Source organism: Streptomyces sp. F63, assembly GCF_018070345.1.
Lineage (GTDB): Bacteria > Actinomycetota > Actinomycetes > Streptomycetales > Streptomycetaceae > Streptomyces.
Window position 1 is genome coordinate 286,224 of the sequence record NZ_JAGPXX010000003.1, and the last position, 57,671, is coordinate 343,894.

At 74.0% G+C, this 57,671-nt stretch carries 46 protein-coding genes, 1 tRNA gene and 2 pseudogenes (2 of these 49 cut by a window edge); 28 read left to right on the top strand and 21 right to left on the bottom strand.

Features of this window, described 5'->3' with window-relative positions; genetic code table 11:
• The 6 genes from KBZ10_RS05315 to KBZ10_RS05340 all read left to right on the top strand — a co-directional run.
• Window positions 1-145: the end of an ATP-binding protein gene (locus tag KBZ10_RS05315; RefSeq protein WP_210986302.1), read on the top strand. It extends 329 nt beyond the left edge of the window; the window shows 145 of its 474 coding nt (coding positions 330-474); its start codon lies off the left edge, out of view; it ends in the stop codon at window positions 143-145.
• 37 nt (window positions 146-182) lie between these two features.
• Window positions 183-608 (top strand): helix-turn-helix transcriptional regulator, encoded by a 426-nt coding sequence (locus KBZ10_RS05320; RefSeq protein WP_210986303.1) that lies wholly within the window; start codon window positions 183-185, stop codon window positions 606-608.
• A 5-nt stretch (window positions 609-613) separates the two neighbouring features.
• Window positions 614-1,030, top strand: a complete 417-nt coding sequence (locus KBZ10_RS05325; protein WP_210986304.1) for a VOC family protein — start codon at window positions 614-616, stop codon at window positions 1,028-1,030.
• 49 nt (window positions 1,031-1,079) lie between these two features.
• Window positions 1,080-3,485: an excinuclease ABC subunit UvrA gene (locus KBZ10_RS05330; RefSeq protein ID WP_210986305.1), complete on the top strand. Its 2,406-nt coding sequence runs from the start codon at window positions 1,080-1,082 to the stop codon at window positions 3,483-3,485.
• Between the two features lie 231 nt (window positions 3,486-3,716).
• The gene (gene lon / locus KBZ10_RS05335; RefSeq protein WP_210986306.1) at window positions 3,717-6,194 is read left to right on the top strand and encodes an endopeptidase La; all 2,478 of its coding nucleotides are present in this window, start codon (window positions 3,717-3,719) and stop codon (window positions 6,192-6,194) included.
• A 541-nt stretch (window positions 6,195-6,735) separates the two neighbouring features.
• Complete coding sequence (locus KBZ10_RS05340) at window positions 6,736-7,257, top strand: MarR family winged helix-turn-helix transcriptional regulator (RefSeq protein ID WP_374223309.1); 522 nt, start codon at window positions 6,736-6,738, stop codon at window positions 7,255-7,257.
• A 30-nt stretch (window positions 7,258-7,287) separates the two neighbouring features.
• Here the strand turns inward: KBZ10_RS05340 and KBZ10_RS05345 are convergent, their stop codons facing one another.
• Entirely contained in the window at window positions 7,288-8,151 is an 864-nt protein-coding gene (locus KBZ10_RS05345; RefSeq protein WP_210986308.1) for a hypothetical protein, read from the bottom strand.
• A 522-nt stretch (window positions 8,152-8,673) separates the two neighbouring features.
• On the opposite strand from KBZ10_RS05345, the gene KBZ10_RS29980 reads away from it, so the two are divergent.
• From KBZ10_RS29980 to KBZ10_RS05370, 5 genes are all read left to right on the top strand, one after another.
• Window positions 8,674-11,949 (top strand): nitrate- and nitrite sensing domain-containing protein, encoded by a 3,276-nt coding sequence (locus KBZ10_RS29980; protein WP_307847205.1) that lies wholly within the window; start codon window positions 8,674-8,676, stop codon window positions 11,947-11,949.
• On the top strand, window positions 11,946-12,473 hold the full coding sequence (locus KBZ10_RS05355; protein WP_210986310.1) for a roadblock/LC7 domain-containing protein: 528 nt from the start codon (window positions 11,946-11,948) through the stop codon (window positions 12,471-12,473). The genes KBZ10_RS29980 and KBZ10_RS05355 overlap by 4 nt, the downstream gene beginning before the upstream one ends.
• Window positions 12,470-12,886 (top strand): DUF742 domain-containing protein, encoded by a 417-nt coding sequence (locus KBZ10_RS05360; RefSeq protein ID WP_210986311.1) that lies wholly within the window; start codon window positions 12,470-12,472, stop codon window positions 12,884-12,886. Before KBZ10_RS05355 ends, KBZ10_RS05360 begins: the two co-directional genes overlap by 4 nt.
• Before the next feature lie 4 nt (window positions 12,887-12,890).
• On the top strand, window positions 12,891-13,517 hold the full coding sequence (locus tag KBZ10_RS05365; RefSeq protein ID WP_210986312.1) for an ATP/GTP-binding protein: 627 nt from the start codon (window positions 12,891-12,893) through the stop codon (window positions 13,515-13,517).
• 181 nt (window positions 13,518-13,698) lie between these two features.
• On the top strand, window positions 13,699-14,937 hold the full coding sequence (locus KBZ10_RS05370; protein WP_210986313.1) for a styrene monooxygenase/indole monooxygenase family protein: 1,239 nt from the start codon (window positions 13,699-13,701) through the stop codon (window positions 14,935-14,937).
• A 79-nt stretch (window positions 14,938-15,016) separates the two neighbouring features.
• On the opposite strand, the gene KBZ10_RS05375 is transcribed toward KBZ10_RS05370, so the two are convergent.
• The 3 genes from KBZ10_RS05375 to KBZ10_RS05385 form a co-directional block, all read right to left on the bottom strand.
• Window positions 15,017-15,292, bottom strand: coding sequence for a hypothetical protein (locus tag KBZ10_RS05375; RefSeq protein ID WP_210986314.1), 276 nt, complete (start codon window positions 15,290-15,292; stop codon window positions 15,017-15,019).
• Entirely contained in the window at window positions 15,289-16,140 is an 852-nt protein-coding gene (locus KBZ10_RS05380) for a TetR/AcrR family transcriptional regulator (protein WP_210986315.1), read from the bottom strand. The genes KBZ10_RS05375 and KBZ10_RS05380 overlap by 4 nt, the downstream gene beginning before the upstream one ends.
• Window positions 16,141-16,285: 145 nt before the next feature.
• Complete coding sequence (locus KBZ10_RS05385; RefSeq protein ID WP_210986316.1) at window positions 16,286-17,215, bottom strand: diiron oxygenase; 930 nt, start codon at window positions 17,213-17,215, stop codon at window positions 16,286-16,288.
• A 180-nt stretch (window positions 17,216-17,395) separates the two neighbouring features.
• On the opposite strand from KBZ10_RS05385, the gene KBZ10_RS05390 reads away from it, so the two are divergent.
• Window positions 17,396-18,508 carry a ferritin-like domain-containing protein gene (locus KBZ10_RS05390; protein WP_210986444.1) on the top strand — a complete coding sequence of 371 codons (1,113 nt, stop codon included), beginning with the start codon at window positions 17,396-17,398 and terminating at the stop codon, window positions 18,506-18,508.
• Window positions 18,509-18,591: 83 nt separating this feature from the next.
• A complete protein-coding gene (locus KBZ10_RS05395; RefSeq protein ID WP_210986317.1) occupies window positions 18,592-19,518 on the top strand; it encodes an ADP-ribosylglycohydrolase family protein in 927 nt (308 codons plus the stop codon).
• Window positions 19,519-19,602: 84 nt separating this feature from the next.
• On the opposite strand, the gene KBZ10_RS05400 is transcribed toward KBZ10_RS05395, so the two are convergent.
• From KBZ10_RS05400 to KBZ10_RS05415, 4 genes are all read right to left on the bottom strand, one after another.
• On the bottom strand, window positions 19,603-20,532 hold the full coding sequence (locus KBZ10_RS05400) for a class I SAM-dependent methyltransferase (RefSeq protein WP_210986318.1): 930 nt from the start codon (window positions 20,530-20,532) through the stop codon (window positions 19,603-19,605).
• Window positions 20,533-20,721: 189 nt separating this feature from the next.
• Entirely contained in the window at window positions 20,722-22,179 is a 1,458-nt protein-coding gene (locus KBZ10_RS05405) for a penicillin-binding protein 2 (RefSeq protein ID WP_210986319.1), read from the bottom strand.
• Window positions 22,176-23,627 (bottom strand): FtsW/RodA/SpoVE family cell cycle protein, encoded by a 1,452-nt coding sequence (locus KBZ10_RS05410; protein WP_210986320.1) that lies wholly within the window; start codon window positions 23,625-23,627, stop codon window positions 22,176-22,178. The genes KBZ10_RS05405 and KBZ10_RS05410 overlap by 4 nt, the downstream gene beginning before the upstream one ends.
• Before the next feature lie 222 nt (window positions 23,628-23,849).
• Window positions 23,850-24,221 (bottom strand): SH3 domain-containing protein, encoded by a 372-nt coding sequence (locus tag KBZ10_RS05415; RefSeq protein WP_210986321.1) that lies wholly within the window; start codon window positions 24,219-24,221, stop codon window positions 23,850-23,852.
• A 766-nt stretch (window positions 24,222-24,987) separates the two neighbouring features.
• Between KBZ10_RS05415 and KBZ10_RS05420 the strand changes: the two genes are divergently transcribed.
• Window positions 24,988-26,325 (top strand): endo-1,4-beta-xylanase, encoded by a 1,338-nt coding sequence (locus KBZ10_RS05420; RefSeq protein WP_247701825.1) that lies wholly within the window; start codon window positions 24,988-24,990, stop codon window positions 26,323-26,325.
• Window positions 26,326-26,659: 334 nt separating this feature from the next.
• Window positions 26,660-27,685, top strand: a complete 1,026-nt coding sequence (locus KBZ10_RS05425; protein ID WP_210986323.1) for a DUF5954 family protein — start codon at window positions 26,660-26,662, stop codon at window positions 27,683-27,685.
• Window positions 27,686-28,132: 447 nt separating this feature from the next.
• On the opposite strand, the gene KBZ10_RS05430 is transcribed toward KBZ10_RS05425, so the two are convergent.
• Both KBZ10_RS05430 and KBZ10_RS05435 read right to left on the bottom strand, forming a co-directional pair.
• Window positions 28,133-28,336 carry a DUF397 domain-containing protein gene (locus KBZ10_RS05430; RefSeq protein ID WP_210986324.1) on the bottom strand — a complete coding sequence of 68 codons (204 nt, stop codon included), beginning with the start codon at window positions 28,334-28,336 and terminating at the stop codon, window positions 28,133-28,135.
• A pseudogene (locus KBZ10_RS05435) lies at window positions 28,333-28,860 on the bottom strand (DUF5753 domain-containing protein); the annotation flags it as partial. The pseudogene KBZ10_RS05435 and the gene KBZ10_RS05430, both read right to left, overlap by 4 nt.
• Before the next feature lie 479 nt (window positions 28,861-29,339).
• Between KBZ10_RS05435 and KBZ10_RS05440 the strand changes: the two are divergent.
• Complete coding sequence (locus KBZ10_RS05440; protein ID WP_210986325.1) at window positions 29,340-30,056, top strand: spermidine synthase; 717 nt, start codon at window positions 29,340-29,342, stop codon at window positions 30,054-30,056.
• Window positions 30,057-30,216: 160 nt separating this feature from the next.
• Here KBZ10_RS05440 and KBZ10_RS05445 read toward each other — a convergent pair whose 3' ends face one another.
• The 3 genes from KBZ10_RS05445 to gntA all read right to left on the bottom strand — a co-directional run bounded on the left by KBZ10_RS05445 (window position 30,217) and on the right by gntA (window position 32,829).
• Entirely contained in the window at window positions 30,217-31,179 is a 963-nt protein-coding gene (locus tag KBZ10_RS05445; protein WP_210986326.1) for a DUF2332 domain-containing protein, read from the bottom strand.
• A 208-nt stretch (window positions 31,180-31,387) separates the two neighbouring features.
• A complete protein-coding gene (locus KBZ10_RS05450; protein WP_210986327.1) occupies window positions 31,388-31,855 on the bottom strand; it encodes a hypothetical protein in 468 nt (155 codons plus the stop codon).
• Between the two features lie 200 nt (window positions 31,856-32,055).
• Window positions 32,056-32,829, bottom strand: a complete 774-nt coding sequence (gene gntA / locus KBZ10_RS05455) for a guanitoxin biosynthesis heme-dependent pre-guanitoxin N-hydroxylase GntA (RefSeq protein ID WP_210986328.1) — start codon at window positions 32,827-32,829, stop codon at window positions 32,056-32,058.
• A gap of 480 nt (window positions 32,830-33,309) precedes the next feature.
• Here gntA and KBZ10_RS05460 point away from each other — a divergent pair, with 480 nt between their 5' ends.
• Entirely contained in the window at window positions 33,310-34,293 is a 984-nt protein-coding gene (locus KBZ10_RS05460) for a DMT family transporter (RefSeq protein WP_210986329.1), read from the top strand.
• Between the two features lie 117 nt (window positions 34,294-34,410).
• Window positions 34,411-35,265 carry an oxaloacetate decarboxylase gene (locus KBZ10_RS05465; protein WP_210986330.1) on the top strand — a complete coding sequence of 285 codons (855 nt, stop codon included), beginning with the start codon at window positions 34,411-34,413 and terminating at the stop codon, window positions 35,263-35,265.
• Window positions 35,266-35,545: 280 nt separating this feature from the next.
• Here the strand turns inward: KBZ10_RS05465 and KBZ10_RS05470 are convergent, their stop codons facing one another.
• The gene (locus tag KBZ10_RS05470) at window positions 35,546-36,625 is read right to left on the bottom strand and encodes an AI-2E family transporter (RefSeq protein ID WP_210986331.1); all 1,080 of its coding nucleotides are present in this window, start codon (window positions 36,623-36,625) and stop codon (window positions 35,546-35,548) included.
• Between the two features lie 762 nt (window positions 36,626-37,387).
• Between KBZ10_RS05470 and selA the strand changes: the two genes are divergently transcribed.
• Window positions 37,388-38,704 carry an L-seryl-tRNA(Sec) selenium transferase gene (gene selA / locus KBZ10_RS05475; protein ID WP_210986445.1) on the top strand — a complete coding sequence of 439 codons (1,317 nt, stop codon included), beginning with the start codon at window positions 37,388-37,390 and terminating at the stop codon, window positions 38,702-38,704.
• Window positions 38,695-40,530 (top strand): annotated as a pseudogene (locus tag KBZ10_RS05480) (SelB C-terminal domain-containing protein); the annotation flags it as partial. The gene selA and the pseudogene KBZ10_RS05480, both read left to right, overlap by 10 nt.
• 155 nt (window positions 40,531-40,685) lie before the next feature.
• Here KBZ10_RS05480 and KBZ10_RS05485 read toward each other — a convergent pair.
• A tRNA-Sec gene (locus tag KBZ10_RS05485) sits at window positions 40,686-40,778 on the bottom strand.
• Between the two features lie 406 nt (window positions 40,779-41,184).
• Between KBZ10_RS05485 and selD the strand changes: the two genes are divergently transcribed.
• Complete coding sequence (gene selD, locus KBZ10_RS05490) at window positions 41,185-42,210, top strand: selenide, water dikinase SelD (protein ID WP_210986332.1); 1,026 nt, start codon at window positions 41,185-41,187, stop codon at window positions 42,208-42,210.
• An 83-nt stretch (window positions 42,211-42,293) separates the two neighbouring features.
• Here selD and fdh read toward each other — a convergent pair whose 3' ends face one another.
• Complete coding sequence (fdh, locus tag KBZ10_RS05495; protein WP_210986333.1) at window positions 42,294-45,554, bottom strand: formate dehydrogenase; 3,261 nt, start codon at window positions 45,552-45,554, stop codon at window positions 42,294-42,296.
• Between the two features lie 225 nt (window positions 45,555-45,779).
• Between fdh and KBZ10_RS05500 the strand changes: the two genes are divergently transcribed.
• Complete coding sequence (locus KBZ10_RS05500) at window positions 45,780-46,475, top strand: hemerythrin domain-containing protein (protein WP_210986334.1); 696 nt, start codon at window positions 45,780-45,782, stop codon at window positions 46,473-46,475.
• Between the two features lie 151 nt (window positions 46,476-46,626).
• On the opposite strand, the gene KBZ10_RS05505 is transcribed toward KBZ10_RS05500, so the two are convergent.
• The 3 genes from KBZ10_RS05505 to KBZ10_RS05515 all read right to left on the bottom strand — a co-directional run bounded on the left by KBZ10_RS05505 (window position 46,627) and on the right by KBZ10_RS05515 (window position 48,583).
• Window positions 46,627-47,127 (bottom strand): hypothetical protein, encoded by a 501-nt coding sequence (locus KBZ10_RS05505; RefSeq protein ID WP_210986335.1) that lies wholly within the window; start codon window positions 47,125-47,127, stop codon window positions 46,627-46,629.
• A 291-nt stretch (window positions 47,128-47,418) separates the two neighbouring features.
• Window positions 47,419-47,991 (bottom strand): HPP family protein, encoded by a 573-nt coding sequence (locus KBZ10_RS05510; protein WP_307847211.1) that lies wholly within the window; start codon window positions 47,989-47,991, stop codon window positions 47,419-47,421.
• A 220-nt stretch (window positions 47,992-48,211) separates the two neighbouring features.
• Entirely contained in the window at window positions 48,212-48,583 is a 372-nt protein-coding gene (locus KBZ10_RS05515) for a sensory rhodopsin transducer (RefSeq protein ID WP_210986337.1), read from the bottom strand.
• A 584-nt stretch (window positions 48,584-49,167) separates the two neighbouring features.
• Between KBZ10_RS05515 and KBZ10_RS05520 the strand changes: the two genes are divergently transcribed.
• Genes KBZ10_RS05520 through KBZ10_RS05535 form a run of 4 tightly spaced genes read left to right on the top strand, consistent with a single transcriptional unit; the run spans window position 49,168 to window position 55,105 of the window.
• Entirely contained in the window at window positions 49,168-50,328 is a 1,161-nt protein-coding gene (locus tag KBZ10_RS05520) for an enolase C-terminal domain-like protein (RefSeq protein ID WP_210986338.1), read from the top strand.
• A gap of 49 nt (window positions 50,329-50,377) precedes the next feature.
• On the top strand, window positions 50,378-53,593 hold the full coding sequence (locus KBZ10_RS05525; RefSeq protein WP_210986339.1) for an FAD-binding and (Fe-S)-binding domain-containing protein: 3,216 nt from the start codon (window positions 50,378-50,380) through the stop codon (window positions 53,591-53,593).
• Between the two features lie 55 nt (window positions 53,594-53,648).
• Window positions 53,649-54,365: a DUF4396 domain-containing protein gene (locus KBZ10_RS05530; protein WP_210986340.1), complete on the top strand. Its 717-nt coding sequence runs from the start codon at window positions 53,649-53,651 to the stop codon at window positions 54,363-54,365.
• On the top strand, window positions 54,365-55,105 hold the full coding sequence (locus KBZ10_RS05535; protein ID WP_210986341.1) for a hypothetical protein: 741 nt from the start codon (window positions 54,365-54,367) through the stop codon (window positions 55,103-55,105). Before KBZ10_RS05530 ends, KBZ10_RS05535 begins: the two co-directional genes overlap by 1 nt.
• A 341-nt stretch (window positions 55,106-55,446) precedes the next feature.
• On the opposite strand, the gene KBZ10_RS05540 is transcribed toward KBZ10_RS05535, so the two are convergent.
• Window positions 55,447-55,875, bottom strand: a complete 429-nt coding sequence (locus tag KBZ10_RS05540; protein WP_210986342.1) for a DUF4232 domain-containing protein — start codon at window positions 55,873-55,875, stop codon at window positions 55,447-55,449.
• Window positions 55,876-56,099: 224 nt separating this feature from the next.
• Entirely contained in the window at window positions 56,100-56,531 is a 432-nt protein-coding gene (locus KBZ10_RS05545) for a PRC-barrel domain-containing protein (protein ID WP_210986343.1), read from the bottom strand.
• Window positions 56,532-56,755: 224 nt separating this feature from the next.
• On the opposite strand from KBZ10_RS05545, the gene KBZ10_RS05550 reads away from it, so the two are divergent.
• Together KBZ10_RS05550 and KBZ10_RS05555 are read left to right on the top strand one after the other, a co-directional pair.
• On the top strand, window positions 56,756-57,193 hold the full coding sequence (locus KBZ10_RS05550) for a hypothetical protein (protein WP_210986344.1): 438 nt from the start codon (window positions 56,756-56,758) through the stop codon (window positions 57,191-57,193).
• A gap of 283 nt (window positions 57,194-57,476) precedes the next feature.
• Window positions 57,477-57,671 carry the start of a VOC family protein gene (locus KBZ10_RS05555; RefSeq protein WP_210986345.1) on the top strand. It continues 222 nt past the right edge of the window, so 195 of the gene's 417 nt are visible here — the first part of the coding sequence; its start codon is at window positions 57,477-57,479; its stop codon lies beyond the right edge, outside the window.

Here is a 57,671-nt window from a genome sequence, read left to right on the forward strand (position 1 = left end):
CGAGAGCGGCCGCGGTCTGCTGCTGCTGTCGCTCTGCGCGGACGACTGGGGCATCCTCGACCTGGGGAAGGGGCACCCGGCGGTCGGCGGCAAGGTCGTCTGGTTCACGCTGTGCCGCCCGGTGCTCCGGAACGGCACGCTGTAGGGATCCGCCCGCCCCCCTTCCGTGGGATGGTGGTCCCGTGACGCTGGAGGACCTGGTCCGGCTGCGCCGGGCCCGTGACCGGATGGACCGCGACTACGCCGAGCCGCTCGACGTGCCGGCGCTGGCCCGCGGCGCGCTCATGTCGCCGGGCCATTTCTCCCGCAGCTTCCGCGCCGCCTTCGGGGAGACGCCGTACAGCTACCTCATGACTCGCCGGATCGAGCGGGCCAAGGCGCTGCTGCGCCGGGGCGACCTGACGGTGACGGAGGTCTGCTTCGCGGTGGGCTGCACCTCGCTGGGCTCGTTCAGCTCGCGCTTCACCGAACTGGTCGGCGAGAGCCCGAGCGCGTACCGGGCCCGCCGCCATGACGAGGGCGCGGCCATCCCCGCCTGTATCGCCAAGATGTACACGCGACCGGTCAGGAATGGAGAAGCCGGAGCCGCCGCACCGCCCGTAGCGTGAGTCGCATGGACATCAAGCTTTCACAGTGCTTCATCGCCGTCGACGACCACGACAGGGCCCTCGCCTTCTACCGGGATGTGCTCGGCCTGGAGGTGCGCGACGACGTCAGCTTCGAGGGCATGCGCTGGGTGACGGTGGGGGCGCCGTCACAGCCCGGGGTGAGCATCGTTCTGGAGCCGCCCCTCGCGCACCCGAACGCCTCGCCCGCCGACAAGGAGACCATGGCGGAGCTGCTGGCGAAGGGCCTGCTGCGCGCCGTCATCTTCAGTACCGACGACTGTGACGCCACCTTCGAGCGCATCCGCGCCGCGGGCGGCGAGGTGCTGCAGGAGCCGATCGACCAGCCGTACGGAGTCCGCGACTGCGCCTTCCGCGACCCCGCCGGCAACATGCTGCGCTTCAACCAGCCCCGCAGGCCGTGAGCGGCGGTCCCGTGATGCCGCGCACCACCGCCGACGAGAGGGAGAGCCGATGAGCACAGCCGGGACGGCGGACCGGCGGCCGCCCGCGCCGCACACGGCCGACCGCCATGAGGTGATCCGGGTGCACGGCGCTCGGGAGAACAACCTGAAGGACGTCGCCGTCGAGATCCCGAAGCGCCGGCTGACGGTGTTCACGGGCGTCTCCGGCTCGGGCAAGAGCTCGCTGGTGTTCGGCACGATCGCCGCCGAGTCGCAGCGGCTGATCAACGAGACCTACAGCGCCTTCGTGCAGGGCTTCATGCCCGCACTGGCGCGGCCGGAGGTCGACGTCCTGGAAGGGCTGACCACGGCGATCGTCGTCGACCAGCAGCGCATGGGGGCCGACCCGCGCTCCACGGTCGGCACCGCCACCGACGCCGGCGCGATGCTGCGGGTCCTCTTCAGCCGGCTCGGGCAGCCGCACATCGGTCCGCCCGGCGCGTTCGCCTTCAACGTCCCCTCGGTGCGGGCGAGCGGTGCGATCACCGTCGAGCGCGGCGGCAGGAAGGCGGAGAAGGTGGCCTTCACCCGCACCGGCGGCATGTGCCCGCGCTGCGAGGGGCGGGGGACGGTCCCCGACATCGACCTCACCCAGCTCTACGACGACTCCAAGTCGATCGCCGGGGGTGCTTTCACCATCCCCGGCTGGAAGCAGGACAGCTGGTGGACGGTGCGGCTCTACGCCGAGTCTGGCTTCGTCGACCCGGACAAGCCGATCCGTGACTTCACCGGGAAGGAGATGCGCGACTTCCTCCACCACGAGCCGGTCAAGGTGAAGGTCCAGGGCGTCAACCTCACCTACGAGGGGCTGATCCCGAAGATCCGGAAATCGTTCCTCGCCAAGGACCGGGAGGCGATGCAGCCGCACATCAGGGCGTTCGTGGACCGGGCGGTCACCTTCGCCGCCTGCCCCGAGTGCGGCGGCACCCGGCTCGGTGAGGCCGCCCGGTCGTCGCGGATCGCCGGGCTCAACATCGCGGAGGTGAGCGCGCTGCAGATCAGCGATCTGGCCGCGTGGGTCCGCGGGATCGACGAGCCGGGGATGGCGCCGCTGCTCACCGCGCTGGTGCGGGTGCTCGACTCGTTCACGGAGATCGGCCTCGGTTACCTCTCGCTCGACCGGCCGTCGGCCACGCTGTCGGGCGGCGAGGCGCAGCGCGTCAAGATGGTCCGCCATCTCGGCTCCGCGCTCACCGACGTCACCTATGTGTTCGACGAGCCCACCATCGGGCTGCACCCGCACGACATCCGGCGGATGAACGACCTGCTGCTGCGGCTGCGGGACAAGGGCAACACGGTGCTCGTCGTGGAGCACAAGCCGGAGACGATCACGATCGCCGACCATGTGGTCGATCTCGGCCCCGGCGCCGGTACGGCGGGCGGCACCGTCTGCTTCGAGGGCACCGTCGAGGGGCTGCGGGCCGCCGGCACGCCGACGGGACGGCATCTGGGCGACCGGGCGTCCCTGAAGCCGTCGGTGCGGAAGCCGGCGGGCGTGCTGGAGGTGCGCGGCGCGGACGCCAACAACCTGCGGACCGTGGACGTGGACATCCCGCTCGGTGTGCTCTGCGTCGTCACCGGTGTCGCCGGGTCGGGCAAGAGCTCGCTGATCCACGGGTCGCTGGTGGCCGGTCCCGCGGCCGCGGACCACGGCGTGGTCTCGGTGGACCAGGCGCCGGTCCGCGGTTCGCGGCGGAGCAACCCGGCGACGTACACCGGGCTGCTCGACCCGGTCCGCAAGGCGTTCGCCAAGGCCAACGGCGTCAAGCCGGGGCTGTTCAGCGCCAACTCCGAGGGTGCCTGCCCGAACTGCAACGGCGCCGGCGTCGTCTACACCGACCTGGCGATGATGGCGGGTGTCGCCACCGTCTGCGAGGAGTGCGGGGGGAAGCGGTTCCAGGCCCCGGTCCTGGAGTACCGCCTCGGCGGCCGCGACATCAGCGAGGTGCTCGCGATGCCGGTGAGCGAGGCGGCGGAGTTCTTCGGCTCCGGTGAGGCGCGCACGCCGGCGGCGCACCGCGTCCTGGAGCGGATGGAGCTGGTGGGGCTCGGTTACCTCACCCTCGGGCAGCCGCTCACCACGCTGTCGGGAGGCGAGCGGCAGCGGCTCAAACTGGCCACCCACATGGGGGAGAAGGGCGGCGTCTACGTCCTCGACGAGCCGACCACCGGCCTCCACCTCGCCGATGTCGGGCAGCTGCTCGGCCTGCTGGACCGGCTGGTCGACTCCGGCACGTCGGTCATCGTGATCGAGCACCACCAGGCCGTCATGGCGCACGCCGACTGGATCATCGACCTCGGCCCGGGGGCCGGCCACGACGGCGGCCGGATCGTCTTCGAGGGGCCCCCGGCCGACCTCGTGGCCGCCCGCTCGACCCTCACCGGCGAGCACCTCGCGGCCTACGTCACCGGCTGACCGGGCCCCGGCCCCGTCCGCGCCCTCGTGGACCCGGTGCGGGCACGGACGGGTCCGGGGGGCGCGAACGCCCTTGTCCGGAGCGGGCGGAGGGCCGCGGACGGGAAGAGGGCGCCCCGGCCGGGACTGCCGGGAGGACTGTTCGCTGTGAGCGAACGCGGGCCGGGGAACACCCGGGGCAGCAGAGACATTGAGTCTTTACAGCTCAACTTGCCTGCTGAAGGGGAGATCATGGCTTCGACGTCTACGACACTCACCCTGCCGGTGCTGCCTCTCGACGACGAGGTGGTCCTGCCCGGCATGGTGGTGCCGCTGGACCTGTCCGACACGGACGTGCGGGCCGCGGTGGAAGCCGCGCAGGCCGCCGCGGGAAGCGGCGGGGGGAACGGGGGGAACGCGGGGAACGGGGAGAGCGGCGGCGGCAAGCCGCAGGTGCTGCTGGTGCCGCGGATCGACGGCACGTACGCCGCCGTGGGCACGCTCGGCACCGTCGAACAGGTCGGCCGGCTCTCCGGCGGTGACCCCGGCGCGCTCGTGCGGGGCGTGAGCCGGGTGCGGATCGGCGCGGGCACCACCGGGCCGGGCGCCGCGCTCTGGGTGGAGGGCCGCCCGGCCGACGAGCCGGGGCCCGAGCCGGTGCCCGGCGCCGTCACCGAGCTCATGAAGGAGTACAAGGCCCTCGCCACCAGCTGGCTGCGCAAGCGCGGCGCCTGGCAGGTCGTGGACCGCGTCCAGCAGATCGACGACGCCGGCCAGCTCGCCGACAACTCCGGCTACTCGCCGTTCCTCACCGCCGAGCAGCGCGTCGAACTGCTGGAGACCACCGACCCGGTGGCCCGCCTCAAGCTCGCCGTGAAGTGGCTGAGCGAACACCTCGCCGAGCAGGACGTCGCCGAGTCCATCGCCAAGGACGTCCAGGAGGGCGTCGACAAGCAGCAGCGCGAGTTCCTCCTCCGCCGCCAGCTGGAGGCCGTCCGCAAGGAGCTCCGCGAGCTCAACGGCGAGCCGGAGGACGAGTCCGGCGACTACCGCGCCCGGGTCGAGGCCGCCGACCTCCCCGAGAAGGTGCGCGAGGCGGCCCTCAAGGAGGTTGACAAGCTCGAACGCGCCTCCGACCAGAGCCCCGAGGGGAGCTGGATCCGGACCTGGCTCGACACCGTCCTGGAGATGCCCTGGAACGAGCACACCGAGGACGCCTACGACATCCCCGGCGCCCGGGCCGTCCTCGACGCCGACCACGCCGGGCTCGCGGACGTCAAGGAGCGCATCACCGAGTACCTCGCGGTGCGCAAGCGCCGTGCCGAGCGCGGCCTCGGGGTGGTCGGCGGCCGCCGGGGCGGGGCCGTGCTGGCGCTGGTGGGCCCCCCAGGGGTCGGGAAGACCTCGCTCGGTGAGTCCGTCGCCCGCGCCATGGGGCGGAAGTTCGTCCGGGTCGCGCTCGGCGGTGTGCGCGACGAGGCGGAGATCCGCGGCCACCGGCGCACCTACGTCGGCGCGCTGCCCGGCCGCATCGTGCGGGCCGTCAAGGAGGCCGGGTCGATGAACCCCGTCGTCCTCCTCGACGAGATCGACAAGGTCGGCTCCGACTTCCGGGGCGACCCGGCCGCCGCCCTGCTGGAAGTGCTCGACCCGGCGCAGAACCACACCTTCCGCGATCACTACCTGGAGGTCGAACTCGACCTCTCCGACGTGGTCTTCCTCGCCACCGCCAATGTCCTGGAGGCCATCCCGGAGGCGCTGCTCGACCGGATGGAGCTGGTCCGGCTCGACGGCTACACCGAGGACGAGAAGGTCACCATCGCCCGCGACCACCTGCTGGCCCGGCAGCTCGAACGGGCCGGTCTGGCCGAGGGCGAGGTCGTGCTGGAGGAGGCCGCGCTGCGCAAGCTCGCCGGCGAGTACACCCGCGAGGCCGGGGTGCGGAACCTGGAACGCGCCGTCGCGAGGCTGCTCCGCAAGGCCGCGGCCCGGCACGAACTCGGTGAGCTGGAACTGCCCGTCACGATCGGCCCGGAGGACCTGCGCGGCTATCTCGGCCGGCCGCACCACGTCCCCGAGTCCGCGCAGGACCCGCAGGAGCGGCGCACCGCCGTGCCCGGCGTGGCGACCGGACTGGCCGTCACGGGCGCGGGCGGCGACGTCCTCTACGTCGAGGCGTCCCTCGCCGACCGGGAGACCGGCGCCACCGGCCTCCAGATCACCGGCCAGCTCGGTGACGTGATGAAGGAGTCGGCGCAGATCGCCCTGTCCTTCCTGCGCAGCCGGGGCGCCGAACTGGAGCTGCCCGTGGGCGACTTCAACGAGCGCGCGGTGCACCTGCACGTTCCGGCCGGAGCCGTGCCGAAGGACGGGCCCAGTGCCGGGGTCACCATGACGACCGCGCTCGCCTCGCTGCTGTCCGGGCGCCGGGTGCGTCCGGACGTGGCGATGACCGGCGAGGTGTCGCTGACGGGAAGGGTGCTGCCGGTCGGCGGCGTCAAGCAGAAGCTGCTCGCCGCGCACCGCGCCGGGATCACCACGGTCGTCATCCCCAAGCGGAACGAGGCCGATCTGGACGATGTGCCGGCCGAGGTGCTGGAGAGGCTGGAGGTGCATCCGGTGTCGGACGTCCGGCAGGTCCTGCGGCTGGCGCTGGAGCCGGCCGGCACGGGGCACCGGGCCGGGAACGGCCCGGCGGGGAGCGAGCCGGAACTGCCGGTCGCGGTCTGACGGCGGACGGGGGACCGGGGGAGGGAGGCCCGCCGGTTCCGGGCGCCGGCCCGGGGCCCCGGCCCCGGCCCCACTCCGTCCTCCGCTGCCGCTGCCGCCGTCCGTCGTCCTCGGTCCCGGTCCGCCCGCCCCCGTGCCGTCACGCGCCGCCGCGTGCACGGCGCGGGGGCGGGCGCGTGTCCCGGGGCGCGGTGGTGTCGCGGTGTGACGGGGGCGCGAGGCGGGAAGCCGCGTGGAGCCGTGCCCGGATACCGGACCGGCCGGGCCGTGCCATGCCGTGCCATGCCGGGCCGTGCCGGGCCGTGGCGGTTGCGCGGGAAGAGAGCCGCGCGGGAGGCGGGACGCCGTGAGGCCGCGTCTCCCGGCGGAAAAGGGCGTCCGGCGGCTTCCGCGGCCGTCGCGGGAAGGGGGCCCGGGAAGCCGGCCCGGTGCTGCCCGGGCCGGTCCTGCGAAATACTGGCGGGCACCGCGGCGGCACGCACCGCCGAAAACGAAATCCGTCCCGGAAACGGCGGGAGCGGAAAGCGGGGAGGACCAGAGCATGCGCCGGACGGAAGCCGGAGACGCCACCCGGGCCGGAGCGGCCGGAGCACCCCGGGAGCGGGATATGACCGGTGGCGCGTCCGGGGACAGCGCCTTTCTCGCCCTGGAACGGGAGTTGTCCGTCTTTCTGCGCCGGGCCCGCGCCTCCTCCGGCGAGGTGGCCCGCGAGGTGCACCCCGATCTCGAGCCCGCCGCGTACGGACTGCTGGTGCGGCTGTCGGAGGCGGGAGAGCAGCGGGCCACCGCACTCGCGGCGTACTTCGGTGTCGGCAAGGCCACCATGAGCCGCCAGCTCCGCGCCCTGGAGGAGCTGGGGATCGTCACCCGGCGGCCGGACCCGGCCGACGGGCGCGCCTCGCTGGTGACGCTGACGGAGGAGGGCGCCGGCCGCTTCTCCGCCGTGCGCCGCGCCCGCCGCGAACGCTACGCCCGCAAGCTCCGGAGCTGGGACCGGGCGGAGATCGCCGAACTCGCCCGGCTGCTGCACCGGTTGAACGAGCTGGACGGCGCGGAGGGCTGAGCGGGGGCGGCCGGCCGCCCGGCCGCCCGGTCACGTCCCCGGGACCGCCGGGAACTCCGCGAAGACGGCGGTCGCGTCATCGTGCCGCTTGCCGCGCGGGAAGGCGCCGCCCCGCGGGTCCGCGGTCTCCGCCGCCCGTACCCGGCGCACCAGGCCGTCCGTTCCCTCGGAGCGGAGCAGCGCGGGGCAGTCGGCCCAGGCGCCCTCCCGGAAGACCTCCACCCAGCGGGCGGCGCCGTCCGTCAGGGCGGTGAGCGAGCGCACGTTCGCGCGCGGTACGGCACCCGTCACGGCCCGGGCGGCGACCGCCGGGTCGGCGGCGGCGGTGAAGAAGCCGCCCTCCGCGTTGCGCAGGGCCTCCACGGCGCGGACGTAGGCGGCCACCCGCGCGGCGCGTTCGGCCGACCCGGTCGGCAGCGCCCGTACGGCGGCGCGCAGTTCCGGCACCGGGGGCGGCAGGCGGGACAGCCGGTCGTCCCGCTCCGCGGTGACCATCCCGTCCTGCCGCTCGACGAGCAGGACGGAGTCGGAGAGCACCAGATGTTCCAGGTTCCGCTCGTTCCAGCGCGCGGCCACGACCGTTGTTTGCGGTGTTTGAACGTGAGAAAGCTCACAGGTTTTTCGGTGGGCATCGGCAGTGCGTTCGATTGCCGCCGCGAGGCATTCCCGGAGGGTCATATCCCGCCGCGAACCGGACAGTTCGAGCAGCGCGCCGCCGAGGCGCGCGGTGAACCACGGCACTCCGTGTACGCATCCGCCGCCGCCCTCGGGGGGAGTGACGCCGTCCAGCAGGACCAGCGAGCCTCCCGCGCCGGACGCCGGCAGGGCCACCGACGCGTAGTCCTCGTTGGGGACGAGGGGGTCGCCCGGCTCCGTGGTGAGGTCGATGCGCATGCGGTCAGTCTGCCGGATCCGGCGCGGACCCCCTCGGCTGTTGTGGCCTGCGGTGACGGTCGGCGCGGCGGGCGGGAAACGGCCGAGGTGCCGGAATTCCCCCATACCTGACCGGCCGTGGAATGTGCGGGCGCGCATCTTGCCAGCACGGGCTGGCGTTTTCCAACCGGCGCCCCCCGCGGCGGCCCCCGGGGTGACGCACCGGGGTTGTTCGCCCACTCCGGATTGATGTTCACTCGTCCGAGTGGCCGGGCGGGTGATGGGCGGCCCCATTCACACCGGCGGTGGAATCGTCGAATTCCGTTGCCGGTACGGGGAGAACGCCCGTCGGCGCTCCGCGCCCCAGGGGAACGAGGAATGCGAGCGGATCGCCGGAGCCCTCGGCCCTGCGGAGACGAGACAAGATTGCGAGCACCGGTGCGAAGAATGCGGCCTCGGGGCAAGGAACGTGAGTCGGCACCAGCCGGGGGAGCGGCCTCCGCACCGCCCGGGAAGCGCACCGCCAAAGTCCGCAACCGGCTCGTGATCTCGGTGGCCGTGGTCGCCGCGGCCGTGGCCGGGGCCGGCGCGCCCGCCGTCGTCGCCGCGTCCTCCGACCTCAACGACTCCCAGCGCCTGGTCACCCTCTCCGAACTGAACACGCAGGCCGTCGTGCTGGCCCACTCGCTGGCCGACGAGCGCGACACCATGACGCGCTTCGTCGCCGCGGGCCGGGCCGCCGGCTCCGGCAGCGCCACGGGCATCTCGGAGAAGCGGCGCGCGCGCGTCGACCGCCAGCTGGAGGAGATCCGGGAGAACGCCCCCGCAGCCCTGGACCGCCGGCTCGCGGAGCTCCCGGACATCCGGCAGTCGGCGCTCACCGGCTCCGGCCCGGCCTCCGACACCTTCGCCCGCTACACCCGGCTGGTGCAGGCGCTGCACGGTGTCTCCGCCGACCTCGCGCGCCGTATCCCGCCGCGAGCCGCCGACGGGCCCGCCGACGCGCTGTCCGACCTGGGCCGCGCCGTGGAGCAGGCCGCCGCCACCCGCACCCTGCTGCTGGGCGCCCTGGCGGCCGGCGGCGAGGGTGAACTGACCGCCACGGCGCAGCGCACCCGCGTCCAGGAGCTCGCGGCGGTCGCCGACTTCCGGCAGACCGCCCCGGCCGCCGCCAAGGACAGCTACGACGGCACCGTCAACGGCGACGAGGCCGGCCGCGCCGAGCGCTACCTGGGGGTCCTCACCGACCAGCCGCAGCTGTCCGAGGCCGACCTGGCCCTCGACCAGAAGCGCGTGGACGCCGCCCTGTCCGGCCGGATCGACCTGATGCGCGCCGTCGAGTCCTCCCTCACCACCGAGGAGTCCGCCCGGCTCGCCGCCCTCCGCGACGACGACGTGCGGTCCCTGGAGCTGGCCGCCGGGCTCCTCGCCGTCTGCGTGCTGATCGCCGTGGGCTCCGGCATGTCCGCGGCCCGCTCCATGACCCGGCCGCTGGCCGTGCTGCGGCTCGGCGCCCGGCGGGTCGCCGCCGATCCGGTCGGCGAGGAGCCGGTCCGGTTCACCGGCCGCAACGACGAGTACGCCGAGGCCGTGCGCGCCGTCAACGAACTCCGCGCCAGGGCGGAGGGCTTCCACCAGGAGCTGGAGAAGCTCCGTGCCGAGCGCGGCGGCCTGATCCGCGAGCGGCAGAAGCTCGCCGACAAGCGGGACGAGCTGGCCCGGCAGAAGAGCGATCTCGCCGAGCGGCTCAGCGGCCTCCAGGACCGCGTGCACAGCAGCTTCGTCCACCTGTCGCTGCGCACCCTCGGCCTCGTCGAACGGCAGCTCGGTCTCATCGAGGGGCTGGAGGAGCGGGCGAACGAGCCCGAGCACCTGGAAGCCCTGTACAAGCTCGACCACCTCGCCACCCGGATGCGGCGGCACAGCGAGAACCTCCTGGTCCTCTCGGGCGCGGAGCACACCACCACGCACAGTGCCTCCGTGCCGCTGCTCGACGTGCTGCGCGCCTCGGTCAGCGAGATCGAGCGCTATGAGCGGGTGACCATCCAGTCCCTCCCGCCGCACGCGCGGGTCGCCGGATTCGCCGCCGACGCGCTCAGCCACCTGGTCGCCGAACTGCTGGAGAACGCGGCCGCGTTCTCGCCGCCGGAGGACGAGGTCGAGCTCTCCGGCTACCAGCTGGAGAACGGCGAGGTGATGCTCTCCGTCGAGGACCGCGGCATCGGCATGACGGAGGAGCGGCTGGCCGAGGTCAACGCCCGCCTCGCCGACCCCGACGGTGAGGCCGCCGGCGCCGACGAGGACGCCCTCGGCCTCGGCCTGTACGTGGTCGCGCGGCTCGCGGCGCGGCACGGCATCCGGGTCGAGCTGCGCGACCGGGCGCAGGGCGGGGTCACGGCCGTCGTCGTGCTGCCGACCTCCGTCCTGCCGACCCGGCCCGAGCCCTCCCACGTCAAGTCCGGTGAGAGCAGGGCCACGGGCGTGTCACTGCCCGGTTCGGTGGCCGAGGCCAACTCCAACACCCTGCCGCACCGCCGCGGCGGCTCCCTGCCCCGGCGCGGGGACGCCGGCGGGAGCGGTGCCGGAACGGCCGCCGAGGAGACCGGCGCGGCTGCCGCGGACACCGGCACGGCCCGCCCGGCGGACGGAACGGGGGACGCCGCGGCCGCCGGCGCCGGAGCGCCCAAGGCGTCCCCGGCCGTGCCCCCCGCAGTGCCGAGTCCGCCGGGACGCGGACCGGTTACGGACCCGGCCCCGTCCGCGGAGCCGGCGGCGGACGCCTCCGGAGCCCCGGTCCGGGCCCCGGGCCCCGCTGCCACCGGCACCCCGGCGGAGCGGGAGCCCGGGACCGTCTCCGGTTCCGCACCGGCGGACGCGGGCGCACCGCGCGCCGGAAACCCCGGCGCCCCCGGCGCCCCCGGCGCCCGCACGGCACTCGCCCGGAGCGCGGAGCACGACCCCCTGGTCGCGGCCGCCGAGGAAGCGGTACGGGCGGCACGGGCGGAGGCGGGAACCCCGGACGGCGCCCCCGCGGGAACCCCCGCCGGGCCGGCCGCCCCGGACCCGGCGCCCACCGCCCCCGAGGAGCGGACCGCCGCGGACGCCGCCGCGTCCGCCGTCCCGGCCGCGGACGCCCGGCCCGGGCTCACCGGCCCCGCGCCCGGCGCCTCCGACGCCGGCGCGGCTTCCGGACTCCCGCCGTCCCGCGCGGAGTCCGGGCCCTCGCCCGCCGCCGCCGACGGCGACCCGTACGGCATCCGGCGGGCCGAGGCCGGCGAGGAGCAGCACGCGCGGGCCGCGGACGACGCCGGCCTGGCCGACGTGGCCGGCGTGGACGAGCCGACCCAGTCCTTCCGGCTGCCCCCGCCGCTGCCCCGGCCGGGCGCCGAACCGGCCCCGGCCCCGCTCGGCACCGACCGGACGGGGGAGACGGGGACGGAGACCGGCCGCACGGAGCACGGCGTCGCGGCCCCCGGCGCGGAGAGCCCGGCCGGCCACGCCCCCACCGTCCCCGGGCAGCGGTCCGCGGAGACCCCCGGGCAGCCGGAGACCCCCGGGCAGCCGGCGGCCCCCGCCCGGCGGCTGACCGACAAGGGCCTCCCCAAGCGGACGCCCAAGACCGTGGCGGCACGGAGCGGTCCGGCGCGGGCCAGGGCGGGAGGCGTGGACGCGGAGGCCCTGCGCCGCAAGCTCGGCGGCTTCCAGCAGGGGGCGCAGCACGGACGGCGCGACGCCGACGCGGAGATCGCCGAGAAGACGGGTGAGCACCGCGCCGTCGGACTGGACGACGGTGGCACAGGCGAGGAGGCACGCGGTTGAACGCGTATACGAAGGCCGGCTCGGAGCCGCACGGTTCGCACGGGCTCAGCAGTGAGGCCCGCAACCTGCACTGGCTCCTGACGAATCTGGTGGAGGAGGTGCCCGGCGTCCACTCGGTGGCCGTGGTCTCTTCCGACGGCCTGCTGCTGCTCAGCTCCGACCCGGACACGGGCACGGGCGCGGGCGCGGAAGAGGCGGCCGCTGCCGGAGCCGGCGGCGACAGCGGCCCCAAGGGTTCCAGCGCCGACCTCGCCACCATCGTCTCCGGGGTCGGGGCGCTGACCCACGGTGCGTCCAAGCTGATGGACGCCGGCCCGGTGAAGCAGACGATGATCGCGATGGACGAGGGCAGCGTCTTCGTCATGTCGATCAGCGACGGATCGCTGCTCGGGGTGCACGCGACCCCCGACTGCGACATGAGCGTGGTCGCCTACCACATGGCGCTCTTCGTGGGCCGCGCCGGGCACGTCCTCACCCCCGAACTCCGCAACGAACTGCGCCAGTCCCTGGAGAGCCGCACGTGACCTCCCCCCGACTCCCGGTCCGGACCGCGGACCGCGGCCAGCAGCGCAAACCGGCCCGGGTCCGCCCGTACTCGCTGACCGGCGGCCGGACCCGCTTCGGCCATGTCCTGCTCGTGGAGACCTTCGTCGCGGCCATCGAGGCCCCGGAGGACCGCCCGGAGCTGACGGCCGGCAACTGGGCCGACCGGGTGATGCCCGAGATGCGGGCCATCGTCGAACTCTGCCGCAAGATGCGCTCGGTCGCGGAGATCTCCGCGCTGCTCCACATCCCGCTGGGGGTGGTCCGCGTGCTGCTCAGCGACCTGGCCGACCAGGGAAAGATCCGCGTTTACGGCAACGGCGCCGGCACCGATACCGGCCGCCCCGACCGCGCACTGCTCGAAAGGGTCCTGAGTGGACTTCGCAGGCTCTGACACCATGACCCCCGCGGGACCGACCACCGCCGCGCCGCCCGTCGCGGACGAGAACGTCCAGAGCTGGCAGACCGATCGCAGCCGCGCCCCCGTCTCCACCAAGATCGTGGTGGCGGGCGGCTTCGGCGTCGGCAAGACCACCTTCGTCGGCTCGGTCTCCGAGATCACGCCCCTCACCACCGAGGCGGTGATGACACAGGCCAGCGAGGACGTCGACGACATCGCGGCGACCCCGGACAAGACCACGACGACCGTCGCCATGGACTTCGGCCGGATCACCCTCGACGCCGGGCTCGTCCTCTACCTCTTCGGCACCCCCGGCCAGAAACGCTTCTGGTTCATGTGGGACGACCTGGTGCGCGGCGCGATCGGCGCCGTGGTCATGGCCGACACCCGGCGGCTGGAGGACTGCTTCCCGGCCCTGGACTACTTCGAGAGCTGCGGACTTCCGTACGCCGTGGCCGTCAACCACTTCGAGGGCACCGAGTCGTTCGCGGAGGAGGACGTGCGCGAGGCCCTGTCCGTGCCGGACCACGTCCCGGTGGAGATCATGGACGCGCGCGACCGGGAAACCGTGATCCGTTCGCTGCTCGCGCTCGTGGCCCACGCCCTTGACGTGACACCCGAGTGACGTAGCCTCACTTCCGCCCCAGCAATGGGCAGTTGCGCAGCTCAGAGGCCCGGCGGTGCGGCACCCCGGCTCGGCCGCCCGGTCACCCCGGCGGCCGGGCGCCCGGTGTGTGTCCCGGTGCCCCTGCCGTTCCGCGGTCCCGCCCGTGTTCCTTCCCGTGTGAAAGAGAGAGCCCACCGCCATGCGGAAGATACTCGTCGTCGGAGCCGGCCAGTCCGGACTCCAGCTCGCCCTCGGCCTGCAGCAGCACGGTTACGAGGTCACCCTGATGTCGAACCGCACGGCGGACGAGATCCGCTCGGGCCGGGTCATGTCCACCCAGTGCATGTTCCACACCGCCCTGCAGCACGAGCGGGACCTCGGCCTCAACTTCTGGGAGAGCCAGGCCCCGCGGATCGAGGGCCTCGGCATCTCCGTCGCCGGACCCGACGGCAGCCGCCCCGTCGACTGGGTGGGCAGGCTGGAGGGCTACGCCCAGTCCGTCGACCAGCGGGTGAAGATGGCCGGCTGGATGGAGACCTTCGCGCAGCGCGGCGGGCAGCTCGTCATCCACGGCGCCGCCGTCTCCGACCTCGACTACTTCGCCCGCTCCTACGACCTGGTGCTGATCTCGGCCGGCAAGGGCGAGCTCGTCTCGATGTTCGGCCGGGACGCCTCCCGTTCCCCGTACGACACACCGCAGCGCGCACTGGCCGTCGCGTACGTGCACGGGCTCGGGCCGCGCCCGGAGCACCCGGACTACGACGCGGTGCGCTGCAACCTCGTGCCCGGTGTCGGCGAGATGTTCGTCATGCCGACCCACACCCTCTCCGGCCGGGCCGACATCCTCTTCTGGGAGGGCGTCCCCGGCGGCCCGCTCGACGTCTTCGACTCCATCAAGGACCCGGGCGAGCACCTCGCGGTGACGCTCGACCTGATGAAGCAGTTCCTGCCCTGGGAGTACGACCGCGCCACGAAGGTGGAGCTGACCGACGCGGGCGGCACCCTCGCCGGCCGCTACCCGCCCACCGTGCGCAACCCGATCGGCCGGCTGCCCTCCGGCGGGCTGGTGCTGGGCGTGGCCGACGTCGTCGTCGCCAACGACCCCCTGACCGGTCAGGGCTCCAACTCGGCGTCCAAGTGCGCCGCCGCGTATCTGGCGAGCATCCTGGAGCGCGGCGACCAGCCGTTCGACGCGGAGTGGATGCAGGCCACGTTCGACCGCTACTGGGAGACCGCCCGGCACGTCGTGAAGTGGACGAACGCGATGCTGGCCCCGCCGCCGGAGCACGTCCTCAACCTGATCGGCGCGGGCGGGCAGTACCAGCCGGTCGCCGACCGCTTCGCCAACGCCTTCAACAACCCGGCGGACCTGGAGAACTTCTTCTTCGAGCCGGAGAAGACGGAGGGCTACCTCGCCGAGGTCGCGGGCGCCCGGTAGACCGGGCTCTCGGCCCGGTCGGCTCGTTCACCCCCGGCCGGGCCGTGCCCCGGCCGGGCCGCGGGCCGCCGGGCGACGCTCAGGCGCCGGGACTCCGCCGGGGCCAGGGCCAGTTCGGGCCGGAGGCGGCCCGGCCCTCCGGGTCGTGGACGTACTTCCAGCCCAGCGGCAGGCCGAGCCGTCTGCTGTGGCCGCGGATCTCGCGCCGGTAGACGTGGACCACCGGCTCGCCGCCGTCCGGCCGCGGCACCGGGACCTCGTAGACCTTCGGCGGCTTGCCGGTCGCCCCCGTCAGCACGGGCAGCACCCGGCCGTCCAGCGGCCCGCCCTCGAAGGGCGTCTCCTCGCTTCTCACGGCGCGCCCGCCTCCGGGCCGCGCGGAGCGGCGGCACCGGTCGCGCCGCCGCCGGCCGGGGAGCCACCGGCCCCGGGCGCCCCGGGTTCCAGCAGATGGCCCGCCTCCGCCAGCAGCGGCAGCAGCCGCCGGGCGAGCGCGCCCACCGGTCCGTCCGCCCGCTCCGCCGCCAGCGCCTTCCCGAGCACGCCCGCGGTCTGCGGGTCGTGCGCCGCGGTGGCGGCGAGCAGGGCGAGGAAGTGGTCGAGCAAGGAGTCGCGCAGCTCGCCGACGGGTGGCTGCTTCTCCTCGTCCAGCCAGATCAGCGAGGTGGCCTCGACCGCAGCGATCCAGGCGCGGACGGCCGTGCGCAGCCGCAGGCCCGGCCGCGAGACGCCGAGATGGACGAGGATCTGCTCGGCGGCGGCCCGCCGGACCTCGTCCACGATGGCCGAGGTCCGGGAGGTCTCGGCGACGCTGCCGCCCTGGAGCAGCGCGCTGAAACCGGCGTCGTACTCGTCGACGAAGGCGAGGTAGCGGTCCAGGGCGCGCGCCAGCCGGTGGGTCATCGGGCCGGTCTGGGGCTCGGCGAAGCACAGCTCCATCCGGTCCGCGGCGCTGCGCAGCGCGGCTTCGTACAACTGCGGCTTGCCGCCGGGGAAGTAGCGGTAGACGAGCGGGCGCGACACCTCGGCGGCATGGGCCACGTCGTCCAGGGAGACGTCCTCCGGCGCCCGCTCGGCGAAGAGCGCGAGGGCCGCGTCGAGCAGCTGGCGGCGCCGCTGCTCGACGGTGAGCCGCCGGTACGCGGCCCCGGGGCCGGACCGGCGGCCGGACGATGCTGTCGGGGCGGTGCCGCTGCCGTTCATGCCCGCAGGGTAACCGGCGCGGTGGGGCGGCGGCCGCGCGCGGGCCCCGTACCGGGGACTCCGGTCGGGACCGGCCCGGAGCCGCCCGGACCCGCCCGGACCCGCCGTCGCGTATCCGCCGCGGGGCGCCGTCCCGGCCGCGGGCTCAGGCGAGCAGCCCGGAGCTCTTCCACATCCGGCGGCCCGCGCCGCGCAGCACGCCGATGTCGTCGAGGAAGTCCGTCAGCTTCTTCGCCCCGGTCTGCATGACCTCGCGCCGGTGCCCGCTGGCCGCGACCTGCGCCACCGCTTCCCGCTGGTCGAGGCCGACGTTCGTGTAGACCTCGGGGTTGATGAAGGCCTTGGAGAAGACACGGGCGAACTCGCCCGAGGTCAGCCGGGTGAACTCGCGGCTCCAGCGCGGCGCGCTCACCATCTGGTGGCGCAGCTCCTCCCGCGCGTAGCGCACGTGCCGGGCCTCCTCCACCACGTGGATGCGGGTGACGCCGCGCACCAGCGGCTGGATGCGCTCGTCGGGGAAGGTGAGCCGCTGCATCCAGTCGAGGATCTCCTCGCCGAGGAGCGTGGCCGTGAAGGAGCCGGGGGTGGTGGAGACCGTCTTGAACAGCCGGCCGAGGTTGTGGTGGACCCGCGAGACCGGGTAGACGGGGGTGCCGTTCTTCTGGATCAGCCGGGCGAACATCTTCGAGTGCCGGCACTCGTCCTCGATCTCGGTGAGGGCGTAGCGCACGTGCGAGCTGGTCGGCGACTTGTCGTAGACGTGCCGGCAGAGCAGCTGCATGAGGATGATCTCGAACCAGATGCCGAGCGAGGCCAGGGCGGAGGACTCGTGCTTGGAGAGCTCGATCCGCTGCTCCTCCGACATCGTCTTCCACAGTGGGGTGTCGTAGAGCGAGACCAGCTCCGGTGGCCAGAACCAGTGGCCCTCCGCGAAGGGCGCGTCCCAGTCCAGCTCGGCGTCCGGGTCGAAGGAGTGCTTGGCGGAGGAGTCGAGCAGGCGCAGGGCGACCTTCTCCCGGTCCTTGAGCAGGCCGAGAGCATCCCGCTGCGCCGCTGCCCCGGTTGTGATCGTCATGCTGTCGGCCACCTCGCTTGTGGGTTACCCGCGGTACTCCTTTATGAGACTGCTTGTCAGCAAGAAGGTCAATCCCCTGGCGGAGACTTGTTGAAGCCCGGTTGACCCCGCCGCGGAGAACGTGTGAGCCTGCCAACCATCCCCTTCCGCACGGGAGTCCGCGAGGCCGAGGAGGCGTCGATGACGACGCACGATCTCTACGCGCAAGACCCAGGAGCCCCCGACTGGCAGGTACCGGCCTCCGGCGCCGCCCGCTTCAGCTGGGAGTACGACGACGGGCGCGACCGGCTGCTCGCCCTGTACCAGAAGGGCAAGGACAAGCAGTGGGACTCGGTCCGCCGGATCGACTGGGACCTGGAGGTGGACCCCTACGACCCGCTCGGCACCCCCGACGAGGCCCTCGCCCTGCACGGCACCCGGCACTGGAGCCGGATGACCGAGCGCGACAAGGGCGAGCTGCGGCGCCACTACAGCTCCTGGCAGTTCAGCCAGTTCCTCCACGGCGAGCAGGGCGCCATGATCTGCGCGGCCCGCATCGTGGAGTCCGTCCCCGACCTGGACGCCAAGTTCTACTCCGCGACCCAGACCATGGACGAGGCCCGGCACGCCGAGATCTACGGCCGCTTCCTCCACGAGAAGATCGGGATGCTCTACCCGATCAACGACAACCTGCAGGCCCTGCTGGGCGACACCCTCCGCGACTCCCGCTGGGACATGCCCTACCTCGGCATGCAGGTCCTGATCGAGGGCCTGGCCCTGGCCGCGTTCGGCATGATCCGCGACACCACCGACAAGCCGCTCCCGAAGCAGATCCTCGCCTACGTCATGCAGGACGAGGCCCGGCACGTGGCCTTCGGCCGGATGGCGCTGCGCGACTACTACCGGCAGCTCACCGACGCCGAACTGCGCGAGCGCGAGGAGTTCGTCATCGAGGGCTGCTACCTCATGCGCGACCGGCTGCGCGGCACCGAGGTGCTGGAGAACTTCGGCATCCCGGCCGCGGAGGCGGAGGAGTACACCGAACAGTCGGAGTTCCTGCACCTCTTCCGCAAGCTGCTGTTCAGCCGGATCGTGCCCTGCGTGAAGGACATCGGCCTGTGGGGCGAGCGCCTCCAGCGCGCCTACCTCGACCTGGGCGTCTTCGAACTCGGCGACTCCAACCTCGACCTGCTGATGGCGCAGGACGAGGAACTGGCCGACAAGCTGGACGCCGAACGCTTCGCGGCCGAGGAGGCCGCCCGCACGGCGGAGGTCACCGAGGCCATCGCGGAGGGCGCGGCGGCGGACAGCTGACCGGCCGGCGGAAACGCGCCGCGGGGCGCGGCCGCCCGGACGGAACGCATGCCGGGGCGCCGCGCGGCTGTCAGCATGAACCCATGACAGCGACCCGCCCCGGCAGCCGCGCCGCCGCCCACGACAGCCTCCGCGCCCTGGCCCTCGGCGACGCCTTCGGGGAACGCTGGTTCCCGCTCGCCGCCGGACAGGGGAGCGCCGGCGCGGCCATCCGGGAGCGGCGGACGCCGCAGGCGCCCCGCTGGCCGTGGACCGACGACACGGCGATGGCCCTGTCGGTCTTCGCCGTCCTCGACCGGCACGGCGAGGTACGCCAGGAGGAACTGGCCCGGGAGTTCGGCGAGCGCTTCCTCGCCGAGCCCGCCCGCGGCTACGGCAGCGGCATGCACCAACTGCTGCCGCTGCTCGCCCGCCGGCCGGACCGCTGGCGCGAGGAGGCGGACGGCCTCTTCGACGGCCAGGGCAGCCTCGGCAACGGTGCCGCCATGCGGGTCGCCCCCCTCGGCGCCTGGTTCACGGGCGACCCGGAGCGGGCCGCGGAGCAGGCCGCGCTGTCCGCGCAGGTCACCCACGCGCACCCGGAGGGGACCGCGGGCGCGGTGGCCGTCGCCGTCGCGGCCGCCCTCGCCGCCGACCGGACCACGGACCCCCCCGGCCCCGCCGGCCTGCTGGCGGAGATCGCGGACCGCACCCCCGAAGGGGCCGTACGCGACGGCCTGCTGCGCGCGGCCGGACTGCCGCCGGACACCGAACCCGCGGCGGCGGCCGCCGCCCTGGGCAGCGGCTATCGCATCCGTGCGGACGACACCGTCCCGTTCGCGCTGTGGTGCGCGGCCGGCCACCTCGACGACCTCACCGAAGCACTGTGGACCACCGCGGCGGGTCTGGGCGACGTGGACACGACCTGCGCCATCGCGGGCGGCGTGGTCGGCGGCCGGACGGGCCTCGCCGACGTCCCGGACACGTGGCTGGAGCGCGCCGAACCTCTGCCCGCAGCGTTCGCGGCCTGACGACCGGAGCCGCGGAGTCCCGGGCCGCCCGCCGGGAGCCGGCGGCACGGCACCCTGGCGGGCGCTCCCGCACACTCCCGGCCGTCAGGGCTTCCCGCGCCGGCGGCGCCGGCGTATCGCCCGCGTGACCACGGGCGGGAGGACGTCCGCGGCGAGCCGGCGGGCCCGGCCCGCACGGCGTGCCGCGGAGACCGCGGGAGCCGCGGGGGCGGGCGCGGCGGCCCCGCCGTGTCCGGGGGAGCCGGCGGGCCGGGCGGCCTCGCCCGGCGACGGCCGGTCCGCGAAGCGGGACACCACGGGACGCGGTGCCTCGGGCCTGCCCGAGAAGCGCAGGAGCCGCCGGCCCGCGACGTCCTGGACGCTGATCCTGGTGTCGCCGCGCCGCCGCATCTCCGCCAGCAGTTCGTCCTGGAGCGGCTCGGGGTCGTCCCAGGTGCCGTAGAGCTTCTGTGTGCTCAGGCAGACGGGGCGCAGACCGCCGTTGAAGACGGCCTCCCAGGCGGCGGCGGCCACCCCCGGGGTGTGTTCGGAGCGGAAGTCGTCGAGCACGACGACGCCGCCCGGCGCCAGGGCCTTCCGCGCCGTCTCGATGTCCCCGGCCACGTGTTCGTAGAGGTGCGACGCGTCGACGTGGACGAAACGGCAACTGCCCGGGGTGATACGGGCCGGCAGGACGGAGGTCGGCGCCTGGACGACATCGGGGAGTTCGTCGTGGAAGGCCAGGTAGTTGGTGTCGAAGGCGGCCCGGGTCAGTGACGCGTACGACTTGCGGGCCTCCGCGGCGTTGTGTTCGTCCGCGGCGGGGGTGTCGAAGAGATCACAGACCGTGAAGCGTTCCTCGGGGCGGCGGAAAGCACCGGTGAAGATGGCACTCTTCCCCAGGTACGCGCCCATCTCCAGGAGGTCTCCCCGCTGCCCGGTGCGGTCCTGGCGGGTCAGGAACCAGGCGAAGAGGACCTGGTCAAGGCTGGGGAACCAGCCCTTGACGTCATCGAGGCGGAGCGGTGCCGTCATAACTGCTGCCCTCACTGGCGGGTGGGAGGAACGGGACGGCTGCCCACCGTAGGGGGCGGTGCCGGGGGAAAAGCGTCGCCCGGACGTCCCCGGTGTGGGGTTTCGGTGCCGCTTCGGGCCGCGGCTCAGCGAGGCGCGCGACCGGGGCAGGGCGGCCGCCGCCGGCCGGCGGCGCAGATGCCGCGGGCCTCAGCGCTCCAGTGCCGCCCGCATCACCTGGCGGGCGATCGGGGCCGCGTTGCCGCCGCCGCTGATGTCCGCGCGGTCGGCCGCCGCGTCCTCCACCACCACGGCGACCGCCACGGCCGGCTCGTCGGCCCCGTCCTCCCGTGCCCAGGAGATGAACCAGGCGTACGGGATGCCCTCGTTGCCCACGCCGTGCTGCGCGGTGCCGGTCTTGCCGCCGACCTCCGCGCCGGGGAGGGCCGCGTTGGCGCCCGTGCCGTTCTCGACCACGTCGCGCATCAGTTCGCGCAGCACCTCCGCGGTGCCGGAGTCCATCGTGCGCTCGTAGGTGCGGGGGCGGGTGACGGCCACGGTGTCGCCCTCGGAATCGGTGATCCGGTCGACCAGGTACGGCTTGCGCAGCTTCCCGTCGTTGGCGACCGCCGAGGCGACCATCGCCATCTGGAGCGGTGTGGCGGCGGTGTTGTACTGGCCGATCGACGACAGGGCGAGCTGGGCGTCGTTCATATCGGTGTCGAAGACCGATGCGGCGACCCGGGCGGGAACCCGCAGACCGTCGTCGTTGAAGCCGAACTTCTCGGCCGTGTCCACCATGCCGTCGAGCCCGACCTCCACGCCCAGTTTCGCGAAGACGGTGTTGCAGGAGACCTCCATGGCGTGGCGCAGGTCGGCGTCCTCGCAGCCCCGCGCCTCGTTCGTCAGATCCGTCCGGGTGCCGGGCAGGGTGTACGGGGCGGGGGTGTCCGTCGGCTCGTCCACGTCGGTCACCACGCCCTGCTCCAGGGCGGCCGCCGCCGTCACCACCTTGAAGACGGAGCCGGGCGGGTAGGTCTGGCGGAGGGCCCGGTTGAGCATCGGCTGGTTCTCGGCGCCGGTCAGCCGCTGCCAGGCGTCGACAGCGGCGTCCCCGTTCCCGGAGATCTGTTCGGGGTCGTAGCTCGGGCTGCTGACGAGGGCGAGGATCTTGCCGGTGTCCGGTTCCAGGGCGACCACCGCGCCGCGTGCGCCGCCCAGACCGTCGGCGGCGGCGCGCTGGACGGCCGGGGCGATGGTGGTGTGGACGTCTCCGGCGGGTTCGCGCTCGCGGGTCAGAGCGTGCCAGAGCGGGAAGACGGAGAGCCGCGGGTCGGCGCCGGAGAGGATGTCGTCCTCGGCGTCCTCCAGGAGCGTGGTGCCGTAGATCTGCGAGGCGTAGCCGGTGACCGGTGCGTACAGCGGACCGTTGGCGTAGGTGCGTTCGTAGCGCAGCCGCTCGCCGGTGTCGCGGGAGCCGGTGACGGGCTCGCCGTCGACGAGGATGTCGCCGCGCGGGGCGCTGTAACGGGTGATGGTCTTGCGGCGGTTGGCCTGGTTGTCCTCGTACTCCTCGGCGTCGATCACCTGGATGCGGGAGGCGTTGAGCAGCAGGGCCACCAGGAGGAGCAGGAAGAAGGCGGACAGATGGCGGATCTGGCGGATCACGGCCTCGCCTCCCCGGAGGCGCCGGCGGGGCCGGAGCCCCCGGGCCCGCCGGGGCCCTCCGGGGCGGCCGGTGGCGGGGCGGGCCGGCGGGCCGTGTCGCTCATCCGGATCAGCAGGGCCACGATGATCCAGTTGGTGACGACGGAGGAGCCGCCCTGCGCGAGGAACGGCATCGCCATCCCGGTGAGCGGGATCAGCCCCATCACCCCGCCCGCGATGACGAAGACCTGGAGCGCGACGATCGAGGCCAGGCCGACCGCCAGCAGCCGGCCGAAGGGGTTGCGCTGGGCGAGGCCCGCCCGCAGCCCCCGTTCCACCAGCAGGGTGTACAGCAGGAAGATCGCGAAGAGCCCGGTCAGCCCCAGTTCCTCGCCCGCCGTGGCGAGGATGAAGTCCGATTTCGCGGCGAAGCCGATGAGGACGGAGTGCCCCTGGCCCAGTCCGGTGCCGAGGACGCCGCCGGAGGCGAAGGCGAAGTAGGTCTGCGCCAGTTGGCTCGCGCCCTCGCCCGCGTCGATGGAGGCGAAGGGGTGCAGCCAGTCCTGGACCCGGCTGTGGACGTGGGGTTCCAGGGATCCGACGGTGACGGCGCCCGCGGCGGCCAGCAGCAGCCCGACCGCGATCCAGCCGGTCCGGCCGGTGGCCACGTACAGCAGGACCACGAAGAGGCCGAAGAACAGCAGCGAGGTGCCGAGGTCGCGTTCCAGGACGAGGACCCCGACGCTGGCCAGCCAGATGGTGAGGATCGGGCCGAGCACCCGGCCGGTGGGCAGCTGGAACTTCCAGATCCGGCGGCCGGTGTAGGCCAGGGCGTGCCGGTTGACGGCCAGATAGGCGGCGAAGAAGACGGCGAGCAGGATCTTGGCGAACTCTCCGGGCTGGAAGGAGAGACCGGCCACCCGGATCCAGATCTTGGCCCCGTTGATGGCGGGGAAGAAGATCGGGACGACCAGCAGGACGAGCGCGGCCGCGACGCTCAGATAGGCGTAGCGCTGCAGCACCCGGTGGTCGCGGAGGAACAGGACGACGGCGATGAAGAAGCCGGCGCCGAGGGCGGACCACACGAGCTGGGTGGGGGCGGCCTCGTCGGCGGGGGTGGCGAGGTCGAGGCGGTAGATCAGTACCAGGCCGAGGCCGTTGAGCAGCACGGCGATGGGCAGCAGCAGGGGATCGGCGTAGGGGGCGCGCAGACGTACGGCGACATGGGCGAGGAGGGCGAGCAGCCCGAGGCCCGCTCCGTAGCCGGCGGCACCGGCCGGCACGGTGCCGTCGGTGGCCAGGCCGACTTCGACATAGCCGTAGACGGCGATCAGGACCGCCCCGGCGAGCAGGAGCAGCTCCGTACCGCGTCGCCGGGGAGTCCGCACCGGGGGCGGGAGCGCTTCCGGGAGGCCGTCCGGGTGCGCTCCCGGACGGTCCGAGGGGGGACCCGCTGTCGATGCGGCCATGACAGAGAACGTAACAAACTTGGTGGTGAATTGTCTGTTATGCCGTCAGATATGGTGCCGTGCGGCTGAGTTGCCGCGCAGGCCGTCCTACCCGCGCCTCGTCCCCGTACACACCGCCAAGGCGCGGCGCGCCGCCGTGTGCGGCGCCACGCCCCCCGCACGCCGGGCGTGCGGGGGGTGCGGCGTCCTGCGGGCGGCCGGTGCGTCAGCGCCGGCGCGCGGTCAGCACCAGCGCGGGGCCGGGCCGATGTTCTTGATGTAGCGGGCCGACGCGAAGGCGTAGTGGCCGTCCTTCAGCACGTACCAGCGGTTGTTGCCGTCGATGTTCTGGCCGCGGACCTTGCACTTGATCTTCACGATGGCGCCGTACGGCTTGGAGCCGACGACGTGCCCGCGCTGGTTGGGCGCGCTGCGGAGCAGCAGGCCGGAGTGCGCGATGATCTTGCCCTTGTAGTAGTGGTGGTGGTGGTAGCCACCGCCGGCGGGGGTGGCGGGTGCGGCGGTGGCCGCGGCGGCGGGGCCGGCGGCGGCGAGGGTGGCGATGGCGCCGGTGGCGACGCCGACCGCGATCTTGCGGAACTTGGACTGCAGCATCTGCGATGCCTCCTGTGGAGGGGAGGGCCCTGTCCCGGAGGGGCGGGGCGTAGATTTTCCGGTGACCGGCTGGGTCCCACGGACAGCGTTGGCCGTGATCAACCGGCATGAATGACGCTAAAGCGGACACTCTGGGCTCGCAACCGGTCACGCTCCGGCGCGGATGCGGCAGGGGGTCGTCCGGGAGGGGCGCACGGTCGGCGCGAGGCCCGGAGCGGGGCCGGTGGGGCGGGGTGGCGGGGCGGGTTCACGGCTGGGGCGCGGCGCGGGCTGGATGTCCTCTTCCGGAAAATCTCCCGGGGTGGCCGCAGGCGGCGCGAAGGTTCCAGGGGAGATTTCCCAGTTCAAAGCCGAGCTGGTTCGCCTGGTGGTGGGTGAGGCCGCCGGACGGAGCCGGGAGGGGCGCTCCGGTTATCGGAAGGATCCGGAAGATTTGTTGAGCGGAGCGAACGTGTGGCGCGGTGTCGGCCGGTCGTTGAAGCATTCACGCAGGTAAAGCCCCAACTCCGGTTATGGCGGCGGTGTTTCGCCGTTGAAAAACTTCCGGAAACAAGCGTTGACGCTGGCTTGTGACGGGAGCCATACTCCGGATCGATCGACTGCCGTTCACGGAACCGGCCGCTCACATCCCCGGCCGGCTTCGTGGCTCGCCGGCCGATCGCACCCACCACGCCCGGACGGTTCCTCCACCCCCGTCCGGTCCCCGGAAGAAGGGGCAGTAATGATCAGGAAACCGTTAGCCGGACGCAGAGGCCCACGGCGGTCCATGCGCCACGTACTCGTCTACGGCGTGGCCGCCCTCCTGGGCTCGACCGGCGTCGTCGCGATGTCCGGCACCGCTCACGCCGCCGACACCCTCGGCGCCGCGGCCGCCGAGAAGGGGCGCTACTTCGGTACCGCCGTGGCCGCCAACCGCCTCGGCGAATCGCAGTACGTCCAGACGCTGAACCGGGAGTTCAACAGCGTCACCGCCGAGAACGCCATGAAGTGGGACGCGGTCGAACCGTCCCAGAACAACTTCAACTTCGGCAACGCCGACCGCATCGTCAACCACGCCCGGCAGCAGGGCATGGACATCCGCGGCCACACCCTCGTCTGGCATTCCCAGCTCCCCGGCTGGGTCAGCAGCCTGGGCAGCGCCGACCAGGTGCGCAGTGCGATGCGGAACCACATCAACCGGGTGATGGGCCAGTACAAGGGCGAGATCCACTCCTGGGACGTGGTGAACGAGGCGTTCCAGGACGGGAGCAGCGGCGCCCGCCGCAACTCCGTTTTCCAGCAGCGGCTCGGCAACGGCTACATCGAAGAAGCCTTCCGCATGGCCCGTGAAGCCGACCCCAACGCCAAGCTCTGCTACAACGACTACAACACCGACGGCCAGAACGCGAAGAGCAATGCCGTCTACAACCTGGTGCGCCAGCTCAAGCAGAACGGCGCCCCGATCGACTGCGTCGGCTTCCAGTCCCACTTCAACCAGCAGTCGCCGGTCCCCGGCGACTACCAGGCGAACCTGCAGCGCTTCGCCGACCTCGGCGTCGACGTGCAGATCACCGAGCTGGACATCCAGAACGCCCCGAGCGACAGCTACAGCCGTGTGGTGCAGGCCTGCCTGGCCGTCGAGCGCTGCACCGGCATCACGGTCTGGGGAGTCACCGACAAGTACTCCTGGCGCAGTGAGCAGAACCCGCTGCTCTTCGACGGCAACTACAACAAGAAGCCGGCGTACAACGCCGTCCTGTCGGCCCTCGGCGGCAGCAGCTCCGGCGGTGGCGGCGGTGGCGGTGGCGGCGGCACCGGGGCCACCTGCACCGCGACGTACGCCGAGACCAACCGCTGGGGCGACCGCTTCAACGGCCGGGTGACGGTCACCGCCAACGGCGGCACGATCAACGACTGGACGGTCACCGTGAATCTCACCTCGCCGCAGAGCGTCTCCACCACGTGGAACGGCACCCCCAGCTGGAGCGGCGGCGGCACGGTCATGACGATGAAGCCGAACGGCAACGGCACGCTGTCGTCCGGCTCCTCGACGAGTTTCGGGTTCACCGTGATGGCCAACGGCAACTGGTCGCAACCACGGGTCGGCGGCTGCACGGCCGGCTGAGCGGCCCGCACCGACGGCCCGGCCGGCCGGTTACCTGACCGTCCGGCCGGCCGGGTCCCCGCCCCGCGCGCCCGCCGTCGCTCCCCGGCCGGGGCGGCCCCGCGATGACAGCTCCGCCCGGCCTTCCGGTGGTTCCACCGAAGGCCGGGCGGAGCTCACTGCCGTCACGGCGTGACCGCGGGTTACCCAGGTGCCGGGCACCCGGCACGCCACTCCCGCGGAACCGGCCCGCGGCACACCGGAATAGGACAGGTGTCCGACAGAATCCAGCAGTACGGGGGACAGCGGCCCGATCCGGCAGCCGGCTCCCCGGCACCGCGTCCATGCTGAGCCCGTGACTCAGTATGACGAGCAGAACCCCGCGTACCGGACCGTCCGAGTGACCGCGCTGGAGAGCCCCGTCGCGGCCATGGCGGACCTGGAGGCGTGGGAGGCGCGAGAGACGTACCCGGAGATCCGCTCGGCCGGCGCGCCGGTGTTCGGGATCGCGCGGGAACGCGAGCAGGGCGGCTGGGAACTCCGCCCCTACTTCTGCGACACGGCACCCCAGGGTTCGCGCGACGGCCTCGGCGCGCACTTCCGCCTGACGGCCCGGGACGCGGAACAGGCCGGTGACGAGGCCGCGCGGGACGAGTGCCTGCGGGCCGCCGAACGGCTGGACTGGGAGCCGCTCGACGAGATGACCGTCCTGGGCGTCCGCTACCGCGTCGTCCGGGCGGAGCGGTTCATCCGCATGGGCCCGGACGGCCCCGAACCGCCGCGGCCCTCCGACCCGGACCCGGCCGCGCCCGGCGAGTCCGGCGAGATCCCGGACCCGTCCGCCGGCTTCGTGATCGACACGACCACCGCCACCGGCATGTCCGAGGGCATCCTCAAGACCGAACTGCTGGGCATGGTCCGCGCGGCCGGCACCGTACCGCCGGACATCCGCGCCGACTCGCTGCGCGCCGCGCGGACGCACCCCGGAGGCGTGCTCCTCCCCCCGACCTTCATGATCGCCGAGGACTCGGACGGCCACTGGCGGCCCGAATCGGACGGCACCTCGACCACTCCGCAGGCCGCCCGCGACGGGCTGGCCACCCACTGGCGCGGCCCGTTCTTCCCGCAGCTGCGGAAGCTGACCCCGGAACTGCGCGCAGAGTACGCGGCCGCCGCCGGCCGCATCTCCTCCGGCCGCCTGGACGAAGTGACGGTGGCAGGCGTGCGCTACCGGGTGGCCCGGGTCGAACGCCTGGTGCGCGTCGGCCCGGACGGCCCCGAGAGCCCCCGCCCCTCCGACCCGGACCCGGAACCGCCAATCAAGATCCACGTCCAGCAGCTCAAGGAACAGGGCCTGTGGGAGGAGGACGACGAGGACTGACGGCAGGGAGGACTGACCGGCCCCGCAGCGGCCGTGACATCCGCCGGGGTGGGGGGACATCCCCACCCCGGTTCACGGGACCGCCGAATGGCGGTTTCGCCGTACCGGATTGTGCCTCAGCGACTACGCGGTCAACCTCCGCACCGTCCGCACCCCGGCCCGCGCCCGGCTGTTGGGGCGGGCCCCACACCACCCGCGGGTCCGGCACCGCCTCCCCGGGCCCGGGAGGCGACATCGCCCTCGCCCGCTCCCACGAGATGCTGATCCAACTCCACGGCGTGCCCGCCGCCCGGCTCCTCCCGGGCGGTGACCGCCTCTGCCCGGGGAGCGGGCCCCGTCCAAGCACCCGGGGGCGAACGGCAGCCGCCACTCGCTTCGATCCCTTGACGTCAGGGCGAGATCAACACATCCGTCCCGGCCACCCGTGCCCGCGCGGCCCGACGGGCGTCACCGCAGTTGGTCGAGGAACGCGTTCCAGGCGGTCGGGCTGAAGCGGATCACGGGGCCGCCGGGGCGCTTGCTGTCGCGGACGGGGACGGTGCCGGGGATGTTCCCGGCGACCTCCACGCACTCGTTGTTGCCGCCGCTGTAGGTGCTGCTGTGCCACATCGCGCCTGACAGATCCGGCGTGCTGCGGACTGCGCTCTTCATGGTCTGTGCTCCCTGGCCCGGCGTTGGATGACGGCACGGGACTCCACCGGGGACAGCGCCGTCGTGCGCACGGCGTCGAACAGCTCCCGGTACCGGGCGACTTCTGCCTCCCGTCCGAACCACATCGAGCCGGTCGGATTGTCGGCCAGCACCACGTCGAGCGCCCCGTCCTCGGGAAAGCCCAGTACTACATACGGGCCGAACATACTCGCATGCGCGCCACGGGAGAACGGCAGGATCTGGACCGTCACATTGGGACGCTCGGAGCCGGCCAGGAGATGCCGCAACTGCGCCCTCATGACCTCGGGACCGCCGACTTGCTGGACGAGAACGGCCTCCGAGAGAACAGCCCAGAACCGCAGAGGAGAGTTGCCGGTCAAGCGTTCCTGACGGGCGAGACGCACACGGACGAACTTCTCGATCTCGTCCGCAGTCTGCCACTGCCGCGACGCCACGGTGACGGCCCGGATGTAGTCGGGTGTCTGGAGCAGGCCCGGTACGAGCTGGGCCTGGAAGGTGCGGAGGTCGCGGCCGTGACGGTCCGGGCCGGGCAGCGCGTACGGGTCCGGGACGGGTGGCGCACCGTCCGCGCCGTTCGCGGCGAACCGTACGCCTCCGGCGGGCTCGCCGTGGTGCTCGCGCTCGACGAGGGCCCGTCCCTGCGGCTGCCCGCGGCGGAACCGGTGACCGTACGGGACGGCGGCGACGCTCCGTCGCCCTCCCGGCCCTAGCGGGGAGGGGCCCGGGGTCCCCGGGCTGGGGTCCCCGGGCCCGGGTGACCCTCAAAAGCCCGGCATTTTCGGGTGGTGCCGGCTGCGCCGTTCTCCGCACGTGGGGGAGGATCATGTCCACCCGTCGTCGTTCCCGTGGCACCGCCACCGCACGGCGCGGCGGCACCGCACGGCGCGGCGCGGCACCGCACGGCACCGCACGGCACGGTACGGAACCGGAACCGGCACACCCCAACGGGCCCTCGGGGCCCCGGACCCAGGAGAGCGAGCCCATGAGCGCGAGATTCCAGGAACTCGACTGGCGTCCGACGCCCATGGGGGAGATCAGCCTGCGCCGCCGCCGCCATCCCGCCTCGGACGCCGATGTGTACGAGGTCAAGCTCAACGACGAGTGGCTGATGTCGAGTATGTTCACGGCGGGGGAGACCGCCCTCGCCGACCTCGGCCTGGCGTCGTGCGCGGGCGGCGAACTGGACGTCGTCGTCGGCGGCCTCGGTCTCGGGTACACCGCCGACGCGGCGCTGAAGGACGAGCGCGTCCGCTCGCTGCTGGTCGTGGAGGCCCTGGACGCGGTCGTCGAGTGGCACCGCGAAGGGCTGGTGCCGCTGGGTGAGCGCCTGACCTCGGACCCGCGCTGCCGTCTCGTCCAGGGTGACTTCTTCGCGGGGGCGGCCGGCGCGGACGGCTTCGATCCCGAGGCGCCCGGCCGCCGTTTCCACGCCGTGCTCCTGGACATCGACCACTCGCCGGAGCATGTGCTGCACCCGGCCCACGCGGACTTCTACCGGCCCGGGGGTCTGCGCGCACTTGCGGCGCATTTGCACCCCGGCGGGGTCTTCGCGCTCTGGTCGAACGACCGGCCGAGTGAGGACTTCCGCTCCGCGCTCGCGCGGGTGTTCCCGGAGACCGAGGCGCGGATCGTCACCTTCGACAACCCCCTCCAGGGCAACACGGCCTCCTGCACGATCTATATCGCGCGGCTCCGCTGAACCCTGGCGCCGCTGGACCAGCCAGGTGCCCTTGCACACATCTTCGGCCGGCAGCTCCCGGGCAGCGATCCACAACAGCGTGGAACCCGCGGCGGCCGCCCGGACCCGCACCGCCCGGGCGGTGTCCGTCCGGGTACGAATGCCCGCGGGTCATGCCGCGCTATGGTCCGTTGAGCCACTCCAGCCGCTGGCCGTGCGGTCCTGTTAGTGCAAGCGGCTCCTCGTCCATTGCCAGGACGAACATCAGCCGGTCCTGCGGAACAGGGTGGTGCAGGCGCTGCTGGACCGAGGGCAGCGCCCCAACGGCCTCGTTGGAGATCCAATGCGCGTGTTCGCCACGCACCGTCTCGGCGAATGCCTCGCGTTCCGGGGCGGACAAGTAGTTCAGCACGGCGCTGTGGAACACCACAGGCGTGGCCCCCGCAGGCGCCCGCGCCAGCAGCTCCCGGACCGCTTCGTTGAGATCGCCGCGGATCAGCAGCGGCGGCTCCGCCGCGGCCACCTCGACGGCGCCTTGGAGTGTGCGCAGCCGGCGGGTCTGCCCCGGCCAGATGAGACACTCCAGCCAACGCACGTCCTCGCGATCGCGCACGTCCAATGGATGCAGATCGATGCCGGCCCGCCAGACGACCTCGGGCGGCACCGCGGGGAGTGGCACCTCTCCTCGTGTTTCGCAGGTGAGCGTGACGGGACTCGTGTCGGACCCGATGCGGGTCCGCCCGTCGTAGACGTAGCGGTATCGATCCGGGTACAGGCAGAGCCCGGCGGAGGCTCCCACCTCGATCAGCGCGAGCGGCTGGGGAAGCCCGGCGAGCACGGGCAGCAGGGAGGCGCATCTACCGGGTTCGTTCGTCTGTGTGCGCCGTTCCAGAATCGTCGCGCGTACCCGTGGCCAGTGACCGATGGTCCAGGTCCTGAAGGCCGAATAGCCGGTGACTGGTCCACCGAGGAATCTCACGGATGCCAGCAGGAGGTTGGGCTGGCGCTTGGGTTGCGGGAGCAGATCGATGAGGGCCGGCAGCTCGGGGTCGGCAGCGATCCCTTCCGCCAGTTCCACGTAGGTCGTTGAGTGGCCCCCGGCTTCCTGCGCGGCGAAATCGCGGTACCGCTGTCGGGTGTTCATCGATACGCCAGCATAGGGCGGACCCGGAACCCAGGGCGCGCCACCTGGTTACCGGGTGATTGCTGTACGGCGGCGCCGGCGGCTCTCCGGCCGGCCCGGCGGCGAGTGGGCAGCACCCGGGGCAACGCCGAGTCCGGTTTCATCCGCAGCGGACGACGCGGTAGCCGGTAGCCGGTAGCCGCGGCCGGGGGTCCGTGGGCCGGCCCCTTCACCGGACGTCCGACGACGCCAGGACGATGAAGGACTCCAACGCGTCCTTGGCCCGGCCCCCTTGGGCGCTGAGTTCCGCCTTGGACCCGGCCCGGGGGATCTCCGAGGTCAGCTCGTAGGCGTGGCGGGCCGCCTCCACCACCGTGGCCGCGCTGGCTGTGAGCTGGACGCGGAACAGCGCGTGCAGGGCCGTGCCGCGCAGGCGGTGGGCCTCCAGGCGGGCCTCGAAGTGCGCCGGGCCGTCGGGGTCCTCGTCCCGGCGGTGCCACCGGTCGTACTGTCCGCGCCGGAAGTCGGCCACGGCCCCGGCGAAGTCGCTGTAGACCTGCATGCGTTCGGCCCGCAGCTGCTGCGCGGCGGCGAAGTCCTGGGCGCGGCGGTCGGCGGTGCGCTGGAAGAAGTGCGTCACGGCGGAACCGAGCAGGGTTCCGATCACGGCGATGAGAGTCGGGAGAGTGGCGTCCACGCGGAGCAGGACACCACAGACCCGCCTGCCGCGGGCCCGGTTCCGGACGAGTGGCGCGGGCCGGCACAGCGCCGTCCCGCACCGGGGCCGCGGCCTGCCCGTCGCTCCGCCTGCCCGCCTGCCCGCCTGCCGGCCTGCCGGCAGGGCGGCCGGGCGGCAGGGGCTTCCGTGTCCGCCGTTCCGTACGGGGGCGGCGAGGCTCAGACCATGGCCGCGGGGGCCACGGGCGACTCGGGAGTGGCGGGCTGGTACGGGATGCGCGGTACCGCCGGACCGGTGTCCGTGCCGGTGTCCTCGGCGGTGCCGGGCCCGGTCTCCACGCCGCTCCGGGCCCGGAAGGGGCACTGCCAGTCGGCCGGCTTCCGGCTGCCGGAGTAGCGCCGGGCCTCGGACAGCTGCTCGTACTCCTGGAGATTGGGGTTGATGTCGCCCTGCAGCTTGATGTCCTGCTTGCGGATCTTGTCGGCCAGCCGGTCCCACATCCCCGCGGCCTTGATCCGCTGGAACTGCACATGGGAGTTGAAGGCCAGCATGGGGAACGGCGGGCGCCGGCCGAGCCGGACGTGGTTGGGGTGCAGCCCGATCACGAAGAAGGGGTGCCCAGCGACGCTGAACGCGAACTCACCGGACTGGGCGTCGGAGGAGTAGCCCGGGGCCCAGCGGTAGGTTTCCGCGTCCTGCTCGTGGAGTTCCTGGAGCTGCTGCCAGAGGTGCTGCTCGAATCCGGCCTCGTCCAGGTCGCGCGGGCCCTCGAAGGTGGCGATGAAACTGGTGAAGGAGCGGGAGCCCCAGTCGGCGGACCCCACGAACGCTTCGAGGTCGAGGGCCAGGAGGCGGGCGGACTCGCCGCCGCCGAACCGCTCGTAGTGACGGTGTGTGATGCCGCCCTGACGCCAGGCGGACCGCCCGGCCAGACAAGAAAACCTGTCGCCCAGCAGAAACTTCTCAACCTCTGCACGCGCAGAAACGTTCACGGTTCGCCCTCCTTCCGCCACATCCCACGCGGAGGGCGATCAATTCCGGCATTCAGGTCCAAGGCGTCCGCCCGGCACACACATCAAAAACCGTGCGATCGCGCAGGTCAAGAGCGTGTTGGGGCGGAGAGAGACGGGTCCCTCCCCCGCGGTTGACGGAGACGCCACGGCCATTGTGACGGCGCGAAGCCGATCAGCGAAATCCGCTGGCCGGGAGCGCCCTCCGAAGGGCTTCCGGCGGGCCGCTCCGCGGGGCCGGACGCGACCCGGTGTGGTCGGCCGCGTGCGGGGCGCGGACACGGAGAGTGAAGAAGTGTGCCCCCCCCGGAGAACGGCGAGGGGAACGGCGACTGCTGCCCCGCGCAACGCCGCCGGCGCGGGAACTCGCGGTTCGGAGGCGGAAGAGCCCTGGAAGGGGACGGGAACGGCCGGGAAGGAAAATGTCAGGTGCGTGACACTGCTGCCGGGTACCGTGCGCGTATGGATCACGCGACCGGCGGCACCCGGACCGATCGCCGTGCCCTCGCAGCGGCGGCCGTGACGGTGGTGCTGTGGGCGTCGGCCTTTGTCTCCATCCGCGCATCGGCAGAGCATTACGCTCCGGGCGCGCTCGCCCTGGGGCGGTTGCTGATCGCCTCGCTGGCGCTCGGCTGTGTCTTTCTGATCAAACGCGGCACGCTGCCCGACCGCAGGGCCTGGCCGGGGATCGCGGCGTCCGGCGTGCTGTGGTTCGGCGTCTACATGGTCGCGCTGAACTGGGGCGAGCAGATGGTGGACGCGGGGACGGCGTCCCTGCTGGTCAACATCGGCCCCGTGCTGATCGCCCTGTTCAGCGGCTGGCTCCTGAAGGAAGGGTTCCCGCCGCTGCTGCTGGCCGGAATGGCCGTCTCGTTCGCGGGGGCCGCGCTGGTCGGCCTGTCGATGTCCGGAGGCGGGCCGTCGTCCCTGACAGGTGTGCTGCTCTGCCTGGCCGCCGCCCTCACCTACGCCGCCGGGGTGGTCGCCCAGAAGCCGGCGCTGCGCTGGGCGAGCCCGATGCAGGTGACCACCTTCGGATGCTTCACCGGCGCCGCCGTGTGCCTGCCGTTCGGCGGCCAGTTGCTGGCGGAGCTGCCCGAGGCCCCGCTGACGGCGACGCTCAACCTGGTCTACCTCGGCCTCTTCCCCACCGCGCTGGCCTTCAGCACCTGGGCGTACGCGCTGGCCCGGACGACGGCCGGGAAGCTGGGCGCCACGACCTACGCCGTCCCCGCGGCCGTCGTGCTGATGTCCTGGATCACGCTGGAGGAAGTGCCCGGCTGGCTCACCCTGCTGGGCGGCGCCGTCTGCCTGGCCGGTGTGGCCGTCTCCCGGCTTCCGTCCCGGCGGCCGGCGGCGCCTGCTGCCCCGGCTGCTCCCGCGCAGCCACCCGGGCCCGTCGCGGAGACCGCCGCGGCGGACGGGACCCCGGGCGCCCGCGGATGAGGCGCCGGCGGAGGAGCACGGAGGGAGCGGCGCGACGAGCGCCCGGCGCGGGCGGACATGCCACAGTGATCCGAGCCCTGTCCCCGTCCACGGACGCGTATCACGGGAGGAACCGGCATGAGCCGCTCCGCTGACGAGCAGCACCGCAAGGCCACCGAATTCCGGGCCCTGCACACCGGACCGCGGCCCTTCGTCGTCCCCAACCCCTGGGACGCGGGCACCGCCCGCCTGCTGGCCGGGATGGGCTTCGCGGCCCTCGCCACCACGGGTGCCGGCTTCGCCTACACCCTCGGCCGGCCGGACGGCGCGAACGCGGTCGGCCGGGACGAGATCCTCGCCAACGCCCGCTCCATCGCCGCCGCGACGCCGCTGCCGGTCACCGCCGACCTGGAGAGCGGCTTCGGCCGGACACCCGGTGAGGTCGCCGAGACCATCCGGCTGGCCGCGGCCGCCGGCCTGGTCGGCGGCTCCGTCGAGGACTCGACCGGGCGGCCCGACGACCCGGTCCGCCCGATCGGGGAAGCGGTGGAGCGCGTGGCCGCGGCCGTCGCCGCCGCCCGCGAGCTGGACTTCCCCTTCACCGTGACGGCACGCGCGGAGAACTTCTTCCAGGGCCGGCCGGACCTGGACGACACCATCCGCCGCCTGCGGGCCTACGAGGAGGCCGGCGCCGACGTCCTGTACGCCCCGGCCCTCCCGGACGCCGACGCCGTGCGAGCGGTGTGCTCCGCCGTGGGCAAGCCCGTGAACGTCCTGATGGGCGGGCCCCTGCGGCTGTCCGTCACCGAGCTCGGACAGCTCGGCGCCCGCCGGATCAGCGTCGGCTCGTCGATGGCCCGGGCCGCGCTCGGCGCGCTGCTCCGGGCCGGGAACGAGATCAGGGAGCGGGGCACCTTCACCTTCGGGGCCGGCGCCCCGCCCTACGCCGAGCTGAACGCCCTGCTGGGTCCGGGCGGCGATCCCGCGCCGTGAGCGACTCCACCGCCGGTGCCGCGCCGGCCGCCGCCGGCCGGGGGGAGACCGCCGTCGCCGCCGCGGTGAACCGTTCGACCGGCGCCGCGTGACGGCAGCGGGACCGCGGGGGAGGGCAGGCCGGTCCCCGGTCCCCGCGGCGGGAACACGCCCCGCGGCGCGCAGCGCCGGTCAGCCGGTGCGCCGGTGGCGGGGCGCTGCGAGCCGTTCACGCGTGGCCCGCGCTACGCGCCCGCGGCGGCCCGCCTCCTGGTCCAGGACGCCCGCCCGGACGCCCGCCCTACGCACCCCCGGACGGCTCGGCGGAGGGCCCGGCAGGAGGCCGGTCCGGCGACGACGCGTACCGCGTGCGCAGCTCGCGGCTGATCCCGAACGCCGCCGCCGTGACCGGTACGGCGAGCAGCACGCCGACGATCCCGGCCACGGCGGCGCCCGCGGTGAGCGCCACGAGGACGACGGCGGGATGCATCCGCACGGTCCGGCTCTGGACCATCGGCTGGAAGATGTTCCCCTCCAGTGTCTGCACCACGAGCACCACTCCCAGCGCCCACAGCGCGATGGCGAGACCCCGGTCGGCGAGAGCGACCAGCACGGCCACCGTCCCGGAGGTGAAGGCACCGAGATAGGGGACGTAGGAACCGATGAAGACGATGGCGCCGAGCCCGAGGGCCCCCGGCACGCGCAGGACCAGCAGCCCCGCGGTGATGCAGACCGCGTCGATGAGCGCCACCACGGTGGTGCCCCGCATGAACCCCTCGACGCCCTCGAAGGCCCTGCGGGCCATCGCCTCGACGAGGTCGGCGCTGCCGTGCGGGACGAGCGAGCGCAGAGCGCCGGCGGCCCGGTCGGAGTCGCGCAGGAAGAAGAAGAACAGCAGCAGCGCGAGCACCGCCATGCCGAGCGCCTGGACGACCCAGCTGACCCCGGTGACGACACCGGAGGCGGCCGTCCCGCCGAATCGGCCCAGCATGTCCACGGCGTTGGCCGCGAGGTCCTCCAGCGAGGTCCCGGACGCGCCGAACTGATCGGCCAGGTCCAGCACCGCCCTGCGCAGGGAGGCGACGATCTGGTCCCAGGTGTCGACCAGCGCGATCGTGACGACGTACCCGGCACCGCCGACCGCGCCGAGGACGGCGGCGCACGTGAGCCCCGCGGCCACGGAGCGGTTGACCTTCGCCTTCACGAGCCGCCGGTGCAGGGGGAGCAGCAGCGCGGTGCCGAGCACGGCGAGCAGCACGGGGACGACCGCCGGCCGGAACACCTCGATCAGCCGGATCGCGATGTAGACGACCCCGGAGACCAGCAGGATCACGGCGCACCAGGCGGCGAGCCGGCGGACGGGTGTCGGTAGCAACTGCACGCCGCCCAGCGTACGCACCGGCCGCACCGCTCCGGGTGAGCGGCCCGCTCGGGCGGCACCGCACCGGCTCCGGGCCCCCGGCCGCCCAGGAGCTGACGGGGCGTCGGGCGTCCGGGCGTCCGGGCGTCCGGGCTGCGGAGCCCGTGGCCGGTCGCGAGTCGTCCGCTCCTCCGGCGGGCTCGGAGCGGAGTGCCGAAGACCCTTGTGCCTTTGGAGGCGATCGCACCAGGGCTTGTCGAGGACAAGGGCTTATGGAGGCGGCATCCGGGTAGCCGAGCGGATCGGCGGGAAGCGGCCGCGCCGTCGCCTCCGCGGCTCCGGAACCGGACGCCGCGGCCCGGAACCTCCGGGTACGGGCCCGCGCCGCGCCCTGCGGCAGGCGCGTTGCCGCACGGCGCGGTGTCCGGCGTGTCCGGCGGGCGGCCGGGGGCGCCGGGAGACGATGAACGTTCCCCGGGCGAGGACGGGACGGGCCGGGCCGGAATGGAGGGATCAGTGGACCAGCGGGTCACAGCCGCGCAGCGGGGGGTTCGGGCACCGGGCCGCGGACGCGGGGCCGCCCATGCCGGCCGCGAGGGGGAGGCACCGGATGGGGCGGTGCCGGAGCGGGCGGTGCCGGATGGGGCGGTGCCGGAGCGGGCGGTGCCGGACGGAGCCGTGCCGCACCGGGTCGTGCCGGACGGGGCCGTGCCGGACGGGGCCGTGCCGGACGGGGCCGTGCCGGACGGGGCCGTGCCGGACGGGGCCGTGCCGGACGGGGCCGTGGCGGACACCCGGCGGCGGATCCCCCGCACCGACGCGGTGCTGCGGGACCCCCGTCTGCTGGCGGCCGCGGACCGGCTCGGTCCGGCACCGGTGAAGGCGGCCGTCCACCGGGCCCAGGCCCGGGCCCGGGACGGGCGGGTGCCGCCGGAGCAGGTGGCCGATACGGCGGTCGCCCTGCTCCCGCGCACGGCGAGCGGTCTGCGGCCGGTGATCAACGCCACCGGAGTGCTGCTGCACACCAACCTCGGCCGGGCACCGCTGTCACCGGCCGCCCGGCGGGCGGTGCGGGAGGCCGCCGGGCCGACGGATGTCGAGCTGGACCTGGCGACCGGGGTGCGGGCCCGCCGGGGCCGCACCGCCCTGGCGGCCCTCCTCGCGGAGGTGCCGGCGGCCGCCGCCGCGCACGTCGTCAACAACGGCGCCGCCGCGCTGGTCCTGGCGGCCACCGCGCTGGCCGCGGGGCGGGAGATCGTCATCAGCCGGGGCGAGATGGTGGAGATCGGGGACGGCTTCCGCCTGCCGGATCTCCTGGTCTCCACCGGAGCCCGGCTGCGCGAGGTGGGGACCACCAACCGCACCACCGCGGCCGACTACGCCGCTGCCGTGGGCCCGGAGACGGCGTTCATCCTCAAGGTGCACCCCTCCAATTTCCGGATCACCGGCTTCACCCGCGTCCCGGGCACCGCCGAAATCGCCCGGCTGGGCGTCCCGGTCGTCGTCGACACCGGTTCGGGACTGCTGGCCCCCCATCCGCTGCTGCCCGGGGAGCCCGATGCCGCGACGGAGCTGCGGGCGGGGGCCTCGCTCGTCACCGCGAGCGGCGACAAGCTGCTGGGCGGACCCCAGTGCGGACTGCTCCTCGGCACGGAGGACCTGGTCCGTGCCGCGTCCCGGCATCCGCTCGCCCGCGCCCTGCGGGTCGACAAGCTCACCCTGGCCGCCCTGGAGGCGACGCTGACCGGGCCCGGCACACCGACCGGGGAGGCGCTGGCCGCCGATCCGTCCGCCCTGATGCGCCGCGCCGAGCGGCTGGCCGCCGCGCTGGGCGCCGAGGGCCTGGACGTACGGGCCGTCGAGAGCGCCGCGACGGTCGGCGGCGGCGGTGCTCCCGGTGTGACGCTGCCCGGCGCCGCCCTGTCGCTGCCGGAACGGTACGCGGCCGCGCTGCGCACCGGGCCCGTCCCCGTGGTGGGCCGCCTGGAGGCGGGGCGGTGCCTGCTCGACCTGCGGGCGGTGCCGGAGGAGGACGACGAACGGCTGGCCGGGGCGGTCCGGTCGGCCATGGCGGCGGGGAGGCGGGCGGAATGCGGGTAGTGGCCACCGCGGGACACGTCGACCACGGAAAGTCGGCCCTGGTGCGGGCGCTGACGGGGATGGAGCCCGACCGGTTCGAGGAGGAGCGGCGCCGGGGGCTGACCCTGGACCTCGGGTTCGTGTGGACCCGGCTGGATCCGCCCGGCCCGCCCGTCACCGGCGGTTCCGGGGACCCCGTCGGCCCGCGCGGCCCGCGCGGCCCCGCCGGGGAGCACATCGCCTTCGTGGACGTGCCGGGGCACGAGCGGTTCGTCGCCACCATGCTGGCCGGCGTCGGCCCCGTGCCCGCCGTGCTGTTCGTGGTGGCCGCCGACCAGGGCTGGCAGCCGCAGTCGCAGGAGCACCTGGAGATCCTGGACGCGCTCGGGGTGCGGCACGCCGTGCTCGCCGTGACGCGCAGCGACCTGGCGGATCCCGAGGCCGTGCGGGCGGACGCCACGGAACGCCTGGCCGCCACCTCCCTGGGCGCGGTGCCCTCCGTCGCGGTGAGCGCGGTCACCGGCAGGGGGCTGGACCGGCTCCGCGCCGAACTGGCCCGGTTGGCCGACGCGTTGCCCGACCCGCCCGCCGACGCGGACGTCCGGCTGTGGCTGGACCGCGCCTTCACCGTGCGCGGCCGCGGCACGGTCGTCACCGGCACCCTGGGCGCGGGCACGATCAGGACCGGAGACCGGCTGGTGACGGGGGACGGCACGACGGCCGTGCGGGTGCGCGGGCTGCAGTGCCTGCAGAGGGACCGCTCCGAGGCCGGCGGCGTGGCCCGGGTGGCGGTGAACGTCCACGGCGCACCCAAGGACGTACTCGGCCGCGGCCAGGTGCTGCTGACACCGGACCGCTGGCTGCCCGTCACCCTGACCGACGTGCGGATCGGCGGAACGCCGGCCGGGGAACTGCCGCGGACGGCCACCCTGCACATCGGCACCGCCGCGGTCCCCGTGACCGTGCGGCCGCTCGGCGCGGACACCGCCCGCCTCACCCCGGCCCGGCCGCTGCCCCTGCGGGTCGGTGACCGGGCCGTTCTGCGCGACCCGGGTGGGCGGCGCGCGCCCTGCGGCGTGACGGTCCTGGACGTGCGGCCGCCGCGGCTGGGACGGCGCGGCGCCGCCCGGGCCAGGGCCGCCGAACTGGCGGCCATGAGCGGCCGCCCGGACGCCGCGGCGGAGCTGCGGCGGCGCCGGCTCGTCCGCCGCTCCGAACTGGCGGCCATGGGCGTGCCCGCCGCGGCCCCGCCCGTGGCCGGGGACTGGCTGGCCGAACCGGCGCACTGGGCGGCCCTGCGGGACCGGCTGGCCGCCGAGGTCGAACGGCATGCGGAACGGCACCCGCTGGATCCCGGCCTGCCCGCCGAGGCGGCCCGGCACCTGCTCGGCCTGCCCGACCGGGCCCTCGTCGACGCGCTGGCCGGGAGCCCCGGCGACGGGCGGCTGCGGAGCGTTCAGGGGCGGCTGTACGGGCCCGCGAGCGAGGGGCCCGTCCTTCCACCGCCCCTCCGGGAGGCCGTCGAGGCCCTGCGCCGGGAACTGGAGGTGTCACCGTTCGGCGCCCCGGAGGCCGGCCGGCAGGCCGAACTGGGGCTGGACCGCAAGGCGGTGGCCGCCGCGGTGGCGGCGGGCGCGCTGCTGCGGGTCGGCGACGGCATCCTGCTGCTGCCCGGAGCCGACGACCGGGCCGCCGGGATCCTGCGCGGACTGCCGCAGCCGTTCACCCTGAGCGAGGCCCGCAAGGCCCTCGGCACGACGCGCCGCGTGGCCGTGCCGCTGCTGGAGTACCTGGACGCCCGGGGCCACACCGAACGGGTGGACGACCGGCACCGGCGCTGCCGGACCGGCGCGGGGAGCGATGCCCGGACCGGCGCGGGGAGCGATGCGGGGACCGGTGCGCGGGCGGATGGGGGGACCGGTACGCGGACCGGCGCGGGGAGTGATGCGCGGACCGGCGCGGGGACCGGTGCGCGGAGAGACGCCCGGACCGGTGCGGGGAGCGGAGGCGGACGGGAATCGAACCCGCCTGCCCGAGATCCTCGGACACCTCGGTTTTGAAGACCGGGAGGGCCACCAGGCACCCACACGCCTCCACCGCCCGCACAGGCTACCGGACGGCCCGCGGGCGCCGGCCACCGCAACCCCGCCGCCCGGCAGCCGACTTCGACCATCCCCGGACCGCGCCCTCCCCCGGCCCGCTTCCCCGGGCTCCGGGGCCGCGTCCTCTCCGGGCCGCGCCCTTCCCGGGGCCCGCTTCGCCGGGCTCCGGCAGGCCTGGTCTCCGGGCTCCGGCAGTCCCGGTCCCCGGGCTCCGGGACCGCGCCCTCCCCGGGCCGCGCCCTTCCCGGGGCCCGCTTCCCCGGGCTCGGGCACTCCTGGCCCCCGGGCTCCGGCACCTCGGGCGCCTGCCCCGGGCACCCGGCCCGGACACCCGCACCGACCCGTAATCCCACCGACCCGTAATCCCACCGACCCGGCACCCCACCGGAAGGACCAGACATGACCCTCGCGAGCGACACCCCCGTACGGCTCACACAGCTCGCCCACGGCGGAGGCTGCGCCTGCAAGATCCCGCCCGGTGAACTGGAGGACGTGCTCGGCGGCCTGACCGGGCCGGCGCCGGAGGCGGCGGGCGCTCCGCTCCTCGTCGGGCTCGCCACCGGCGACGACGCGGCCGTCGTGTCGCTGCCCGCGCCGGGCGGCGCCCCGGCCCGGGCGGTGGTCACCACCGCCGACTTCTTCACCCCCGTCGTCGACGACCCCTACGATTGGGGCCGCATCGCCGCGGCCAACGCCCTGTCGGACGTGTACGCGATGGGCGGCAGCCCGGTCGTCGCCGTCAACCTCCTGGCGTGGCCGCGCGACGTGCTCCCGTTCGACCTCGCGCGCGAAGTCCTCCGCGGCGGCCTGGACATCGCCGCCGAGGCGGGCTGCCACGTGGGCGGCGGACACAGCGTGGACGACCCGGAACCCAAGTACGGCATGGCCGTCACCGGCGTGGCGGACCCGGAACGGCTGCTGCGCAACGACGCCGGCCGGCCCGGCCTGCCGCTGTCGCTCACCAAGCCGCTCGGCCTCGGCGTCCTGAACAACCGGCACAAGGCCACCGGCGAGCGGTTCGAGCAGGCCGTGGCCACGATGACGGCCCTCAACCGGGACGCCTCGGCCGCGGCCCTGGCGGCCGGGGCGCGCTGCGCCACCGATGTCACCGGTTTCGGCCTTCTGGGCCATCTGCACAAGCTGGCCCGGGCCTCGGAGGTGACCGCCGTGATCGACACCGCGGCCGTCCCGTATCTGGACGGGGCCCGGGAAGCCGTGCGGGACGGCTATGTCAGCGGCGGCACCCGGCGCAACCTGGACTGGGTGGCACCGTTCACCGACTTCGGGGACACCGGAGACGGGACGCGCCTGCTGCTGGCCGACGCGCAGACCTCGGGCGGGCTGCTGGTGGCGGGCGAGGTGCCCGGCGCCCCCGTGGTGGGAGAACTGGTGCCGAGGGGCGCGCACTCCGTCGTGCTGCGCTGAGCGCGCGCCCCCTCAGGGGCGTCCTCTCCCGCGCGCCCCCACGCGCCTGCCCTCCAGAGGCGTCCGGAGACGCCCCCTCGCGGTCAGGGCTCGGTGCCGGTGTGCTCGTCGATACCGGCCCGGGCCCGGTAGTCCCGCACCAGGTCCCGGGCGGCCGGGCCGCGGGGGCGGTGGCCGGCCCGGATGTCCACGGCGAACGCCTTGGCCTCCTGGATGTGGGTGTTGGGGTCGAGGGACAGGTGCAGCAGCTCGTTGGCCGCGTCTCCCGTGGAGTAGCCGTTCGGGCCCCAGTGGTAGGGCAGCCCGACCTGGTGCAGCCGCCGTCCCTGCACCGTCAGCGGAGCCACGCGGTCGGTGACCAGGACCCGTGCCTCGATCACGCCGCGCGCGCTGACGATCGTGGCCCACCCGGTGTGCTCCAGGCCGCGTTCCGCCGCCAGTTCGGGCGACACCTCGCAGAAGAACTCGGGCTGCAGCTCCGCCAGATACGGCAGCCAGCGGGACATGCCGCCCGCGGTGTGGTGCTCGGTGAGCCGGTAGGTGGTGGCGACGAAGGGGAACACCTCCGAGCCGGGTTCCCGGCCGCTGGGCTGGTAGCGGTTGTCGGGGTGCGGCTGCAGCAAGTGCCGTGCCGGGTTGCGCTGCCGCCCGTACAGCAGGTTCGGGAACGGCGAGTCCTGCGGCTCGTAGTGCGTGGGCAGCGGGCCGTCGGTGAGGCCGGAGGGCACGTACAGCCACGCCTTGCCGTCGGCCTGCATGATGAAGGCGTCGGTGCCCGTCAGGGCCTCCGGGCCGGTGGCGCCCTCCGGCGGCTGGTGATCGGGGGCCTTGTCGGGCTTGAAGTCGGGGACGTCGTGGCCGGACCAGGAACCCTCGGCCTCGTCCCACCACACCAGGGCCTTGCGTTCGCTCCACGGCCGGCCGTCCGGGTCGGCCGAGGCGCGGTTGTAGAGGATGCGGCGGTTGGCGGGCCAGGCCCAGCCCCATTCGCCGGCCACCCAGTTCTGCTCCCCGCCCGGTTTGCGGCGGGCCGCCTGGTTGACGCCGTCGGCGTACACCCCGCAGTAGATCCAGCAGCCGCAGGCGGTGGAGCCGTCGTCCTTGAGCTGTTCGTAGGAGGCCAGCGGGTTCCCGTCGGCGTCGCGGCCGTTGATCTCGGCGAGCACGGCCTCGGCCTCGGGTTCGGCGTGCCGCCCCTTGGTGGGGTAGTCCCAGGTCAGGTCCAGCAGCGGCCGGTCCATCGGATCGGTGGAGGCGGCCAGCTTCTGCCGGATGAGGCGTCCGAGGTGGTAGGTGAACCACAGGTCGCTGCGGGCCTCGCCGGGCGGCTCGACGGCCTGGTGGTGCCATTGCAGCAGGCGCTGGGTGTTGGTGAAGGTGCCGTCCTTCTCGGTGTGCGCGGCGGCCGGCAGGAAGAACACCTCGGTGCCGATGTCCTCGGTGCGCATTTCCCCCGTCTCGATCTCGGGGCCGTCCTTCCACCAGGTGGCCGACTCGATGAGGGAGAAGTCCCGTACGACAAGCCAGTCCAGCGCGGCCATGCCGAGGCGCTGGATCTTGGCGTTGCCGGACCCCACGGCGGGGTTCTCGCCCATCAGGAAGTAGCCCTTGCAGGTCCCTTCGATCTGGGCCATGGCCGTCTCGTAGGTGGAGTGGGAGCCCGTCAGCCGCGGCAGGTAGTCGAAGCAGAAGTCGTTGTCCCCGGTGGCGGCCTCGCCCCAGTACGCCTTGAGCAGGCTGACCAGGTAGGAGCGCATGTTGCCCCAGTAGCCCTTCCGGGCCGCGTCGGCCTGCACGAAGGTGTCCAGGTCCTGCTGCGCGTGGGCGTGGGGCATCGGGATGTAGCCGGGCAGCAGGTTGAACAGGGTGGGGATGTCCGTCGAGCCCTGGATGGACGCGTGCCCGCGCAGGGCCAGGATGCCGCCGCCCGGCCGGCCGATGTTGCCGAGCAGGCTCTGCAGGACGGCGGCCGCGCGGATGTACTGCACGCCCACCGTGTGCTGGGTCCAGCCGACCGCGTAGGCGAAGGCGGTGGTCCGCTCGCGCCCGGAGTTCTCCGTCACCAGCTCGCACACCCGGCGGAAGACGTCCTGCGGCACACCGCAGATCTGCTCGACCATCTCGGGGGTGTAGCGGGCGTAGTGCCGCTTGAGCACCTGGAAGACGCAGCGCGGATCGGTCAGCGTCTCGTCCCGTTCGGGCTCGCCCGCGCCGATGTCCGCCCCGCCGGACCCGTGGGCCTCGCCGCGGGCCGCGCCGGTCACCGAACTGTCGCTACCGGTGCGCTTCTCGTACATCTGGTCACGCTTGCCCGAGGCGGCCTGGACCTCCATGCCCGCGTACTGCCAGCTCTCGTTGTCGTAGCTGCGGCTGTCGGGGTCGAGGCCGGAGAAGACGCCGTCGAGGTCCTCGGTGTCGCGGAAGTCCTCCCGCAGGATGACCGGCCCGTTGGTGTAGGCCACGACATAGTCGCGGAAGTAGCTCTCCGTCCGCAGGACATGGTTGATGATCCCGCCGAGGAAGGCGATGTCCGAGCCCGCGCGCAGGGGCACGTGCAGATCTGCCAGCGCGCTGGTGCGGGTGAACCGCGGATCGACGTGGATCACCTTCGCGCCCCGGGCCTTCGCCTCCATCACCCACTGGAACCCGACCGGATGGCACTCGGCCATGTTCGAGCCCTGGATGACGATGCAGTCCGAGTTCTGCAGGTCCTGCTGGAAGGTGGTCGCGCCGCCGCGGCCGAACGAGGTCCCCAGACTGGGGACGGTGGAGGAGTGTCAAACGCGCGCCTGGTTCTCGATCTGCACGGCTCCCAGGGCGGTGAACAACTTCTTGATCAGGTAGTTCTCTTCGTTGTCGAGCGTGGCCCCGCCCAGGCTGGCGATGCCCAGCGTGCGGCGGGTCCGGGCCCCGTCGGCCTCCCACTGCCATCCGCTGCGGCGCGCCTCGATGACCCGGTCGGCGATCATGTCCATCGCCGTGTCGAGGTCCAGGCGCTCCCACTCGGTGCCGTGCGGGCGCCGGTAGAGGACGCCGTGCTCACGGGCGCCCCCGGTGGTGAGCTGAAGGCTGGCCGCGCCCTTGGGACACAGCCGGCCGCGCGAGATGGGGGAGTCGGGGTCGCCCTCGATCTGGGTGACCCGATCGTCCTCGACGTAGACGTTCTGGCCGCAGCCCACGGCGCAGTACGGGCAGACCGACTTCACCACCCGGTCGGCGGACGCCACCCGGGAGGTGAGCCGCGCGCTGGTCGCGCTCTTGGCGGCGGCTCCGCGGCCCAGGGGATCCGTCCCCCTGAGCTGGCGGTACACCGGCCAGGAGTCGATCCAGGTGCGTACGCCCATGACGCTCTGCCCCTTCCGTCCCTTCCGTGGTGCTCGCTGTGGGGCTGTGTGCCCGCTTCCCGCCGGTTCACACCCGCCCCCGCCGCACGAGTTCGCCATTCCGGTGGCCGAGGAGCCCCGGCCGCCGCTCCCGCCCGCGGCGGAACGCCCGCGCTTCGGGCCGGCGGGGCGGGGTACTCGTCGCCGGCACGGTCCGCGTCCCCCGGCACGGGAGTGAGGAGACCCATGAGAACGCTGAGCAAGAGGGGTGTACCGACCGCGGCGGCCACGTCGTTTCTCGCCGCGAAGGCGTCCGCGAAGACGTCCGCCAGGGCGGGGAAGGCGGGGAAGACCGCTACGGCCCGGCCCCTGCGGGCCCTTCGCGCGCTGGGCGGCGAAAGCGTCGTCGACGTCCTGACCCGTCAGCACCGCCGGATCCGGCTCGGTTTCCTGCGCGCGGCCCTGCCGGGGCCGGGCCGCCGCCGGAACTTCGACCGGCTGATGCGGCTGCTCGCCGTGCACGAGGCGGCCGAGGAGGCGCACGTCCACCCCGCGGCGCGCAAGGCGCTCCGGCACGGCCGCGACCTGGCCGCCCGCAGGCGCCGCGAGGAGAAGGAAGCCAAGCGGCTGCTGGTGGAGCTGCGGCGGACCGGCCCGCACGGCCGCGGGTATCTGCGCCGGCTGAACGAGGCCCGGCGCGCGGTCGGCCGGCACGCCGCACGCGAGGAACGGGAGGAACTGGCCGCGCTGGGGCGAGTCCTGAGTCCGGCCCGGCTGCGCATGCTGGGCGCGGAGGTGAAGCTCGCCCAGGTGTACGCGCCGACCCGGCCGCACCGCTGGGTCAACAACGAGCTCACGAACAAGCTGGCGGCACCGGTCCTCGGGCCGCTGGACCGCGCCCTCGACGCGGCTCGCCGCCGCAACGGAGCCCGGCCCGGCTGACCCGGCTGACCCGGCTGCCGGACCCGGCCCCGCTCTCCGGGGCCGGGTCCGCGGCCGCCGCCGCGTCGGATGCAGCGCGCCGGAGGGGCGGCGGGCCGGCGATCGCCCGGCAGGCGCCCGGGGCGCCGGTGACGGCCGACGACGGCCGGGCCTATTCCTGCGCGGGATCGCTGTGATGTTCCTCTTCCTCCCGCGCCGTCTGCCGCTCCACCTCCTCGCCGTGCCGGGAGGACGCCTGGGCCCGTTCCGCCACGGCGAGCTCCACCCCGGCCACGGACAAGTAGGCGACGGACACGGAGAAGGAGGCCATCGGCCAGGCCGCGACCCCGCCGACGAAGCGGGCGCAGGCCCAGGCGAGCAGCGTCGCCGTGCCCACCGACAGCAGGCTCAGGGAGACCCCCATGGCCGTGACCGTGCTGGGCTCCGGCTCCAGCGGCTTGCGGAACCGGCCGGACGCCAGTGCCTGCAGAAGGCTGAAGGCCGCGGCGGCACCCAGCGCGAAGGAGATCAGGTGGACGACACCCGCGACCCTGGCCTCGGCGTTGAGCATGGCCATGGCCACGGTGATGGACACCGAGTAGCCGTAGGCCTGTCCGTTGTTGCGCAGGGACGCACGCACTCCGTGTGCCAGGCGCCCCACCGCGCCGCTCACAGGCCCTGCTTCACAGGATTCACCGCGTTCTCGCCTTCTTTCCCCTCACGGTGCCCCGGCGGGTGAGCCGGGGGCACCAGGCGCCCGGAGCGCCGCGTCCGGCCGGTCACCGGCGCCGGGCGCCGCCGGTGTATCGGCCGTTTCCTCCACAGAGCGCACGCCTTCCCGGCCGGGGCGTCCGGGAACCCCGGCGTCATCCGGTCGCAGCCACACGCAGGCCCGGAGCCCCGTGGGCCGCGGGGGCCCATGCGGCGGGCCGGCCCGCCCCCGGGCCACGGCGGCGCGCCGCCGTCATCCGTCCCCGGCCCGGCTCCGCGCTCTGCCGGAGGCCGCCACGGTGAGCAGCGGGGCGATCGCCAGGACGAGGGCCAGCCCGGTCAGCATCCCGTAGAGGGGCGGCCCGGGCCGGGAGATGCCGGATGTGATCAGCAGCGCGGTGGCGGCTGCCGGGGGGTGCGGGGCGTCGAGGACGTGCAGCAGGAACAGGGTCAGTCCCACCGCGAGGGCCTGTGCGGCGATCTGCGCGGTGGTGTCGCCCCGCCGGGCGACGATCGACGGGTGGTGCCACAGGCCGAACGCGGCCAGGAGGGCCAGTCCGATGCCGACCGCCGAGGCGTGGCCGAGGACGGCGGCCCGCAACCGCCTGCCCACGGTGTCCGGGTGGTCCAGCAGCAGATACGCGGTCGGTCCCACGGTGGTCGTCAGCGCCACCCAGCCGATGAGCCGTCCGCAGGCGCCGACCCCGGCCAGCAGCACGGCGGAGAGCAGGAGGAGCCGGGCACCGGAGAGGAACCGGCTCCGCAGGGGGGCTTCGCGGTCCCGCCCGGGCTCCCGGACGACCGTGCCCTCCGACCGCGCCGTCACGGGTGCCCGCCCGCACGGCGGGCCTGCACCCATGCGTGGCCTGTCGCCGCGGGTTCCCCCGTCCGGGCGCGGCCCCGTTCATCCCGCCGCGCCCCGCCCCCGCGCCCGCCGGCCGCCCCGGGCCGCGGGATCCGCCCCGGCCCGGGTGGTGTGCCGGAGCCTGCCCGGGCAGCTGCGGCGGACGTCCTCCCGCGGCCGGGGGGCGGCGGTTCCGCGGCCGTCACTCGGCGCCGTAGGCGACGGTCGACAGCAGGGCGTTCGCCGGCTGGCGGCTGTCGAGACGGGTGTGCTGGACGACCACGGGCACATCGCTCACCAGCACCGACGCGTAGTCCGAGCCGACGGGTACCGCGCCGTCCCCGGCGAAGTCGTTGAACCGCTGGTGCACCGTGCGCCGGGCGGGCACGGTCACGCGGAACGGCCCGGCGGGCTCGCGGTCCGGGAAGAAGCAGGTGATCTCCACCTGGGCGTCCGTGTCGCCGGTGTTGAGGATGCACGCGGTCTCGTGGCTGGCCATCTCCTCCGGCCCGGTGCTGGAGCCGGGGATGAACCCTTCGGCGATCACCCAGGTGCGCTGTCCGAGGTGTTCCACAGTGCGTACCTCTCCTCGTGGGGAACGGAGTCGTCTCGGCCGGCGGCGGGGCCGGCGGACCGCGGGAGCACGAAGCAGCGCGCCGGGCCGGCGGGCTCGCGGAAGCCGCCGCGCCGTTCCTGCCGGCCTACGGGGTCACCCGGAACGAGCCTTCCGAAACGCACCGTCACGCGTCGTGGACGGAAGGCCCCCGCGGCTCGCCCGGCTCACCCGGCCGCGGAGGGAGCCGGCCCGTGCTGTGGTCCCGCTCATCCGGCCGGTGGAGCAAACTCGCCGTTTACGCATCCCTCCGCACGGTCACTCGCTGAAGACGGCACAGGCGGAGACGGGCCCGGGACAGCCGGAGGCGGAGGGCCGAGGGAGCGCGTGATGACACAGGTTGCCGACCATGTACCGCACCGCCGGCGGGAGCGGTGCGCGGAACGGGTCCACGGCTGTCCGGGCGGCGCCGAGGCGGCCGTTCACGGCCCCGGGCGGGCGCGCAGTGCCGCGAAGGGCGCCCGCCCGAAGCCCGCCGGGGCCGGCGGGGCCGGCGGGGCCGGCGGGGCCGGCGGGGCCGCCGGACGCCTGCCGGGGCGGCGCTCATGACGGACTCCGCGGCTGCCGGAGGAGCCGGCGGGGCACTGGAGGAGTGCCGCATCGACGCGGTCGACGTCCACGCCTTCGAGGTGCCGACCGACGGTCCCGGCGGGAAGGAGCAGGACGGGACGCTGGAGTGGGACTCCACCACCCTGGTCCTGGTCCGGGTGCACGCCGGCGGCCGGACCGGCCTCGGCTACACCTACGGTGACGTGTCCGTCGCCTCGTTCGTCACCTCGAAGCTCGCCCCGGTGCTGCGGGGGCAGGACGTCACCGCACCGCCGGCGCTGTGGCACAGCATGGGCGCCCGGATCCGCAACGCCGGCCGCCCCGGCGTCGGAGCCATGGCGGTCTCCGCCGTCGACGTGGCGCTGTGGGACCTCAAGGCCAGACTGCTGGGGCTGCCGCTGGTCCACCTGCTGCCCGCCCACCACGACCGGGTACCGGTGTACGGCAGCGGCGGATTCACCAACTACCCGCTCGGCCGGCTCACCGAGCAGCTCGCCGGCTGGGTGGACCGGGGCATCCCCCGGGTGAAGCTCAAGACCTCCCGGGAGCCCGGACGGGACCCGGAGCGGCTGACCGCCGTCCGCGGGGCCATCGGCGACGGGCCGGAGCTCCTCACCGACGCCAACGGGGCGCTCACCGGCAAGGAGGCCCTGTACTGGGCGCACCGGTTCCACGACGCGTGGGACGTGCGCTGGCTGGAGGAGCCCGTCAGCTCGGCCGACTTCGCGGGGCTGCGGCTGCTGCGCGACCGGGGCCCGGGGCGCCTGGAGATCGCGGCGGGCGAATACGCCTTCACCCCGCGCGACTTCGTCAACCTCCTGGAGCCCCCGGCCGTGGACTGCCTCCAGGCCGATGTGACCCGCTGCGGCGGCATCACCGGCGTACTGGAGATCGCCGGCCTGTCGGCGGCCCGGCACATCGACCTGTCCGCCCACTGCGCCCCGGCGCTCTCCGCGCACGCCTTCTGCGCCGTGCGCCGGCTGCGGCACCTGGAGTACTTCCACGACCACGTCCGCGTGGAGGACCTGCTGTTCGACGGCACCCTGCCGCCCGACGGCGGCGCCATGCGGCCCGACACCGGCCGGCCGGGGCTGGGCCTGGACGTCAAGTGGGCCGACGCCGAGCCCTACCGCGTCCACGGAACACGACCGGAGTGACCGGCCCGACCAGCCCGACCAGGCGTTCTTGAGGAGAGTGGAAACCCGCATGGCCAAGGCAGCACGCCGCAGGACACGCGACATCCCGGCCAAGACGCACCCGGGGATCGCGAGCCCGCCGCGGGCCCGCGAGACCCTCGACGTGGGCCGGCTGGAGCGGGCGCTGCGCAAGGCGGTCGACGGCGAGGTCCGCTTCGACACCGCCTCGCTCGGCCTGTACGCCCAGGACGCGTCGAACTACCGGCAGGTGCCGATCGGGGTCGTCGTCCCCCGCACGCTGGACGACGTGGAGGCGGTCCACAAGGTCTGCCACCGCTTCGGCGCGCCCGTCCTCAGCCGCGGCGGCGGAACGAGCCTGTCCGGCGAGACGGTCAACGAGGCCGTGGTCATCGACCACTCCAAGTACCTCACCACCATCGGCGAGGTGGACCCCGAGCGCCGCATCGTCACCTGCGAACCGGGCGTCATCAACGAACAGCTCAACCGCCACCTCGGCCGGCACGACCTGGTCTTCGGCCCCGACCCCTCCTCCCACTCCCGCTGCGTGATCGGCGGCAACATCGGCAACAACTCCTGCGGAATCCACTCGGTGCAGTCGCAGCTCTACGGCCCCGGGCCGCGCACCAGCGACAACGTGCACGCCCTGGAGGTCGTCACCTACGACGGCGCCCGCTTCTGGACGGGCGTGGACGAGGAGCGGCACCTCGACGAGATCATCGCCGCGGGAGGCCGCAAGGGCGAGATCTACGCCGCGCTGCGCGACCTGCGCGACCGGTACGCCGACGCCATCCGGGCCGGCTTCCGCTCCGAGCGGGAGGTGCCGCGCCGGGTGTCCGGCTACAACCTCGACGAACTCCTGCCCGAACGCGGCTTCAACGTCGCCCGCGCCCTGGTCGGCACCGAGAGCACCTGCGTCACGGTGCTGCGCTCACAGCTCTTGCTCACCCCCGCCCTGCTCCAGCGCACCACCGTCGTCGTCGAGTACGACGACCTCGCCGACGCCGCCGAGCACTGCCAGGAGATCATCGAGCGGTGGAAGCCGATCGGCCTGGAGGCGCTGGACGACCAGCTCATCCGGGACCAGCAGCTGCAGCACATGAATGCCGAGGACATCGGGGACCTGCCCCGGGCTGACAGCGGCGGCGCCTGGCTCCTCGTCCAGTTCGGCGCCGACACCACCGAGGAGTCCGTGGCCCGCGCCCACGGCTTCGTCCGCTGGCTCACCGGGGACAAGGACTACGCGCCGGACCGCGTCCGCGTCGCCCGGAGCACGCAGGAGGGCGGCAGCAGCGAACACGTGTGGGCGATCCGGGAGAGCGGCCTCGGCTCGACCGCCTTCCCGCCCGGCGGCAAGGACCACTGGCCCGGCTGGGAGGACTCCGCGGTACCGCCCGAACGGACCGGGGAGTACGTGCGCGGCCTCCGCGAGATCATGGCCCGGCACGGCCTCGACGGCGCCATGTACGGCCACCTCGGCCAGGGGTGCATCCACTCCCGGATCAGCTTCGACCTGCGCACCGCCGACGGGCTGGCCACCTACCGGGCGTTCCTGGAGGAGGCCGCCGACCTGTGCGTCGGCATGGGCGGCTCGGTCTCCGGCGAGCACGGCGACGGACAGCAGCGCGGCGAACTGCTGGAGAAGCAGTACGGTCCCGAACTCGTCGAGGCCATGCGGGAGTTCAAGGCGATCTGGGACCCGCGGTGGAAGATGAGCCCGGGCAAGGTCGTCGACCCGTACCGCATGGACGAGAACCTCAAGCTGGGCACCGGCTACAACCCGCCCCGCGAGCGCACCAAGTTCGCCTACGCGGAGGACGGCGGCGACTTCGCCCACGCCACGCTGCGCTGCGTCGGCATCGGCAAGTGCCGGGTGCCGGATGCGCAGACGACGATGTGCCCCAGCTACCAGGTCACCCGCGAGGAGAAGCACACCACCCGCGGCCGGGCCCGCCTGCTGTACGAGATGCTCGAAGGGGACGTCGTCACCGACGGCTGGCAGTCCAAGGAGGTCTACGACGCCCTCGACCTCTGCCTGTCCTGCAAGGGCTGCACCAACGACTGCCCCGTCAACGTCGACATGCCCACCTACAAGGCCGAGTTCCTGCACCACCACTTCAAGTCGGCCCGCCGGTGGCGCCCGCGCCACGCCTACGCCTTCGGATTCATCGACCAGACGGCCCGGATCGCCTCCCGCGTTCCGGAACTCGCCAACGTCGCCACGCAGACCCCGGGCCTGTCCCGCCTCGCCAAGCTGGCGGCGGGCATCGACCGCCGCCGCCCGCTGCCCCGCTTCGCGCCCATGACGCTCCAGGAGTGGTTCGCCCGGCGCGGCGGCACCGCCAACCCCGGCGGCCGCCCCGTCGTGCTGTTCCCGGACACCTTCAACAACCACTTCCACACCGGCGTCGGGGTGGCCTGCGTGGAGGCGATCGAGGCGGCGGGCTGGCGGGTCGTCATGCCCGAGGGGCACATCTGCTGCGGACGGCCGCTGTACGACTACGGCTTCCTCGACGCCGCCGAGCGCTACCTGAACCGGGTGCTGGACCGGCTCCGCCCCCATCTGCGGGACGGTACGCCCGTCGTCGGCATGGAACCGAGCTGCCTGGCCGTCTTCAAGGACGAGCTGCCGAAGCTGCTGCCGCACGACGACGACGCCCGGCGGCTCACCCGCAACGCCTACCACTTCCCGGAGTTCTTCCGCACCTTCGGCATCGACCCGCCGCGGCTCGACGGCTCGGCCCTGCTGTGGGGCCACTGCCACCACCGCGCCACCGGCGGGGTCACCCCCGAGCAGGAACTGCTGGAGCAGATGGGCCTGGACGTACAGAACGTGCAGGGCGGCTGCTGCGGCCTCGCCGGCTCCTGGGGCTTCGAGTCCGGCAAGTACCGGATCTCCCTGGACTGCGGTGAACAGGCGCTGCTGCCCGCCGTCCGCGAGGCGGAGGAGGACCGCCTCGTCGTGGCCGACGGCTTCTCCTGCAAGACCCAGATCGAGGACGCCGGCACCGGGCGGCGGGCGCTGCACGTGGCCGAGGTGATGAAGCTGGCCCGGGAGAAGGGCGCCGGAGCGGTGTCCCGGCTGCCCGAGCGCGGCGCCGGACCGAGGCCGGCTCCGCCGCTGCGGAAGCGGGCGCTGCGGGTGACGGCCGCCGCCCTCGCCGCCGGCGCCGCCGCGGCCGGAGCCCGCGCGGCGGCAGCCCGTTTCGCGGCGGGAGCCGGTTTCGCGGCCGGAGGCCGGGGCACCGGCGACCGCGGAAAGGTTTGACAAGCCGACGGCCGGTAACCCCTGACCGGCCGCGTTTTCGATGATGGGAGGGCATGTGATCGAGCTGGGCTGGCTGTCGTTCCTCGCCGAGCCGTGGTTCGTGCTGCCGTTCTACGCGATCGGGCTCATCGGCGCCGTCTGGGTGACCTGGGACGCGTACCACACCAACACCCCGCTGAAGCCCGCGATGCGGTGGGCCTGGCCCGTCATCGTGTTCTTCTTCGGCCCGGTCGGCCTCGCGCTGTACCTGCTGACGGCCCGCGCGCCCGGCATCGGGCAGGTGGACGGCGAGGAGGAGAAGCAGGAGCGGCACAACGCGTACGTGATGCACGACTGGTTCCGCCGCACCACCGGCTCGGTGATCCACTGCGTCGGCGGGGACGGCGTCGGCATCGTCACCGCCATGATCATGGCCCGGGTCTTCGACCTGGGCTTCTGGGAAGAGTGGTGGTTCGAGTACCTGGTCGGCTACCTGATGGGCACGCTCATCTTCCAGTACAAGGCGATGTCCATGCACGCGAGCAGCTGGCCGCGGGCGATCTACATGGCCTTCCGCGGGGAGTGGTACTCGATGCTGTCGGTCATGGCGGGCATGGGCCTGGTCATGGGGCTCGTCACCCCGCTGGCCGTCACCGAGCAGCCGGACCCGGACACCTACGCCTTCTGGGGCTTCGCCGCCCTCGGGCTGTTCGTCGGGTTCCTTCTCACCTATCCGATGAACTGGCTGGAGATCAAGGTCGGTTACAAGCACGGCATGGGGAGGCAGCACTGATGGGGCTCCGGAAGATCGGTATCGTCGCCGCCATGTGGGTGCTCGGCCTGGCGAGCCTGGCCGGTTTCGCCTGGGCGGTGCAGTGGCTGGACGACCAGCCCGTACACGTACCGGCGGCCGCCGGCGCGCCGCCGGCGGTGGCACCCGACCGCCCGACGGCGGCGCTCACCGCGGGAACCGCCCGCGCGGCCGCCGCCGCCCGCCACGGCCTCGCCACCGGCGAGCGCAGCGAGGCCACCCACGCGCTCGACGCGGCGCTGCGGGCCGCCGAGGTCGGCCACGCCTCGGCCCACGGCCCGGTCGGCAACGGCTTCACCGCCGCCGTGAAGCATCTGAAGGGAGCCCGCCAGGATCTGCACAACGGGCTGCCCGACGCGGCCCGCGGCAAGCTGGACCGCGCCGTGCGGGAACTCACCGAGGTCGTCGCCCCCGCCGGACGGCAGCGGCCTTCCGCGCCGCCCCGCGCGGTGTGGCCGGACTACCGGGACGCGACCCTGCTCGGCCCCGAGGGCGGCATGATCGGGCGGATCCGCAGCATCGAGGGCGGCCCCGGTGGCGCCCCGGTCGCCGTCCTGGAGGTCGGCGGCTCCCAGGACGTGCTGGGCTTCCTCGACTTCGGCGGACGCACGGTACGCGTCCCCGCCGACCAGGTCCTGTGGGGCCCCACCCGCTACATCGGCAACACGATGGCCGCGCTCCCCGCCCGCGACCCGGGCCGGCTCCCGGGCGCCACGGGCTGAACCCGGGCCGGTCTCCGCAGCCCTTCCGGCAGGGGCGCCGCCTCGCCGGTATCTTCCGTCGCCGGCGCCCTGCCGGCCACTTCTCCCCGGCTCCCCGGCCCGGCTTGCACGAGCCGACTTGCACGAGGCTCGCGCCACCGCCTGGGCACAGCGGTCGATCGCCGCGCGCGGTACGGGCGGGCGACGGAGACAGGCGCTGCGGAAGGCCGTGCACTCTCCCGCACCGCCTGCCTTCGCTGCTGGACGGCGCCCGGACACGGTGGCGCGCTCGGCGGGCATTCCGCGCGAGCACAGGCGCCGGTCCGGTCACGTTCGGTCAGTTCAAGTCAGTTCAGGTCAGTTCAGGGACGCTTCCCCGGCTCGACCGCACGGACCTCGAAGACATCACCGCACACGCGGAAGGACTCCGCCGGTGTCCGCAGCGCCCAGGTCGACCCCGGCGGGTACGCCTGGACCCGCGCGGCGGGCTTCCAGCAGGGCTCGTCCGTCACCCCCTCGGCGACGGTGTGCAGAACCGCGTGGGCACTGCCGCCGGGCTCCAGCCGCACGGCAGGGGCGTTCGGACCCCGGCGTTCGGCGGGTTCGCCGATCCTGTCGCCGGCGGAGTCGATCAGGGTGACGCCGGGGTGGCCGCGGAGCGAACAGGGCTCCGGACCCGTGTTGGTGAAGACCAGCGGGGCGTAGCGGTTGCCCGCCCCCGCGGAGACGCGGCCGAGGGACAGGTCGAGGCGGTCACGGGTACAGCGGCCGGGCGGCGCGGAGGCCGACACACTGGCGTCGTCCGCGGCCGAAGTCGGCGCCGTACGCCCGGCGTTATCGGCGGGCGAAGGGGCAGGCGTGGACCGCCCGGCGCCGGTGCCGGCACCGGCGCCCCCGCAGGCCGCGGCCGTCAGGACGACGCCCACGAGCGCGGCGCCCGTCCGCGCCGCCCGCGGGCGGCGCGAACGCCCCGGAGCCGGTGCCGCGCGGGGGCCGCCCCGCCGGACCGTGCCGGTCACCACAGCTGCCCGGGCTGACGGGGGAACGGCGGGTACGCATAGCCGGGCCCCCAGAACGGCTGGTAGCCGTAGTGCCGGTAGAGGTGGTCGTAGAACTCGCCGCTGTCCACGAGTTCAGGGTCGTACGCGGGCGCCCCGGCCACCTGCTCGCGGGTCCGGTCGATGCGCACCCGGTCCTCGGAGACGTCGGCGACGGCATCGACCGGGACGTAGCTCTCCTTCTCGCCGATGCCGAGGAAACCTCCGTGTTCCAGGAGAAGGAAGCGGACTCTGTGCTCCTCTTCGTCGACGAGCAGGTCGCCGACCTTGCCGAGGTCGTTGCCCGAGCGGTCGGTGACCTTCCGGCCCCGGATGTCCTCGCCGGGGTCGGTGATCGTCTGGGGGGAGTCCGAGATCCTGGTCAGTACGGGGACGTCGCCGGATTCCATGGGGCCTCCTCACGCATCACAGGGGTGCCTGCGAACCCGGACCGGGCGGCCCGGGCGCCTTCTCCTCCCGGGTTCCCCCCGTCGCCGGGACGCATCCACCATTTCCTGACCCGTCCTCATGTATCGAAAGCCTCACGGCGGGTGCAGCAGCGCATGGAGCCGGGTACCCCGCCCGGAACAGTCCGCAAGCGCCCGCACACGAGTACCAGGAAGGGGAGGGCGGCATGCACCGAACGAGAAGAGGGCGGGGACGCCGGGCCCGGACGGCGGGGGTGGTCGCCGCCGCGTTTCTGGCGTTGACGACCGGGTGCACCGAGGAGGACGTGCCCCCGGACGCCGCCTCCGCGGCCGAGGAGGTGCAGGAGGAACTCCGCGAGATCCGCGACGGCATCGTGGCCACCGCCGACGTGGACGTCCGCGGGACCGAGATCGACGACGAGGGGCGCGCGGTCGCGGAACTCGCCGTGGCGAACAGCGGTGACGAGGCCGCCTCGTACGCGATCCAGGTCAACTTCCATGACGGGAACGGCGATCTGGCCGACGTCGTCCTGGTGACCGTGTCCTCCGTGGCGCCGGGCGACACGGCGCGGGCAACGGCGCGGAGCCATCTCGACCTGCCCGAGCGCACCACCGCCGAGGCGGTCATGGCCGTGCGCCACTGAACAGCGCCCGTCACCGCCCGTACGGATCCACGCGGCATCCACCCGGTGGGAGCCCGCCGCCCGGGACCGCCGCCCGGCGACGACCGCCTCCGGAACCGCCGAAGGCGGCGAGCGGCGGACCTCCGCCCCCGCACCACCCTCGCCCCGCAGCCGACGCCGACAGGATCCCGGGACGGGCGGCGAGACCCAGGACCAGCGCCCGGTGGGCGCGGGAGCACCCGCTCTCCTAGGCTCTGAGCCATCCACCGGCTCCCGGGGTCCCGCACGATCAGGAGGCATCACATTGCCGGCTGACGCCATGGCCACGGCGCACCTCCGCATCGCCCGCCCGTCGCGCGACCTGGAATCCGCGGAACGGTTCTGGGTCTCCGGCCTCGGTCTCGACGTCCTGTACCGGCACGCGGCGGACGGCACGCCCGGCGTGCACTCACTCCTCATGGTCGGCCGGCCCGGCGCCGCCTGGCACCTGGAACTCGTC

Excerpts from the sequence above, each read along its gene's own strand:
- KBZ10_RS05525 (WP_210986339.1), top strand. The coding sequence starts at position 50,378 with ATGGCCAAGGCAGCACGCCGCAGGACACGCGACATCCCGGCCAAGACG.
- KBZ10_RS05380 (WP_210986315.1), bottom strand. The coding sequence starts at position 16,140 with ATGAACGGCAGCGGCACCGCCCCGACAGCATCGTCCGGCCGCCGGTCC.
- KBZ10_RS05365 (WP_210986312.1), top strand. The coding sequence starts at position 12,891 with ATGACCCCCGCGGGACCGACCACCGCCGCGCCGCCCGTCGCGGACGAG.
- KBZ10_RS05395 (WP_210986317.1), top strand. The coding sequence starts at position 18,592 with ATGACAGCGACCCGCCCCGGCAGCCGCGCCGCCGCCCACGACAGCCTC.
- KBZ10_RS05465 (WP_210986330.1), top strand. The coding sequence starts at position 34,411 with ATGAGCCGCTCCGCTGACGAGCAGCACCGCAAGGCCACCGAATTCCGG.
- KBZ10_RS05415 (WP_210986321.1), bottom strand. The coding sequence starts at position 24,221 with ATGCTGCAGTCCAAGTTCCGCAAGATCGCGGTCGGCGTCGCCACCGGC.
- KBZ10_RS05385 (WP_210986316.1), bottom strand. The coding sequence starts at position 17,215 with ATGACGATCACAACCGGGGCAGCGGCGCAGCGGGATGCTCTCGGCCTG.
- KBZ10_RS05325 (WP_210986304.1), top strand. The coding sequence starts at position 614 with ATGGACATCAAGCTTTCACAGTGCTTCATCGCCGTCGACGACCACGAC.
- KBZ10_RS05420 (WP_247701825.1), top strand. The coding sequence starts at position 24,988 with ATGCGCCACGTACTCGTCTACGGCGTGGCCGCCCTCCTGGGCTCGACC.
- KBZ10_RS05330 (WP_210986305.1), top strand. The coding sequence starts at position 1,080 with ATGAGCACAGCCGGGACGGCGGACCGGCGGCCGCCCGCGCCGCACACG.
- KBZ10_RS05550 (WP_210986344.1), top strand. The coding sequence starts at position 56,756 with ATGCACCGAACGAGAAGAGGGCGGGGACGCCGGGCCCGGACGGCGGGG.
- KBZ10_RS05400 (WP_210986318.1), bottom strand. The coding sequence starts at position 20,532 with ATGACGGCACCGCTCCGCCTCGATGACGTCAAGGGCTGGTTCCCCAGC.
- KBZ10_RS05390 (WP_210986444.1), top strand. The coding sequence starts at position 17,396 with ATGACGACGCACGATCTCTACGCGCAAGACCCAGGAGCCCCCGACTGG.
- KBZ10_RS05430 (WP_210986324.1), bottom strand. The coding sequence starts at position 28,336 with ATGAAGAGCGCAGTCCGCAGCACGCCGGATCTGTCAGGCGCGATGTGG.
- KBZ10_RS05460 (WP_210986329.1), top strand. The coding sequence starts at position 33,310 with ATGGATCACGCGACCGGCGGCACCCGGACCGATCGCCGTGCCCTCGCA.
- KBZ10_RS05545 (WP_210986343.1), bottom strand. The coding sequence starts at position 56,531 with ATGGAATCCGGCGACGTCCCCGTACTGACCAGGATCTCGGACTCCCCC.
- KBZ10_RS05340 (WP_374223309.1), top strand. The coding sequence starts at position 6,736 with ATGCGCCGGACGGAAGCCGGAGACGCCACCCGGGCCGGAGCGGCCGGA.
- KBZ10_RS05500 (WP_210986334.1), top strand. The coding sequence starts at position 45,780 with ATGAGAACGCTGAGCAAGAGGGGTGTACCGACCGCGGCGGCCACGTCG.
- lon (WP_210986306.1), top strand. The coding sequence starts at position 3,717 with ATGGCTTCGACGTCTACGACACTCACCCTGCCGGTGCTGCCTCTCGAC.
- KBZ10_RS05370 (WP_210986313.1), top strand. The coding sequence starts at position 13,699 with ATGCGGAAGATACTCGTCGTCGGAGCCGGCCAGTCCGGACTCCAGCTC.
- KBZ10_RS05520 (WP_210986338.1), top strand. The coding sequence starts at position 49,168 with ATGACGGACTCCGCGGCTGCCGGAGGAGCCGGCGGGGCACTGGAGGAG.
- KBZ10_RS05535 (WP_210986341.1), top strand. The coding sequence starts at position 54,365 with ATGGGGCTCCGGAAGATCGGTATCGTCGCCGCCATGTGGGTGCTCGGC.
- KBZ10_RS05445 (WP_210986326.1), bottom strand. The coding sequence starts at position 31,179 with ATGAACACCCGACAGCGGTACCGCGATTTCGCCGCGCAGGAAGCCGGG.
- KBZ10_RS05440 (WP_210986325.1), top strand. The coding sequence starts at position 29,340 with ATGAGCGCGAGATTCCAGGAACTCGACTGGCGTCCGACGCCCATGGGG.
- selD (WP_210986332.1), top strand. The coding sequence starts at position 41,185 with ATGACCCTCGCGAGCGACACCCCCGTACGGCTCACACAGCTCGCCCAC.
- KBZ10_RS05345 (WP_210986308.1), bottom strand. The coding sequence starts at position 8,151 with ATGCGCATCGACCTCACCACGGAGCCGGGCGACCCCCTCGTCCCCAAC.
- KBZ10_RS05410 (WP_210986320.1), bottom strand. The coding sequence starts at position 23,627 with ATGGCCGCATCGACAGCGGGTCCCCCCTCGGACCGTCCGGGAGCGCAC.